General features: G+C 36.0%; 34 protein-coding genes. 14 read left to right on the top strand and 20 right to left on the bottom strand.

The window, feature by feature from the left end:
* The 6 genes from A6M55_RS01420 to dapA form a co-directional block, all read left to right on the top strand.
* A partial coding sequence (locus tag A6M55_RS01420) for a glycoside hydrolase family 88 protein (protein ID WP_064196211.1) occupies positions 1-1746 on the top strand: 1746 nt, incomplete at its 5' end.
* Between the two features lie 237 nt (positions 1747-1983).
* Positions 1984-3384: a glucuronate isomerase gene (uxaC, locus tag A6M55_RS01415; RefSeq protein ID WP_064196208.1), complete on the top strand. Its 1401-nt coding sequence runs from the start codon at positions 1984-1986 to the stop codon at positions 3382-3384.
* A gap of 90 nt (positions 3385-3474) precedes the next feature.
* Positions 3475-4767 (top strand): MFS transporter, encoded by a 1293-nt coding sequence (locus A6M55_RS01410; RefSeq protein ID WP_015029529.1) that lies wholly within the window; start codon positions 3475-3477, stop codon positions 4765-4767.
* Between the two features lie 35 nt (positions 4768-4802).
* On the top strand, positions 4803-5237 hold the full coding sequence (locus A6M55_RS01405; protein ID WP_015029528.1) for a nuclear transport factor 2 family protein: 435 nt from the start codon (positions 4803-4805) through the stop codon (positions 5235-5237).
* A gap of 107 nt (positions 5238-5344) precedes the next feature.
* Positions 5345-6619, top strand: coding sequence for a serine hydrolase (locus A6M55_RS01400; RefSeq protein ID WP_064196206.1), 1275 nt, complete (start codon positions 5345-5347; stop codon positions 6617-6619).
* 158 nt (positions 6620-6777) lie between these two features.
* Positions 6778-7662, top strand: coding sequence for a 4-hydroxy-tetrahydrodipicolinate synthase (dapA, locus tag A6M55_RS01395; RefSeq protein WP_015029526.1), 885 nt, complete (start codon positions 6778-6780; stop codon positions 7660-7662).
* A gap of 116 nt (positions 7663-7778) precedes the next feature.
* Here dapA and A6M55_RS01390 read toward each other — a convergent pair whose 3' ends face one another.
* From A6M55_RS01390 to ald, 7 genes are all read right to left on the bottom strand, one after another.
* Positions 7779-8693, bottom strand: a complete 915-nt coding sequence (locus tag A6M55_RS01390; protein WP_015029525.1) for a YihY/virulence factor BrkB family protein — start codon at positions 8691-8693, stop codon at positions 7779-7781.
* 49 nt (positions 8694-8742) lie between these two features.
* Positions 8743-9930, bottom strand: coding sequence for a nitrate/nitrite transporter (locus tag A6M55_RS01385; protein ID WP_064196205.1), 1188 nt, complete (start codon positions 9928-9930; stop codon positions 8743-8745).
* Complete coding sequence (locus A6M55_RS01380) at positions 9927-12257, bottom strand: penicillin-binding protein 1A (RefSeq protein ID WP_064196204.1); 2331 nt, start codon at positions 12255-12257, stop codon at positions 9927-9929. The genes A6M55_RS01385 and A6M55_RS01380 overlap by 4 nt, the downstream gene beginning before the upstream one ends.
* A 44-nt stretch (positions 12258-12301) precedes the next feature.
* Complete coding sequence (locus A6M55_RS01375; protein ID WP_015029522.1) at positions 12302-13276, bottom strand: glycosyltransferase family 2 protein; 975 nt, start codon at positions 13274-13276, stop codon at positions 12302-12304.
* An 85-nt stretch (positions 13277-13361) separates the two neighbouring features.
* Positions 13362-14072, bottom strand: coding sequence for a tRNA1(Val) (adenine(37)-N6)-methyltransferase (locus A6M55_RS01370; protein WP_064196203.1), 711 nt, complete (start codon positions 14070-14072; stop codon positions 13362-13364).
* 68 nt (positions 14073-14140) lie between these two features.
* The gene (locus tag A6M55_RS01365; RefSeq protein WP_064196202.1) at positions 14141-14770 is read right to left on the bottom strand and encodes a viroplasmin family protein; all 630 of its coding nucleotides are present in this window, start codon (positions 14768-14770) and stop codon (positions 14141-14143) included.
* A gap of 138 nt (positions 14771-14908) precedes the next feature.
* A complete protein-coding gene (gene ald / locus A6M55_RS01360) occupies positions 14909-16021 on the bottom strand; it encodes an alanine dehydrogenase (RefSeq protein ID WP_015029519.1) in 1113 nt (370 codons plus the stop codon).
* Between the two features lie 273 nt (positions 16022-16294).
* Here ald and A6M55_RS01355 point away from each other — a divergent pair, with 273 nt between their 5' ends.
* A complete protein-coding gene (locus A6M55_RS01355) occupies positions 16295-16753 on the top strand; it encodes an Lrp/AsnC family transcriptional regulator (RefSeq protein ID WP_015029518.1) in 459 nt (152 codons plus the stop codon).
* Between the two features lie 56 nt (positions 16754-16809).
* Here A6M55_RS01355 and A6M55_RS01350 read toward each other — a convergent pair whose 3' ends face one another.
* Positions 16810-17493: a response regulator transcription factor gene (locus A6M55_RS01350; RefSeq protein ID WP_015029517.1), complete on the bottom strand. Its 684-nt coding sequence runs from the start codon at positions 17491-17493 to the stop codon at positions 16810-16812.
* A 72-nt stretch (positions 17494-17565) separates the two neighbouring features.
* On the bottom strand, positions 17566-18822 hold the full coding sequence (locus A6M55_RS01345; protein WP_041694094.1) for a sensor histidine kinase KdpD: 1257 nt from the start codon (positions 18820-18822) through the stop codon (positions 17566-17568).
* Between the two features lie 214 nt (positions 18823-19036).
* Between A6M55_RS01345 and A6M55_RS01340 the strand changes: the two genes are divergently transcribed.
* Positions 19037-20656, top strand: a complete 1620-nt coding sequence (locus A6M55_RS01340; protein WP_015029515.1) for a sodium:solute symporter family transporter — start codon at positions 19037-19039, stop codon at positions 20654-20656.
* Positions 20657-20800: 144 nt separating this feature from the next.
* Positions 20801-21682, top strand: a complete 882-nt coding sequence (locus A6M55_RS01335; RefSeq protein ID WP_015029514.1) for a Ppx/GppA phosphatase family protein — start codon at positions 20801-20803, stop codon at positions 21680-21682.
* A 77-nt stretch (positions 21683-21759) separates the two neighbouring features.
* Here the strand turns inward: A6M55_RS01335 and A6M55_RS01330 are convergent, their stop codons facing one another.
* From A6M55_RS01330 to A6M55_RS01310, 5 genes are all read right to left on the bottom strand, one after another.
* The gene (locus tag A6M55_RS01330) at positions 21760-22731 is read right to left on the bottom strand and encodes a MoxR family ATPase (protein WP_015029513.1); all 972 of its coding nucleotides are present in this window, start codon (positions 22729-22731) and stop codon (positions 21760-21762) included.
* A 94-nt stretch (positions 22732-22825) separates the two neighbouring features.
* A complete protein-coding gene (locus A6M55_RS01325; protein WP_015029512.1) occupies positions 22826-24172 on the bottom strand; it encodes a peptidylprolyl isomerase in 1347 nt (448 codons plus the stop codon).
* 85 nt (positions 24173-24257) lie between these two features.
* On the bottom strand, positions 24258-26660 hold the full coding sequence (locus A6M55_RS01320; RefSeq protein ID WP_064196201.1) for a peptidylprolyl isomerase: 2403 nt from the start codon (positions 26658-26660) through the stop codon (positions 24258-24260).
* A 163-nt stretch (positions 26661-26823) separates the two neighbouring features.
* Positions 26824-27171 (bottom strand): hypothetical protein, encoded by a 348-nt coding sequence (locus A6M55_RS01315; RefSeq protein ID WP_015029510.1) that lies wholly within the window; start codon positions 27169-27171, stop codon positions 26824-26826.
* Between the two features lie 63 nt (positions 27172-27234).
* On the bottom strand, positions 27235-28275 hold the full coding sequence (locus A6M55_RS01310; protein WP_064196200.1) for an agmatine/peptidylarginine deiminase: 1041 nt from the start codon (positions 28273-28275) through the stop codon (positions 27235-27237).
* A 308-nt stretch (positions 28276-28583) separates the two neighbouring features.
* Between A6M55_RS01310 and A6M55_RS01305 the strand changes: the two genes are divergently transcribed.
* Together A6M55_RS01305 and A6M55_RS01300 are read left to right on the top strand one after the other, a co-directional pair.
* A complete protein-coding gene (locus A6M55_RS01305) occupies positions 28584-29165 on the top strand; it encodes an RNA polymerase sigma factor (RefSeq protein ID WP_015029508.1) in 582 nt (193 codons plus the stop codon).
* Between the two features lie 61 nt (positions 29166-29226).
* The gene (locus A6M55_RS01300; RefSeq protein ID WP_015029507.1) at positions 29227-30033 is read left to right on the top strand and encodes an anti-sigma factor domain-containing protein; all 807 of its coding nucleotides are present in this window, start codon (positions 29227-29229) and stop codon (positions 30031-30033) included.
* A 52-nt stretch (positions 30034-30085) separates the two neighbouring features.
* On the opposite strand, the gene A6M55_RS01295 is transcribed toward A6M55_RS01300, so the two are convergent.
* Both A6M55_RS01295 and A6M55_RS01290 read right to left on the bottom strand, forming a co-directional pair.
* Positions 30086-30967: a hypothetical protein gene (locus tag A6M55_RS01295; protein WP_064196199.1), complete on the bottom strand. Its 882-nt coding sequence runs from the start codon at positions 30965-30967 to the stop codon at positions 30086-30088.
* Between the two features lie 90 nt (positions 30968-31057).
* Positions 31058-33526, bottom strand: coding sequence for a YfhO family protein (locus A6M55_RS01290; protein WP_064196198.1), 2469 nt, complete (start codon positions 33524-33526; stop codon positions 31058-31060).
* A gap of 126 nt (positions 33527-33652) precedes the next feature.
* On the opposite strand from A6M55_RS01290, the gene A6M55_RS01285 reads away from it, so the two are divergent.
* Positions 33653-34015: a DUF4286 family protein gene (locus tag A6M55_RS01285; RefSeq protein WP_015029504.1), complete on the top strand. Its 363-nt coding sequence runs from the start codon at positions 33653-33655 to the stop codon at positions 34013-34015.
* Between the two features lie 208 nt (positions 34016-34223).
* The gene (locus tag A6M55_RS01280; protein WP_229235459.1) at positions 34224-35288 is read left to right on the top strand and encodes a dipeptidase; all 1065 of its coding nucleotides are present in this window, start codon (positions 34224-34226) and stop codon (positions 35286-35288) included.
* Here the strand turns inward: A6M55_RS01280 and A6M55_RS01275 are convergent.
* Both A6M55_RS01275 and A6M55_RS01270 read right to left on the bottom strand, forming a co-directional pair.
* The gene (locus A6M55_RS01275; protein WP_064196197.1) at positions 35285-38068 is read right to left on the bottom strand and encodes an outer membrane beta-barrel protein; all 2784 of its coding nucleotides are present in this window, start codon (positions 38066-38068) and stop codon (positions 35285-35287) included. The two genes, A6M55_RS01280 and A6M55_RS01275, sit on opposite strands and share 4 nt — an antisense overlap.
* 140 nt (positions 38069-38208) lie before the next feature.
* Positions 38209-39120, bottom strand: a complete 912-nt coding sequence (locus tag A6M55_RS01270; protein WP_064196196.1) for an RluA family pseudouridine synthase — start codon at positions 39118-39120, stop codon at positions 38209-38211.
* Positions 39121-39488: 368 nt separating this feature from the next.
* On the opposite strand from A6M55_RS01270, the gene A6M55_RS01265 reads away from it, so the two are divergent.
* A complete protein-coding gene (locus A6M55_RS01265; protein ID WP_015029500.1) occupies positions 39489-39791 on the top strand; it encodes a co-chaperone YbbN in 303 nt (100 codons plus the stop codon).
* Positions 39792-39829: 38 nt separating this feature from the next.
* Here the strand turns inward: A6M55_RS01265 and A6M55_RS01260 are convergent, their stop codons facing one another.
* The gene (locus A6M55_RS01260; RefSeq protein WP_064196195.1) at positions 39830-42886 is read right to left on the bottom strand and encodes an AAA family ATPase; all 3057 of its coding nucleotides are present in this window, start codon (positions 42884-42886) and stop codon (positions 39830-39832) included.
* Positions 42876-44084, bottom strand: a complete 1209-nt coding sequence (gene sbcD, locus A6M55_RS01255) for an exonuclease subunit SbcD (protein WP_064196194.1) — start codon at positions 44082-44084, stop codon at positions 42876-42878. The genes A6M55_RS01260 and sbcD overlap by 11 nt, the downstream gene beginning before the upstream one ends.
* Positions 44085-44246 lie beyond the last annotated feature (162 nt).

The following is a 44246-nucleotide window of genomic DNA, read 5'->3' as shown; positions in this document are numbered from 1 at the left end:
GGTTTAATGCTAAAAGCTCTCGAAAAAGTGTGGTATCGCACGGGAGATGGCAAATACTTTGAGTATATCCGCCATGATTTAGACCGTTACATACAAAAAGATGGAAGTATTCGCACCTACAAATACGATGAATTCAATCTTGATAACATTCCAACTGGACGTGCGTTATTAATGCTTGCCCAACAATCACAACCCGATAAAGAAAAGTATCAGAAAGCAGCTGATTTACTTTGGAAACAAATTGAAAATCAACCCAAAACCTATGATGGTGGATATTGGCACAAAAAGCGTTACCCATTCCAAATGTGGCTCGATGGCCTTTTTATGTGCGAACCGTTCGCCGCTGAATACAGCAAGATTTTTAATAAACCTGAGCATTTCAATGATATTGCTAAGCAATTTGCCTTGATTGAAAAATACGCCGTTGATGCCAAAACTGGCTTGGTGTATCATGGATACGACGAAAGTAAAGAACAGAAATGGGCTGATAAAAAAACGGGTTTATCTCCACACTTCTGGAGCAGAGCCATTGGTTGGTACGCCATGGCTTTAGTTGATGTGCTTGATTATTTCCCTGAAAATCACCCTGAAAGAGCAAATTTGATTAAATATCTACAACGGCTTGCTCCTGCTTTGGTTAAATATCAAGACCCTAAGTCGGGTGTTTGGTATCAGATGATAGCTCTTGGCACTCGCAAAGGCAATTATTTAGAAGCATCAGGCTCAGCCATGTTTGTTTATACCCTCGCCAAAGGTGTGCGTAAAGGATATTTGCCAGCTACCTATTTAGCCGCAGCTAAAAAAGGCTACGCAGGAATGTTGAAAGAGTTTGTAGAAAAAGAAGCTGATGGCACTATTAGTTTAAACAAAACCGTAAGTGTTGGCGGCTTAGGCGGCACTCCTTACCGTGATGGTAGCTACGAATATTATCTAAGTGAGCCTATCCGCAAGAATGACTTAAAGGGTCTTGGGCCATTTATTTTTGCAAGTGTAGAAATGGAAATTGCGGCAGAAAATTCACTCGGTAAAGGCAAGACCGTAGCAGTTGATAATTACTTCAATAATGAGTTCAGAAAAGATTTGAATGGGAATCAAGAATCTTTCCACTATACTTGGGATGACCGTATGCACTCAGGTTTTTGGGTTTGGGGACAAATCTTCCAAGAGTTAGGAGCAAAACTTAAAACGATTTCGGCCGCACCGACGGCGGCGAATTTGAAAGATGTAAATGTTTACATCATCGTTGACCCCGACACTAAAAAAGAGACAGCAAAACCGAATTTTGTTCAAAAATCAGATATTAAAGTTATTTCTGACTGGGTGAAAGCAGGCGGAACGCTAATAATGATGGCCAATGATACAGCTAACTGTGAAATACCTCACTTTAATGAACTTGCAAAAGCCTTTGGCGTTGAGTTTACGAACAAAAGCAGAAACATGGTGCAAGGCACCAAATGGGAACAAGGCCGTGTAGATATTCCTGCGGGAAATCCTGTTTTCAAAAATACTAAATTAGTTTATATCAAAGAATTAGTAACACTCAATGTACACGCTCCTGCCAAAACAATTGTAAGCGAAGGTGGCGATAATATCATTGCAACGGCCAAAGTTGGTAAAGGCAGTGTATTTATCGTTGGAGACCCTTGGTTATACAATGAATATACTGACGGACGTCGAATTCCAATCATTTACGAAAACTTTAGTGCCGCCAAAGATTTAGCCAAATGGGCTTTGGGAGTAAAATAGTTATTCTAAAAGATTGAACAATTCACTCAGATTTGACAACTTTTATCCGTGAACGGTTGATAGAGTTGTCAAATTTTTGTTTCTGCAAATGGGTATGAAAAGTATCAAATGATGATAAAATCACATTTACTAAATACCTTTATCAAAATAGTATTAAAAAAAGAAATATTATGGCAGAATAAATAAAATAAACTCAATAGTTTTGCTAAATCAAACAACGTATAGTCAAAAAAAAGAATGAAGAAGTTTTTAGACGAGGATTTTCTACTACAAACAAAGACAGCACGCACACTCTACCACGAGTATGCTAAAGATATGCCTATCATTGATTACCATAATCACTTACCACCTGACCAAATTTTGGGTGATAAAGTTTTTGGTAATATTACTCAGGTTTGGCTCTACGGCGACCATTACAAATGGAGAGCGATGCGTACCAATGGAATCAACGAAAGATTCTGCACTGGAGACGCGACTGACTACGAAAAATTCGAAAAATGGGCAGAAACTGTACCTTATACACTCCGAAATCCATTATACCATTGGACACACTTAGAGCTTCAACGATATTTCGGTATTCAGGATGTATTAAGTCCTGCTACAGCCAAACAAATTTATGATGACTGTACGGCTAAAATTCAATCGCCTGAATATTCGGTAAGAAACCTTTTAGGTAAAATGAATGTGGAAGTGGTTTGTACCACAGATGACCCACTCGATACACTCGAATTCCATCAAGCTTATCATAAAGATACTTCAGCAAAAATCAAAATGTTGCCAGCGTTTCGTCCAGATAAGTTTATATTAATAGAAAACCCTAATTTCTCAACTTTCGTACAAAAATTAGGTACTATCGTGAATATGGAAATCAACTCTTACGAAGCTTTATTGAAAGCCCTTCGTACACGTGCTGATTTCTTTGCGAGCAACGGTTGTCAACTCTGTGACCACGGTTTAGAGCAAATTTACGCAGCAGACTTTACACCCGAACAAGCTGATTCAGCTTTCAAAAAAGCAATTTCAGGCAAAGGCGTAAGTGCAGAAGAAACCATCATATTCAAATCGGCCATCTTGCATGCTTTGGGTGTAATGTACCACGAATTGGGTTGGACACAACAATTTCACTTGGGAGCATTACGCAACAATAATACACGTGCATTGAGAATTTTAGGTCCAGATACTGGTTGGGACTCAATCGGAGATTATTCTCAAGCCGTTTCGCTTTCGAAGTTCTTAGGTCGCTTAGATGAATATAATCAACTAGCCAAAACAATCATTTATAACTTAAATCCTGCCGATAATGAAGTAATTGCCACTATGATTGGTAACTTTAATGATGGTTCTATTGCAGGAAAAGTTCAATTTGGCTCGGGTTGGTGGTTCCTTGACCAAAAAGATGGCATGGAAAAACAAATCAATGCTCTTTCGAATATGGGTCTTTTGAGTCGATTTATTGGTATGTTAACCGACTCAAGAAGTTTCTTATCATTCCCTCGGCATGAGTATTTCCGTAGAATTTTATGCAATATTCTTGGAAATGACATCGAAAACGGCGAAATTCCAAACGATATTAAATGGACAGGCCAAATAGTTCAGAATATTTGCTATAACAACGCAAAAGATTATTTTGGATTCTAAAAATTAGCTGTTGGAATGAGTTCATTAAATATCAAGCTAAAAGCTATTTCCAATGGCTAACAGCTAAAATATTCAACCCTAAAACAAATCATGGAAAAAATCGGTAAGTATCGCTGGACCATCTGTGCTCTGGTGTTTTTTGCAACAACAGTCAATTACCTTGATAGACAGGTGATTAGCTTATTAAAGTCAGTTCTTACAACAGAACTTAAATGGGACGACGGTGATTACGCTAACATCGAAATTGCTTTCAAATTATTTTATTCATTCGGGATGCTCATAGCAGGTGGTGTAGTTGATAAACTCGGCACCAAAAAAGGTTATGCTTGGGCTACTGGTTTGTGGAGTTTGGCGGCTATTGGTCATGCATTTGCTAATTCTGCTTTCGGATTTATGATTGCTCGTGCATTTTTAGGAGTTACTGAAGCTGGAAACTTCCCTGCGGCTATTAAAACAACTGCTGAGTGGTTTCCAAGAAAAGAAAGAGCTTTGGCAACGGGTATCTTCAACTCTGGTACAAATATCGGTGCTATTATTGCTCCTCTATCCGTTCCAGTTATTGCCGTGGTTTGGGGTTGGCAGTGGGCATTTATTCTAACTGGTCTTATCGGCTTTATTTGGTTAGTTTTATGGCAATTATATTATACTACACCTCAAGATTCAAAGAAATTAAGCAAAACCGAATACGATTATATTCACTCTGACAAAGATGACGAACAACCAGCACCAAATGAAGAGAAAGTGCCTTGGATAAAACTTTTGGGTTTCCGCCAAACATGGGCTTTTGCATTAGGTAAATTCCTTAGTGACCCAATTTGGTGGTTTTATCTATTCTGGTTACCAGATTTTCTTCAAAGTCAATACAAACTTTCGCTCATCGAAATTTCTATTCCTGTTGCGGTAGTTTATATAATCTCTACAGTTGGCAGTATCGGTGGTGGATATTTACCAATGGCACTTATCAACCGTGGTATGCCTGTTTTTAAAGCTCGTAAAACGTCGATGTTTATTTTTGCTTTATTTGTAATTCCAGTAATTTTTTCACAAATGGCAGGGCAAGTTAATATGTGGTTGGCTGTCCTCGTAATCGGAATCGCGGCCTCTGCTCACCAAGCATGGAGTGCAAACATCTTTACCACAGTATCTGATATGTTCCCGAAAAAAGCTACAGCTTCGGTAGTTGGTATTGGTGGCATGGCTGGGGGTTTAGGTGGAATTTTACTAAGTTGGGCTGTTCAGAAAAATATGTTTGTGTATTACAGAAGCATCAACCAAATCGAAACAGCCTATTACATCATGTTTGCGATTTGTGCAGGAGCTTACCTTTTGGCTTGGCTTATTATGCACTTATTAGTGCCAAAAATGAGTAAAGTAAATCTTTGATATGTATTGTATTCTATCAAACTATTCATAATCGAATGAAAAAAATATTAATTATAGCTTTTTCGCTCATTTTCGGACAAGCTGCTTTGGCTCAAAATACCAAAGCTGATGTGGAAGCTCTCGAACGCAAGCGTTTTGCAGCACAAGTATCGAAAGATTTTGATTTTCTTGAAAAAGTCTTTGCCGATGACTTGGTTTACACACATTCAAGCGGTAAACAAGATAGCAAACAATCATACATTCAATCTATCAAAGATGGGAAAAGCGTTTATGATAAAATTGATGTAGAAGAAATTATGGTTCGTGATTATGGCAAAACGGCCGTAGTTAACGGAAGGGTTACTATCACTCAAGGAACTGCCAGTGGTAAACCAAGCATTTTACCACTAAGATACACTGTTGTATATACAAAAAATGGCAAAAAAGGTTGGCAATTAAATACTTGGCAATCATTGAAACTCGCTAATTAAATGTAGCACAAGTCTCCAGACTTGTCCATAAAATGAAGTTGCCTGTAAAACCACAGGCAACTTTTTTATTATATTTGTAAAAACAGCACCCCGAACAGAATTCCCCTATGAAAAACCTATCTATTCTCCTTTCATTTATATTTTTATTCCTAATTACAGGTATAAAAGCCCAAGTACCACAATCGTTTACATTCTCTAAAACGCCTGAAGAAGTAGGCTTTTCGAGTGAACGATTAAAGCATTTAGATGCTCACTTTCAGAGTGTGGTAGATAAAGGTATTGCTCCAAATATTGTTACTTTTATTGCAAAAAAAGGAAAGATTGTACATTATAAAGCCTTCGGATACAGCAATTTAGAAAACAAAATTCCGGTAAAAAAAGATGATATTTTCAGAATCGCTTCACAATCAAAACTCATCACAACGATTGGGCTCTTAATGCTTTTTGAGGAAGGAAAATTCTTTTTAGACGAACCTATTTCTAAATATATTCCAGCATTCAAAAATCCACGAGTATTAGTAAGCTATGACGAAAAAGATAGAAGCAAGTATATTACTCGTCCAGCAAAATCTGAAATAACTATTCGTCAACTCCTCAGCCATTCCGCTGGCATTCCATACGAACATGCCCTTCAAGACTTGCCCGAATTCAAAGTGCCTTTCTTTTGTTCAACCGAAAAAGATATTTTAAAAGACGTTGTTGATAAAATTGCTGCACGACCACTCGTAGCCGACCCAGGCACGCAATTCGTTTACGGCTTAAACACTGATATTATTGGCCGCCTAATTGAAGTACTTTCTGGGATGTCGTTTGATGAGTATTTGCGTAAAAAAGTTCTTGAGCCTTTAGGCATGAACGATACCTATTTCTATGTGCCTGATGCGAAAGCGTCTCGCTTAGTTGAACTTTATTCTAAAGGAAGTACAGAAGATAAACTTACACTTCACACAAACGAAACTTACAGAAAATACGCTATTTCTGGAGCGAAAACCTATTTTTCTGGTGGAGCAGGTCTATTAAGTACCATTGAAGATTATGCCAAAATTTGTCAATTTATAATGAATAAGGGCGAGTTTAATGGCAAACGTTTATTAGCTCGTTCAACCGTAGAAATCATGGGACGCAATCAAATAGGAGAAAGTTTTGTGTGGGACCGTCAAGATAAATTTGGTTTAGGTTTGCAAATTATTTCGCCAGAATCACATTATGGCGATAATGCGACCCCAGGCTCATTAACTTGGGGTGGCATGTACTGCTCAGAATATACAATTGACCCTAAAGAAGAAACAATTATGCTAGTTTATACCAATGTTCATCCTTATGCTCACTATTCTGAAATAGTGCGTAAGTTTAGAATATTAGTATATCAATCAATGTTATAATCTAATAAAAACATCATCATTGAAGGCTTTATTAGTTAAGCAAGATTCAATGACGAAAACAAATAAATTAATATTTAACACAAACTTTTCGAGCAATAATCTTTCTTAAATACAATTTTCTACCGAATTTTACAGCTCGAAAATTTAAAATTAAAATAATGGAACATCCATTGAAAGGAGTAGGTGTAGCATTGATTACACCCTTTGACCAAAACCACGAAATTGACTATGACGGCTTCCGTCGATTAATTGATTTTACTTCTGATGGAGGTGTAGATTATCTTGTTGTACAAGGTACAACTGGCGAAACCTCAACTACCACTGCACAAGAAAAAGCAGATTTACTGAAATTTGCAAAAGAACATAATAAAAAGAATTTACCAATTGTATATGGTCTAGGAGGAAACAACACTAAAGTTGTACTTGAGACTATAAAAAATACTGATTTGAGCGGCGTAACAGCTATTCTTTCAGTTTGCCCATATTACAATAAACCTTCTCAGGCGGGTCTTATTGCTCACTTTACGGCTATCGCCGATGCCTCACCAGTGCCCGTATTATTGTATAATGTACCCGGACGCACAGTTACGCACATACAAATCCCTACTGTACTAGAATTGGCGAAGCACCCTAATATTATTGGTATAAAAGATGCAAGTAGCATTGAAAATGCCATTGAATTAAGTAAGCGTTGTCCGAAGGATTTCTTATTGCTTTCTGGTGATGATAACCTAGTGACAACCTCTGTGAGCATGGGCTTCAGCGGTGTGATTTCAGTAATTGCCAATGCTTTTCCAAAAGAATTTGGAGAAATGACTTGGGCAGCCCTCAATGGTGATTTCAAGAAAGCAGCAGCTATTCAGCAAAGATTTGTTGATTTTGATACTCTTTTATACGTTGAGTCAAATCCTGTGGGTATTAAGAAATGTTGCGAGATTAAAGGAATTTGTAGCTCTGAAGTACGCTTACCATTAGTAAAAGCCTCTTCAGAACTCGGAGTAAAACTTACTAAAGCGATGATTGCCGAAGGTTTTTGGCAGTGATTGATTTCTATTTAGAATAAAAAAGAACAGGTGTCTTCGGCTTCGCTCAGACACCTGTTCTTTTTTGCTTTCAATCTAAAATCCTTATAATGAGTTAATAGAAATATTAAGCAGAACTAAGAATTTTCTGGTGTATTTTTTTCTTTTTTTGAGCCATGAAATAATAGTGCATCTCTTACTGAAATATTGATTTCGAAACCTAAAATTAAGATTAAGGCAACCAAATAAATCCAAACCATAAGAGCGATAAGTGTTCCTATTGAACCATAAAGCTTATTGTAAGAGTTGAAATTAGCTAAATAAAAAGAGAATAAATTAGTAACTAAAATACCCAAAATTGAAGCTATAAATGCACCAAAATTGAAAAACCTTAAGCGTTTATGAACCGCAGGTGCAAAATAGTATATCACACAAATCCCCAAAAAGAAAATCAAAAAAATACCTCCATATCGAATAATTTGAAGCAAGTAAAAGTTGAAATCTTCATTAAGAATACCTTTATCGAAGAGAAAATCTAGTACAATTGTACCGACAATCAATACTACGATAGCCGAAATTAAGACTACTATCAAAAGTACCGTTAGGAACAAAGCAATCAATCTAGCTTTCAAATAACTACGCTTTTCCCGAACTTGTAATGCCATATTAAACGCTCGCATAAGAGCCATCATCCCATTAGTTGCTGCAAAAACAGTAAAGAAAAAACCAAATGATAGTACATCACTGCGTCGGCGACTAACAATGTCTTGAATTGTATTGGAGGTATTTTCGTAGATACCCCGTGGCATGGCATCACGGAGAAAATTCATGATAAGACCATCAAGATTCTCAATCGGTACAAATGGAATAAGCGTAAATAAGAAGATTACACCAGGGAAAACCGCTAATAAAAAACTATAAGATACGGAAGCAGCACGCTGGTCAATATCGAAAGTTACGATTTTTTTCCATAAGATTTTCAATACATGATACAGCGAAACTGTTGTATCCCATAAATAAATATTTTGTAAGAATTTAATTGCTCTTTTCAAGAAAAGTAGTGTTTTTTACGCAAATATGCAGAATTTTACTCACAAAAACTCATAAATTGCTTCTATTACTCGCAAATTTCCGATAGCTCGACCATATTCCAAAGATAGGACCTAAACATAGCACCCAAAATATTCGAAAATCGTATGGGTATAATTCAAGGAGAAAATCAATCAATTGAATAGAGAATATCGTTATAGCAAAGCCTATACTTGTTACGAGAGTAATGATACTTCCTCGGCGTTCGGGTAAAGCAAAACGAGAAACTAAGGTAGAAAATTGCGGCGAATCACCCACTACCGAAACTCCCCAAACAAACATTAGTAAAGCAAAGATAGCCATAGAAGCCCCCCCGAAAATGGGCAATAGTAGACAACAAATACCTGACATTAATAATTGCACCAAAGCTACTTTTCCACTTCCAATCCTCAAAGCAACTAACCCTCCAAGCCAACACCCGAAAAAACCAACTACAATAACCCCAAATGTAGCGATATATACATTAAACGAAATTTCTGGATGATAATGCAGGTAGGTTTTCCAGATAGCAGGTACAAACGCCCAAAAAGCATACAGCTCCCACATGTGTCCGAAATAACCAAAAGCAGCCGCTCGAAGTTCAGGTAACTTAAATATCGCTCCTAAAGCCTTAATTGAAAACTGATTATGTTTCGAGGGCAATGGTTTATCAGGCAGAAGAACCCACAGTAATAATCCACCAAAAAGTGCAATTAAACTTATGTAATATAAAAACGCTCGCCAAGGCCATTCAAAGCTAAGACCTTTCAATAAATACGGAAATGCCTTACCTAAGACCAGTGCCCCTACCAAATACCCCATGGCACGGCTCAAATCCTTGCCATACCAATCGGCCGCTATTTTCATTCCTATCGGATAAATGCCTGCCAAAAACATACCCGTAAGCAATCGACTGATTAGTACTACTGGTGTATTAAATGGTAAAATTGTTATACTAATATTGGCCAATGCTCCTAAAAGAGCCGAATAGACAAAGAGTCTCGAGCTAAGTACCCGTTCGGGTACAGCAAAGATAGCATTGAGCAAAGTACCCAAAATAAAACCCATTTGTACAGCAGATGTCAACCAGCCACCAAGTTTTAAACCTAACTCAGCTTCAAGTTGTGTAGAAACTGCATTCCCCGAAAGCCAAAGCGTAGTACCTGCAAATTGAGCAAAAACCAGTACAACTAAGAGATATGAGGGTCTATTTTTTATCATAACAACTCATCATCGGCAGGTTTTGCCGTTGGAGGTGTATATTTTTGAGTTGAATCAATATAGGCACCTTCTCCAGCAGTAAATACACAATCGCCAGATATTGAAACAGTTGAGGGCTTCAAAAACGAACCTTTCTTATATTCAAGAGTTTTATCAGCATATACACGTTGGAAAAACGCCCCCCAAGTTGGCATAGAGAGCCTCGCTCCTTGCCCAAGATTTATATCACGGAAGTGAATAGTTGGGTCGTCGCCACCCGTCCAGCCACCTGCAACAAGTGTTGGTGTAATACCCATAAACCAGCCATCCGAGAAGTTTGAGGTTGTTCCTGTTTTAGCGGCCACCTCATTGCCATCTAATACGCCATAACGTCCTAACCCTGCTGCGGTACCACCTGGCTGCGTAGCACCACGCATCAGGTGAATCATTTTATAGGCGGTTTCTTGGCTGATAACTTCCTTACTATCAGAGTAATACTCTTTTATTACTTCGCCATTTTTATCCGTAATTTTAGTTACAAAAAGTGGCTCAGTATATTTTCCTTGATTCGCAAAAACACAATAACCAGCCATTAATTCATATAAAGATACATCTCCAATACCCAAACAGATGGCAGGTACCTCAGGTAAATCACTTTTAATGCCTAGCTTATGAGCATATTTAATTACGTTTTCTGCTTTAAACTGATTAATCAAATAAGCACTCACAGTATTGATAGATTGTCCCAAAGCCTGACGGAGAGTCATAGAGCGATATGAATATTTTCCATCGGAGTTTTTAGGAGTCCAACTCCCCCCCGGAACCTGAATTGTAATCGGTTGATCTGTTACATGCTCACAAGTAGAAAAACCATTATCAATGGCCGTACAGTAAACGAATGGCTTGAAAGTTGAACCCGGCTGACGTTTACCTTGATAAACGTGGTCGTATTTAAAATGTTTGTAATTGATACCGCCTACCCAAGCCTTAATCTGCCCATTACGAGGGTCCATGGCTAAGAAGCTTGAATGCAAGAAAAATTTATAGTGGCGAATAGAATCCATAGGAGAAAGCAGTGTATCACGCTCACCTGCCCATGTAAACACCCTCATTTTTGTTTTCTTATTCATATCACGCCAAACCTTATCCAAATCGCCATCGTATTCTACTTTTAGCTCACGAAAACGTGGAGAGGTTTTAGCAATATTTTCAATATAATTTGGTATTTCTTCATACCTTCCTTCTCTTGTTTTAGATTCTAAGACCCAAGGATTTCCCTTTCCTTTCCAGTGAGCATAAAACTTCTTCTGTTGGTCTTTCATGTTTTCACGCAAAGCTTCTTCGGCATAAGCTTGCATGTGCGAATCAATGGTTGTGTAAATCTTGAACCCTTTTGTATAAATATCATCCGCTTCATAGCCTTCTTTTACTATTTCGGCTTTTAGCCAATCCTTTAAAAACTGACGGAAATATGGAGCTGGCCCCGAATTATGGCTTTCTGGCGAATAATTCAAGACAATCGTTTTATCTTTTAAACTCTCAGCCTGTTCAAGCGATATTTTATTGTATTTTACCATTTGGTCAAACACAATATTTCTACGCTCTTTTGAAGCGACAGGGTGAAACTTAGGATTAAATCTTGAAGGATTCTGACACATTCCTACCAAAACTGCTGCTTCCTCTAAACTAAGCTCACTTGGTTCTTTCTTGAAATAGGTTTTCGCTGCTGATTTTATTCCATATGCTCCACTACTAAACTCGACCGTATTGAGATATTTCTCCATAATCTCCTGCTTCGTATATCTACGCTCCAATTTAATGGCAGTAATCCACTCTTTAGTTTTGATTAGCAACTGTCTAATTCCAGGAACACCATAGAGCGGACCTTTATAAAAATCATCTTCTCGAAGTCTAAAAAGGTTTTTAGCTAATTGCTGAGATAACGTACTTCCACCGCCCTTGCGTTGACCAGTAAAAATACCAGTTACTACACGTAAGGTACTACGAGCATCAATACCCGAGTGCACGGTAAAACGCACATCTTCAGTAGCAACCAATGCGTTAACAATATTTGGTGAAAGTTCATTAAATTCAATCGGACTACGATTTTCGTAGAAAAATTTACCTAGAACCTTTCCATCAGAAGAAATTATTTCGGAAGCAACATCGCTCTTCGGATTATCAATATCTTCTAAACTTGGCATTTTACCAAATAACCAAAATAAATTAAAGTTAACGGCAATCAGGTAGATTATAAAAACAATCATTGAAAAACCAGTAAATTTCCAAATATTACTGATTATATTTCGATATTTTCCAGCTGCCAGTTCAAAAAAAGGAAACTTCATTTTTGTTGGGTTAGTGTTTGTTGGTATTGTATGAAAAGTTTGTGTTATTCTTCAGTGACTCCTACTTTTTCTTCAATTAAGTATTCATCTTTTTTAAAATTTTGTTTGACGAAAAGCTCCCCAATAAAACCTGCTAAAAAAAGTTGAGAGCCAATAACTATTGCCAACAATGCAAAGAAGAAAAGTGGATTATCGGTCACATTTCTATAACGAAGGCCTTGGTTAATATTATAAAGCTTTTCGAAAATTAAATACATGGCCATTAGGCTACCTATTAAAAAAGATAAAACCCCCATAGTTCCAAAAAAATGCATTGGACGGCGACCAAACTTATTCACAAATGCTACGGTGAGCAAGTCAAGAAAGCCAAAAATAAAACGTTCGAGACCAAATTTTGTAGTACCGTATTTGCGAGCTTGATGCTGCACAACTTTCTCCCCGATTTTCTTGAAACCATTCCATTTGGCAATAATCGGTATATTTCGGTGCATTTCACCATAAATTGTGATACTCTTTACCACCCTCGATTTATAGGCTTTCAAACCACAATTAAAATCATGTAGATGAACCCCAGAAACCCAACGAGAAACGCCATTGAATAACTTAGTTGGTAAAGTTTTGGTAATTGGGTCATAACGCTTCTTTTTCCAACCCGAAACCAAATCATACCCTTCTTCTTTAATCATTCGATAAAGTTCGGGTATTTCATCTGGACTATCCTGCAAATCAGCATCCATAGTTATTACTACCTCGCCTTTTGTATTGATAAAGGCTGTTTGCAATGCCGCAGTTTTACCGTAGTTTCTTGTAAACTTAAATCCTCTTACTGCCTTATTATTGGCCGAAAGATGCCTAATAACACTCCAAGATTCATCTGTACTACCATCATCTACAAACAAAATTTCGTAAGAAAACTGATGGGTGGTCATCACACGAACAATCCAATCATGGAGTTCGGGTAAAGATTCTGCTTCGTTGAAAAGAGGAATAACAATTGATATTTGCAGTGGTTGGTTCATTCGAAATAATTACCCTTTTTCATTCCTCATTTGTTTTAGAGAAATTTGAAAGTCTTTCCTGCGAGAAAGGTTTAGGGAATGGTTTTTAGAATATTAAATAATAATCTTTTAAAAGTTCTCTAAATTCGGCGGAATAATTCTTCATATCTTCTTCGTGAATTACTAACGTCGATTCTTCTATATCTTGTATCTGAGTATTAGAAAACGTAGCAATCACTCTGAAAACTGGCTTCGAAGCATTATGCCGAATCATGATTTTTTTTGACAAATATAATCCTTTTTTTTGTGCAAATTGAATCAATTTTTCAATCTCAAAAGGTGGTAATAAGACAATAAATTGACCATTTGGGTTGAGTAAGCGAATTACAACGTCCACCAACTCTTCTAAACTCAGTTCAACGGCATGTAATGCTTTATTCGTTTGGGCATCGGCTGACTTTAATGATTTTTGATAAAATGGCGGATTAGAAATGATTAAATCATAGCGAAAAGATGACTCAAAATCTTGAATTTTTTGATGAAAAACAGAAATTTTTTGACTGAAATTACTTTTCTCAACGTTGCTAATCGCCTGCTGGTAAGCACTTTCATCTATCTCTACAGCATCTATTTTTGCATCTGTACGTTGTGCCAACATCAGCGATAATAGTCCAGTTCCTGTACCTATATCTAATATCCTTTGAGCATTTTTAGTATCAATCGAAGCTCCAAAAATACAAGCGTCTGTGCACACTTTCATGCCACATTGGTCTTGATAAACAGTAAATTGCTTAAATGTAAATGAATTTTTAGGCATCTTTTTATTAAAATATTAGAAAGAAGATATAAATCATGAGTGATTTGACATTTGATCATTCAAACCTCTCACTTCCTTCCAAAATCGGCTGGATTTTCGCCCCAATAGTCAGTTTCCCATTTTAAAACTTTATTTGGGTAAGTATTATCTTTCAACCATTTTTCAGCCCTTTCAAGCAAATCAAAAATCTCTGGGTTTCCGGTAGCTTCATCGAGTTTGGTATTGGCTTTTTTATTTTTCACCCAACTAATAGCTGTTCGAGAATCTGAATAAATAGGCAGGTTAGAGTTTTGCTTTTTCAGAAACGCCAAGGCATGTACGATTGCCAAAAACTCTCCAATATTATTTGTAGCTTGCGGAAATGGCCCCTTATGAAATATTCGTTCTTTCGTTCTTAAATAAAAACCTTGGTATTCCATATCTTTTTTAACCGAATTCCAAGCTGCATCTACCACAATAGACTCAAGCATTGGTGGCGGAAATGCTGATTTAGGAATCTTTGTTTGTTTTTGCTCAGCCTTTTGTACGTGTTTCCAATAATTCTCTTCTAAAGCTTTAACGGCTTCAGTCTTCGAATCAAAGGCCTTGTACTTTGCTCCTTGTACGCCCTCTACTTGTTTCTTGCATTCATCCCAAGAGTCAAAAACGCCCTTATTCCTTCCTTCCCAGACGGTATAAAATTTTTGTTTCTTTGCCATTTTGCAAAATTGCAGATTTTTGTGGGTTTCGGAGGCATTTTCGTATAGTAAAATTTCTATTTCATAAAAAAGCCTTTTCTCTACGAGAGAGAAAAGGCTATAATTTATTTACTCTATAGTGGGTAAGGGTTGAAAAGATTATAACACGTCTTCGATTTTGCTTAATTCTAAATTCCAAGCATCAGCAACACCTTTATAAACTACCTTGCCATTTACAACATTCAATCCCTTCTTCAACTCTTCGTTTTCGTTGCAGGCTTTTTTCCATCCCTTATTTGCCAACTGAACCGCATACGGCAATGTAGCATTTGTAAGAGCTAATGTAGATGTATATGGTACTGCACCCGGCATATTAGCTACGCAATAATGCACAATATCATCAATAATAAATGTTGGATTCTCGTGCGTTGTAGGCGTACAAGTTTCAATACAACCTCCTTGGTCAACAGCCACATCAACCACTACAGTACCAGGTTTCATTAGCTTCAACATGTCACGTGTGATTAAATGTGGAGCCTTTGCACCTGGAATCAATACCGCACCTACTACTAAATCTGCTTCAGCAATTGCTTCGCGGATATTATAGTGATTCGACATGATGGTTGTTACGTTTTGTGGCATAATATCAGACAAGTAGCGTAAACGTGGTAAGCTTACATCCATAATCACCACTCTCGCTCCTAAACCAGCTGCCATTTTTGCTGCTTGAGTACCCACAATTCCACCTCCTAAAACCAATACCTTTGCTGGCGGAACACCCGGCACGCCACCCAACAATATACCTTTACCTTTCAATGGTTTTTCTAAATACTTAGCACCTTCTTGAATAGCCATACGACCCGCCACTTCTGACATAGGAACCAATAGTGGTAAACTACGGTCTGTCTTTTCTACTGTTTCATAAGCCAAACAAACTGCTCCACGCTCAATCATAGCGTGTGTAAGTGGCTCAGATGAAGCAAAGTGGAAATATGTAAACAAAAGTTGGTCTTTTTTAATCAGTTTATACTCAGACTCAATTGGCTCTTTTACCTTGATAATCATCTCGGCAATAGCATAAACCTCTTCAATCGTTGGCAATAAAGTTGCACCCGCTGCTGCATATTCATTATCTGCGAAACCACTTCCCTCGCCAGCACTTGACTGTACATAAACTGTATGTCCGTGTTTTTTTAATTCTGCTACACCTGCTGGTGTAAGAGCTACACGATTTTCGTTATTTTTGATTTCTTTTGGAACTCCGATTATCATAGGTACTTTAATTTGAAAGATGAAGTGTAATTGTTTCTCTACTACACATTTTGGTGTAGTAGAAAATGATAGGTTTTATATGTGATGAAGTATAATTGCAAGACAAAATTAGTATATCAAGAAAATATTATTACTATATTTGAATAAATAAGAAAATTTTATTATTAATTATTCTTTTTATAGAAATAATTTCTGATTGAGTGTATATTCTTATTTCCTAAGAGAAAAAAATTCTGACTAAAAACTAACTGAAAATAAAACCTAATTATTTATATGAATCTAGATGAAACTGACAGAAAGATTCTGAGGCTTTTACAAGAAGATGCCCAGCTTACATTAAAGGATATTTCGCAACAAATAAATCTCTCGCTTACACCAGTACATGACCGTGTAAAGCGATTGAAACAAGAAGGAATTATTGAAAAGTATGTAACTATTTTAAATAAACGAAAATTAGGGCAACATCTAACCGTCTATTGCCAAGTAACACTTATCAAACAAACCAACGATACTTCTGAGGCCTTCAACCAAGCCATTATGAACTTACCAGAAGTTGTAGAGTGTAATTTTGTATCTGGCAGCTTCGATTATATGCTTAAAATAATCGTTCCTAATATGGAAAGTTATCATCAATTTCACCAACAGAAACTCTCGTTGATTTCGGGAGTATCGCTAATACATAGTTTTTTCGTCATGTCGGAAGTAAAAAGCACTACTATTATTCCAATTTAGTAATGCTTTTAAGCTGTGAAGGATTAGGATTCTTACCTTAAATCTTTATGATGAGATTAACAGGTAAACTTAAAGCCTATTCCATGTATATTCTCTATTTTGATTGTGGAGTCTTCTGAAAGCATTTTACGAAGACGAGTAACAAATACATCGAGACTACGCCCTAGGAAATAATCATCGCGGCCCCAAATTGCCGTTAGGATTTCTTCACGCTTAATAACTTGATTGCGGCGTTCGCACAGAAACTTTAATACCTCGGCTTCTCTATGCGTAAGCTGCTCTATTTTAGTATTTGATTTTAAACTTAATTGTTGGTAGTCAAATTCATATAAACCCATTTTCCACGCAGAATGTCCTTGAATAGATTCTTTTGAAATTTCTTTACGACGAAGGAAAATTTTGATTCTTAGGTTCAGTTCTTCTATACTGAAGGGTTTGGTTACGTAGTCATCACCACCAATCTTCAAGCCAGTTATGCGGTCTTCTTGCATCGCTTTGGCAGTAAGAAAAATGATTGGAACTTGCTGGTTTTGTTTACGAATTTTTTCAGCTAAAGAAAACCCATCTAATTCGGGTAACATTACATCCAATAAACAGAGGTCGTATTTTTCTTTAGTAAAGCTCTTCCATGCTTCTTTTCCATCTTGAAAATGAGCAATCTCGTATCCTTCGAGTTCGAGATTATCTTTCGTCACAAACCCTAAATTGGGGTCATCTTCTACGTATAAAATTTTGGGCATTTTTAGTCAACAGATTGGGTTCACAGTCAATGAAATAGATAGTTTTATCTATTATATTCAATTAGTAATTTACTAACTTTCTTGCTTTATAATTACACTAAAGATACTTCCCTTCCCTACTTCACTTTCAACTTTAAGTTGCCATTTGTGAGCCTTAGCAATTTCATTGACATAGCTCAAACCCAAGCCAAATCCTTTTACATTGTGCAAATTTCCAGTAGGTACACGGTAGAATTTTTTAAAGATTTTATCAATACTTTCCTTCGGAATACCTATTCCTTTATCAATAACCGACAAGACCAAACCTTCCGTTGTATTTTCGGTACGAATCGTAATATTTGGAGGTTTAGAGGAATATTTTATAGCGTTTTCAAGTAAATTTCTTATCAAGCTCACTAATTGCGTACGGTCGGCATAAATACTAGAGCGAACAGCATTAAATTCCATTTTCAATCCTTCTTCCAATTCTGCTTGCGTTCCTTCAGTTACTTCATAAATTAACCCATGAATTTCTTGCAACTGTATATTTAACTCAAACTTTCCTCGTTCTAGTCGAGCAGTATTCAACACCGATTCTACTTGGGTTTTCAATCGACTATTTTCCTGCCTAATTATCTGTACGTATTTTTTAAAACGTTCAGGTTGCTCAAATATTTTAGGCTGACTCAAAACATCTGTAGCAATTTTAATTGTGGATATAGGTGTTTGAAACTCATGAGTCATGTTATTTACAAAATCTCGCTGGACTTCACTCAAGCGTTTTTGTTGTAGAATAACAAACATCGAATACCCAAAGAAAACCGTTACGATAAGAGTGATTAAAGAGGAAATAAGCCAAATATCAAGTTTACTGGCTAAATAACTCGTTTTGGATGGGAAACGAACACCAAAATAATTGAGATATTTATCTGTTTTAGGTAATGGCTTTGAGGAAACTTTATTTTCTTCAAAGTTAGCATCAATGTAAGAGCCATAAACAATTTTCTCGCTCTCACAGTCATATATGCCGTACTCAAAAGGTGTATTTAGATTTTGTTTCCGAAATTCTTCTTTCAAATAATGCTCCAAGACATCCGCATCAAGTGGTATTCTGAGATTACAAACATAATAATCAGAAGAAAGTTGAGAGACTGGATTATCAAATTTTGAGAGTTTGTAAAGCGTAGAAATTCTGTTCGCCACGTTACGCAGCGAAATCATGACTGTTTGACGAAATTGTTGTTCTTTTAAGTCGAAAGCACGTTTTACCCAGTAAGCCTGCACAGCAATAATTCCCGTAATCGAAAGCGTACCAAGTAAAACCAGTAATCTGATTGTATTCCTATTCAAAACGGGACGGTTTTTTCGTAAAAATATGAAAAATATCACCCACTTACAAAAAAAAACTATCAATTGTAAATGAGTATTTGGTATTTTTTTAAAATAGGGCCACTCTCTTCTAAAAACCTTAGTTTTTCTTTGAAAAAGCAAATTTTATATCGTAATTTGTTACAAACAACGATTGAAATGTTACTTTGACACTTATTAATTAACCCTGAGCAAAATGCAAAAACTTCAAACACTTGACTACTTAGTTTTTCTCTTCTATTTTATTATAGTAGCGGGCTATGGCTACTGGATTTATAACAAAAAGAAATCAGCACAAACTTCTACTAAAGACTTTTTCTTAGCAGAGGGCTCCCTAACTTGGTGGGCAATTGGAGCCTCTTTGATTGCCTCGAATATTTCAGCCGAGCAAATGATTGGAATGTCGGGCAATGGATTTTCGATGGGATTAGGTATCTCAACCTACGAATGGATGGCTGCCGCTACACTCATCATTGTTGCAGTATTTTTCATGCCTATTTACTTGAAAAATAATATTTCAACCATGCCACAGTTTTTAAGCCAACGCTACAACAAAACTGTGAGTTTGATTATGGCAATTTTTTGGTTATTGCTTTATATCATGGTAAATCTAACCTCAATTTTATACTTAGGGGCATTAGCCGTTTCGGGTATTTCGGGTTTAGATTTTTATACTTGTATGGTATTCTTGGCCGTTTTCGCCATTATTATCACCATTGGAGGTATGAAAGTAATTGGTTTTACAGATGTAATTCAAGTATTTTTCTTGGTAATTGGCGGCTTGGCAGCTACGTATTTGGCCGTAACGCTCGTTTCTGAAAAATATGGCATGGAAGGTTTGGCAACTGGCTTTAAGTTAATGACTCAAAACCACGATGACCACTTCCACATGATTTATCCAAAAGGAAATCCAAACTATATGTCGCTTCCAGGCTTAACTGTTCTTTTTGGTGGTATGTGGATTGTAAATCTTAATTATTGGGGATGTAATCAATACATTACACAACGTGCCCTTGGTGCCGACCTCAATACCGCTCGTAATGGTTTGTTGTTTGCGGCGTTCTTGAAATTATTGATGCCTGTAATTGTGACTTTACCGGGTATTGCTGCTTATGCTTTATACCAAAAAGGCATGTTCCAACAAGAAATGCTCGGAGCTGATGGTACATTCAACCAAGACCGTGCTTATCCAGTATTATTAAACCTTTTGCCTGTTGGTTTGAAGGGGCTTTCTTTTGCAGCACTTACAGCAGCAGTTGTTGCCTCCTTGGCAGGTAAAGCCAATAGTATTTCTACCATTTTCACACTTGATGTTTTCCGCCCATACTTTGCTAAAGATATGAGCGAGAAAAAATTGGTTGTCATTGGTCGAATAGTTATCGTTATTTCGATGATTTTGGCTATTGTTATCTCTCCATTCATGGGAATCGAAAAGAAAGGTGGTTTCCAGTTTATCCAAGAAATGACAGGACTACTTTCTCCGGGTATTTTCGCTACATTTATTATGGGCTTTTTCTGGAAAAAAACCAACTCAGCGGGTGCATTTTTCGCTATTGTAGGTGGTTTCTTGATTGCTCTTTCAATGCACAATAACTGGCTACCGGGTGCTGATTGGACAACAGTTCCTTTCCTTGACCGTATGGGATGGGTATTTGTTATTTGTGTAGCAGTAATGTTTGTCTTAGGCTTGGCTCTACCGAGTGAAAATAAAGGATTGGAAATTGATACAGCAATGTTTAAAACCTCAAAAAGCTTTGCAATTGGGGCAACAATTGTGATACTCACAATTGTATTCCTTTATACATACTTCTGGTAAGAGACTATCATAAAAGATTTCTTAAAAGGTACTGTGGGAAATTACAGTACCTTTTTTATTTCTCTCCTTATTTTAATATGAAATCATTACTTTTGCAAATCATTAAACTTTAAACCAAAAACTCCCCTTTTGGGGTAGGGAGTTATGAAAATCGCTGCCATTGATATAGGCTCTAATGCTGCACGAATGCAGATTTCGTCGGTATTAACTAATAAAAATAAAATTAGCTTCAAAAAAGTTGAGTATGTTCGCTTTGCTCTCCGCTTGGGTATGGATGTATTCAACACAGGGAGTATTTCTCACGCCAGCGAAGCTCGAATCAAAAAACTCTTACAGGCTTATCAGTTATTGATGGAACTTCATGAAGTTGATGCCTACATGATTTGTGCGACAAGTGCCATGCGTGAAGCTGAAAATGGAGCAAGTATTGTGGAGCGAATTTTTAATGAATTGGGCATGGAAATACACCTCATTGAAGGTGAGCAAGAAGCAGAACTCATTAATAATGTAATCGTTACGGTATTAGATGACGATAAGACTTATCTACACATAGATGTAGGTGGTGGAAGTACAGAACTAAATATCTATAAAGGGCATAAGAAAGTCACAGCCAAATCTTTTAAAATTGGTTCGGTTCGATTGCTTGAGCACAAAGAAGCACCAGATGTTTGGAAAAAAATGCAGGTTTGGGTCAATGAAAATATACCTAAAGGAGAAGAAGTGATTGCCGTTGGAACAGGTGGGAATGTCTCAAAACTCTTTAATATGATTGAAGGGAAAAAAGATAATAAAGCTTCGTTGAAAGATTTAGAGAAAATGAGAAACTTTATTGAAAAGTTTAGTCTCGAAGAACGAATAAATAGACTTCAACTCAATGCCGACCGTGCAGATGTAATCGTTCCAGCATCAGATATTTATATTTCGGTAATGAAATGGGCAGGAGCCAACGAAATTATGGTACCCGACTTAGGATTAAAAGATGGAATTCTGATGTTGGTGTATGAAACTTTGATGAATGAAGAATAATGTTAAGTAATATATCCAATAAAAAAAGGCTCAAAGTTTACACTTTTGAGCCTTTTTTTATTGAAATATCTAATTTTTTACAACATATTCTTGATAATATCTTCTACAGAAACATTCTCAGCTTCTGCTTTGAAATTTCTTACGATACGATGACGTAATACTGAAACTGCCACAGCCTTCACATCTTCAATATCTGGCGAGTATTTACCATTGATAAGAGCATTACATTTCGCCCCCAAAATTAGATTTTGAGAAGCTCTTGGCCCAGCACCCCACTCTAAATATTTCTTAGTATCAGCTGAAGCCATTTCCGATGTCGGACGAGTTTTATGAACCAATGCAACTGCATATTCTACTACATTATCAGGTACTGGTACACGACGTACTAATTGTTGAAAATAAAGTATTTCTTCGGCCGAAAGAACTTTATTTACTGTCGTTTTGCGGTCGGAAGTGGTATTCTTAACAATATCAAGCTCTTGTTTGTAAGACGGATAATCAAGGGTAACCATAAACATAAAACGGTCGAGCTGTGCTTCTGGTAAAGGGTAAGTTCCTTCTTGTTCGATTGGATTTTGAGTAGCCAAAACGAAAAAAGGGCGGCCAATACCATGTTTCTTTCCGCCTACTGTAACGGCAAACTCTTGCATGGCTTCAAGCAAAGCAGATTGCGTTTTAGGTGGTGTACGGTTAATCTCATCGGCCAATACGATATTGGCAAAAACAGGGCCCTTGATAAATCGAAAATTACGGTCATTATCAAGCGTTTCCGAACCTAAAATATCAGAAGGCATTAAATCGGGCGTAAACTGGATTCGGTTAAAATCTAAATCCAAAGCCGATGCCATAGTATGAATCAATAAAGTCTTTGCCAAACCTGGCACTCCAACCAATAAGCAGTGACCTTGACAAAAGATGGCAGTGAGTAGCAGACGAACAGTTTCATCTTGTCCAACAATCACCTGTCCAATTTCATTTTGCAATTGATTAAACGCCACTTTTAGGGCATCAGCTGCTTCTACGTCAGAAGTAAATGTAACTTTGCTCATCTATTTTAGATATGAGTTAGGATGTATGTAATATGTGATTTAGTAATAGAAAAATTATTTATTCAAACGCTACATTTTCAGTTTTTATCACTATTTAATATTGTACCCCTCCACTAATTCGGTCTTTGCCAAAAATGTTACAAGATTCAAACTCAGGGTCAATCTTAATATATACATCGGCTGTAGCCTTTTTGAACCATTTTTCAATCTCCACATTTCTTTTTTCCATTATAGCAAACTCCTTTAATCGCTCAAAATCCTCATTCAGGCTTGCTTTATGTGGAGCATGTTTAGCTTTATAATAAATGATTCTTACGCCAGTTTTACCATCTTCGCTTCTGTAAGGTAGCGGAACAGTAATCGTGCCAACTTTCATGGTATCAATCGTAAAGTAAAGCGTAGGTTCCATGCTCTCATCAAGAGCCATTTTGCTTGAACCACTTTGAGGGTCAAGTAATATACCACCTCCATCTTGAGTTTGCTTATCTTCAGAAAACTCTTTGGCAGCTTTTTCAAACTTAATACTATCTTTTACAATTTCAGTTCTGATACTATCAAGAAACTTTTTAGCATCAGTGATATCTAATCTATTATAATCTGGTCTTAACAAAATATGGCGAGCATGGTATTCTTGTCCACGAACTTCAAGCGTTTGAATGAGGTGTAAACCAAAATCTGACTCTACTACATCTGAAATTTCGTTGGGTTTAAGTTTCATTGCTACTGCCTCGAATTGCGGTACCATTTGCCCACGTTTAGCCCAAGATAAATCACCACCAAATTGACGAGAACCTGGGTCTTCAGAATATTCTTTGGCTAGGTCTTCAAATTTTTCTCCGGCCAAAACTCTACGTTTATAATCGAGGAGACGTTCGGATAACTCATCTTTTTGAGCTTTCGTTACCTTAGCCAAACGCACAATATGTGCCAGTTCTACTTCGGTAGGTATTTCGGGGATACTGTCTTTAGGAATACGATTGAAGAACCTTCTTACTTCATTCGGAGTAATCTTAAGGTCTTCCGTAATCTTTCCCTGCATTTTTTGGGCAGTAAGTTGCTCTTTCACTTGTGAGCGTACCTCACTTTTGAGTGTTTCAAGCGATTTACCAAATTGTTCGATAATATTTTTCTCGTTTCCGTACAACTGCACCATTTGTTGCATACGGGCTGTAAGCTGAGCTTCAACTTCTTTATCTTCAACTAAAACAGAGTCTATTTCTGCTTTCGCAACCAAAAGTTTATTAACAACCATACTCTCTAGAGCTTGGCATTTACTTACTGGTTGTTGCTGTTGCTGGCCTCTAATATAAAGCTGCTCAACTTCTGAACGTAGGATGATGTAGTTGTCAACTTTTGCAACAATTCTGTCAATATTGATAGGTGCACTTTGGGAAAATGCCAATATTGGCAGACAAACCAAAAGGAATAATTTCTTAAACATTTTATTTATTTGAATACTTATAATTTCTACTATTGTTCTTTTGTAAACGTAATTAATGGCACTTAGGCTATATCTCTACTAAAGTTTATTTTTTTATACCTAAGGCTTTATCAATCTCTTCTTGATTCAAATTTACAGGATATTTATTAATCAAGTCTGTTTTAAATTGATTTTCAAGATATTTTTGATAATCCACCAACACTTGTCCTCTACATTCTCTTAGTGTTTTGCTTCTTGCTGGCTCTACTTGTTCGATAATCACATCAGCAAACTGCCCATCTTTTGCTACTGAGTGCCTTCCTACAACCCACTGTACTAAATCAATAAACTTATTATCGCCGTGTTTAAAATATCCCTCTTCAATGCTTACTGTATTTGCTTCTTTAGCATTAAATATTTTTTCTACATCTTTTTGTGAATTACTATAAAAAGCAAAAGTAACTCTTTGGTTTTTAGACCAATCAAATTTATCACCCGAGGGTTTGGTTTTTACGTAGTCGTTTTCGATAATTCTTTCAATTGATAAGCCATTAGCCACCAAGAACGCCTTAGCTTTTTCTATACGTTCAGCCGAAATATTATCTTCTTCGTGTTGGTCTGCATGCCCACCTATTTCTACCACATATCCTTTATTTTTTCGCATAATTTCTAGGATATAAACTAAAGTCTGCTTGTGGTCAGGGGTTAGATTGCTCGATGATTTTGTAAAATATAATGGCGTACGATAGAGTCTTTTGAGGTTATAGGGCTTACCTTTTTCGAGTAATTCTTTTACCTGATAAACCACTTTAGCATCTTTCGAGGCAATAATAGTAGCTTGTACTCGTTCAGGCATCTGGTAGCGTACAATATTTTTTTCGTAAAAGAGGCGTTGTTCGGTTGTATCAGATGTTGACTTTTCATATACTAAATCATTGAGTAATTCCATTTTCAAAAGACTTGTAGAATATTCATTCATCAAAATCTTAAAATCAGGATTCAATTCCTCTAAATGAGATTCGGCATATTCTTTTACGGTATTTTCAACAAACTTCTTATAGAAACTACGCATAACCATTGTAGGAGTATAGCCCGTTGGTATTCGTTCGAAAGTTTGATGGTCAACAGCAAAATCAAAAAACAATTTAGTTTTGTATGCTTTTGAGCCAATGTTGAATATTGGTTTATTCAATAATTCATTATTAACTGCATAAGCCCATTTTTTCACCAAAATGTTAGTATCAGCGGCCGTAATGGCCCTTTTAACAACCTCTTGGTCTTCATCAAACTTCATTTGTTTTTTTAGTTTGATGAGCGTATTTTCTTTTACTACATCGCCCCTTGAGTCTGTCACAATTTTATCTTTCAACTTTACCTGAGCTTCATCAAAAGACTCCATTGGGATTTTTTTAGAAAGCTTTATCAAATGCCAGCCAATTGTAGTACGTACTGGTTTTGATACTTCTCCTTCTTGCAAAGCAAATGCCGCTTGTTCAAATGATACTTCTTCTCTACCACCAATTCCGAATACTGGCAAAAAACCACCAAAATTTCGGTAGCGTGTATCATCAGAATATTTTTTACAAGCATCTTCAAAAGAGATTCCTCCTTTGGCAATCACTTCTCTTAATGAATCCAGCGTATTTTTTGCTTTAAGGCTTTCTGCCTCAATAGCATTGGGCTGAACTGTTTTTAATATATGTTGTACTAACACACTTCCACTGTAAGGTCGGCGACCTAAAACTTTCACAATATGATACCCTCCCTTTGTTCGAACTGGCATAGATATTTGTCCAACCGGAGTAGTATATGCTGCTTTCTCAAGTGGGTACAGAAAACGTATCGCTCTAAACCAACCCAAATCACCACCAACACTATTTGTTTTTTTATCTTGTGAAAACTGTTGAGCTAAAGTGTCGAAATCTTCTCCTGTTAGAGCTCTATTTCGAATATCAACTAATTTATTATAAATTGCTAAAGTATCTGTTGGCTCGGCAAACTCTGAAATAGGATACATAATATGAGCTACGCGAACCTCTTCTTTCATCCATTCATAAGTTTCTTTTAGTAGTGCTTTAATCGTTGTGCTATCGGTTAAATACGCTTCGGCTAAAGTACTTCGATAATCTTCTATTTCTTGCTTGAATGATGCGGTAGTATCGTAGCCTCTCTTTTTTGCATCGGCGATAATCCTTTGGTCGTTGATGACCTGCTCTAAAAAAGCTTTAGGCGAGAGCGAATCTTCTGAAATCTGATTTTCGAAAGCAAATTTTAAATCGGCAGTTTTTAACGCTACATTACCTACTGTCAACGCAACAGGTTCTGGCTTAGATTCTGCTACTGAAGGTGTGCTTATAAGAGGTGGAGTTGTAGAAGAAATAGTAAAAATATCTTCTTTAGACTTCGTAGAAGCTACCTGATTAGTTTTAGGTAGGGGTTTCTTGGCAACTTGACAAGCTAATTGTATAAAAACTAATGTTATATATATATATTTATTGTATTTCATCATAAAAGCATAAAACAATCATCCTCAATAAACAACTGCAAAGGTTAGAATTTATTGTGATGAAACTGATTTTGTTGAGTAAGAGACACCTCTAAAGATGATAAACATCAAACAAAAGGTATTAAAGAATCCAAAATTAAGCGAAATTTCTGCTTTTTACGAAATTTTATTCAATAATTTCTTCTATTATCGACTGGCCCGATGATAAATCACCGCTTGTCCATTGCCATTGTTCATGTAAGCGAATACGGCCATCAGGTAATAATTCAGGCTTTGAAAAACAAATACCCGTCATTAACTCACCATACTGATTGATGTGTTCATAACGCATATCTAAAGCATTTTCCTCAACAACTTTAGCAATTAAAAAACCTTTTAAGATTGAGCCTCCACGATATTCTGCCCAAACTACATTTCCCTGTTGCTGATAATTGAATATAGTTTCAGCCCCAACTTCTCCATTGGGTGTATTATTTACAGATTTGAAGGTTTTTCCATGATAGTTTATTGACATAAAACAAAAGTTTAGGAAATAGCAAAATTAAAAGAGCGAACCAAAGTTCGCTCCTAATATGAATTAAATGATGGGTTCTTGTTGTGACAAGCAGTGAAAACTACCCAAACCCCAAATGATTTCGGTAGCATTAATACCAACAACTTTATGTTTAGGAAAACACTCTTGAATAATTGATAAAGCAAGATCATCTTTATCGCAACCATAAGTAGGAACGATAATAAATTTATTGGTTATCAAGAAATTAGCATAAGAAGCTGGTAGCCTTACGCCACTATCATACACGGGGTCAGGCATTGGTAGCTCAATAATATTTAGTGGCTGGCCATTAGGCAAACGCATGGCTTTTAAATCTTCCAAGTTTTGTTTGAGCGGATGATAATTATCATCTTCTTCATTGGGTTCAACCACTGTTAGAACGGTATCTTCATTCACAAAACGAGTAGTATCATCAATATGGCCATCGGTATCATCGCCCACAATTCCTTCAGTAACCCATAAAACTTGCTCCACTCCATAGTAATTACGAAGATAATCTTCAATTTCGGACTGAGAAAGATGCGGATTTCGGTTCGGATTAAGCAAACAAGATTTACTGGTCAATACTGTACCTTTTCCGTTGAATTCTACCGAACCACCTTCCATGATAATACCAGGTACTACATAAGGTAGATTCAAATATTCGGCAATTTTTATTGGAATTCTATCATCATCATCATAAGGAGGATATTTACCTCCCCAAGCGTTATAGCCCCACTCAACAATCATTCGTTGTTTAGTTTCGGGGTTTATCAAAAACGCCGGGCCGTGGTCGCGGCACCAAGAGTCATTATTAGGATGAATCGGAACTTCTACTTTACTTTTATCTATCCCATATTCTTCTATTAATCGCCAAATAAGGGCTTGGTGCTCCTCGTCTTTGGCATTAATACATACATTTTCACTTTCTGTGATGGCTTTCACAAAGGCCATGTATGAAGGATAAATTCTTTCTAAACGCTCGCCATAATCCCACGAATCTGAACTTTGCGGAAAACTAAGCCAAGTAGCTCTATGAGGGTGCCATTCGGCAGGAAAAAAAAAGCCTTGTTCTTTCGGAGTCATTCTATTTTAATTATTGGGTAGTAAAACCGTTTCCTTTTGTGAAATCTTATCATTAATATTGCAAACTACCCACTGCAAACCTCTTGATTATAGATTTTTCTACAAAGTTAAGCTGAAAATCTATAAATTCTGAAATGAGGAAATCCAAAGTTTAAGATTTACCGTAAATGTTATCAAAAAGACATGATAAATTAATCATCTTAGAACCGTTAAAACCATCAGATTAAATAATTCTATATTTTGATTGAGAAAGTAACTAAACATCTTATTGAAAGTATTGTTATTTAGTTTGAACTAAAAAAAAACGCTTGGCACGTCGAATTAGCATAGCAGAAGAAGATTTGGTAACTTTATTGCGAAATAAAGACCAGAAGGGTTTTAATATCCTGTATAATAATTATTCAGGAGCTTTGTTTGGTGTGATTAACAAAATCGTCCAATCAGATGATGACGCCAGTGATTTGTTACAAGATACATTCTTAAAAATTTGGCGAAATATTGATAATTATGACTCTTCGAAGGGAAGCATCTTTACATGGATGATGAATATTGCTCGTAATCTAAGCATCGATAAAGTTCGTTCGGCTGATTACAGAGATTCATCTCAGAATGTATCAATGGAAGATTCTGTAATTTTCCAAGTAGATAGTGAATATCAAACCAACTTATCAATTGATGCGATTGGCCTTAGAAAAATTGTCGATGGCCTAAGACCTGAATATAAACAACTCATTGATTTAGTTTATTTTCAGGGTTATACACAAGCTGAAGTGTCAGATGAATTCGGCATTCCACTTGGTACAGTAAAAACAAGAATAAAAGCGGCTATCGGTAACCTAAGGAATCTATTGGGTGTGCTATGGCTTGTCTTATCATACCTATTTTTATGAGTTTTAATTATTGAATAAAACTAAAGAGAACTTAGAGTGAAGTTTTCACTCGTTTAGTAAAATGAATATTAAAGAATACATAGCCTCTGGGATTATAGAAAGCTACGTGCTTGGATTGGCTTCGACGGAAGAAGTGGCCGAAATCGAGCAATTGGCTATGCAATACCCCGAAATTAAGGCCGAAATTCGAGCAATCGAAGAAGCCTTAGAAAGCTATGCCTTTGCCAATGCTCAAACTCCTCCAGCTCATCTGCAAGACCAAATTTGGTCAAAAATTGTGGAGGGTAATAGTAAAGTTATTGACTTTGAGAGTGGCCAAGAAATAGATTTCAATGCCCAACGGGCAACCAGAATCTCGGGGTTTTACGGAACTTACCTAAGAATTGCCGCTTCAGTAGCATTATTGGGTAGTATTTTAGCTAATATTTACTTAGCTACCCAATGGAAAAGTACAAAATCAAATCTTGATTTAGCTGTAAATGAAAATATAAAACTCCAAAAAGATATCAAATCGCAGGAAGAAATGATGTCGGCCAATGAAGTTAAATTACTGATGGACCCAAGCGTGAAAATGAGTAAGTTAGTCGGTCAAAAAGGTTCAGAAAATTCAACTGTCATGCTCGCATGGGATACAAAAACTAACCAAGTTTATGTAGTGAGGGGTAATTTACCAGCTCCTCCCGCAGGAATGCAGTATCAACTGTGGGCAATTATTGATGATAAACCCGTTGATGCGGGTGTGTTTGATATAAAAAATAATACTCAACAAGTGAAGAAAATATCAACAGCAAAAGCATTTGCAGTTACATTAGAGAAAAAAGGTGGAAGCCCAGTTCCTACATCAGATGTGATGGTAATGGGTATATAGAAATTAGAAAGCAAAAAGCGGAGTTATGTTTCGAAACATAGCTCCGCTTTTTTTAAGAAATCTTTACTCGTTCAAAAGCATCAATGTAGGTCTTTTTACTAGCATTGAGTACTTTTATATGTCTTGATTGAGCAAAAGATCTTAATATTTCGTAAGAAAAAAACACTTTGTGCAAAGAGAGAAATTGTGCTTGCAAACTTGGTCGAGAATTATTTCGCACATCTACTACTTTTTCGTGTTTGATATCGGCCGAATTGTCATAAAAATGAATCTGACGCATTTCAAATTCATTCTGCTCGGTAATTCTCATTTCTTCGTGCCATGAATGGTCTGCACCAAACAAATAAACACTTTCATAGTTTTGAACTAATGCTACATAAAGCGATGCCGCCAAAATATTCTGACATTGAGGCATTCCTAAATTATGCTTAAAAATCCAATTTCTGAAAGCAGGAAAACCACGCACAATGGTATAATTGAAAAGGCACACTTGCACATTAGGCTTCTCTTTTTTTAGTCTTTTTACAAAATAAGAGTTACGCCCACTGGCCGGAACAAAAAACCTCATTGCCCAATCAGTCTTTTCAAAAATAGCTTCGTATGTTTTCTTAATATCCTGACGCCCATCATTTTGTTCATCGTACATGAAAAAGGCAGGGTCTAAGAAAACATAATTTTGGGGCTTCAAGGAAGAGTAAACTTCTGACAATGCAAATAGATTTACACAATAGGTATCTGTTTCTTGCAAAAAATTTAAGTTTTCTGCTAAAGCGTGATTAAGCGAAGGACCATTTCCTAAAATGGAAGCAATCTTTTTTTGATTGGAAAATTTTGGTAGCCAAAATTTCGATAATAATAATACTTTCAAAATCGAAACAAAGGTTTGAATCGTATGATTAAACAAGGCTCCGATTTTCAAATAATAATCAAACATCGTTTATTTTATTCGTTGATAAAAAATCCCGAATGAAAACTTAGATAGCGAATGCTAATCTTCTACTTCATTCGGGATTTATGCCATAATTTATATTTCTGTTTGTTCAGTTTTTTTCTCACTGCGAAGCTCCATCACTAAAGCTCCAATAAGTAGTAAAACCATAAGAATAGATGCAACTAAATCTATTTTTGCCCCAATTATGACTGATTTTGGTTGAAATTTGAACTCAATCTTATGTTTACCAGCAGGAATAGTCATGGCACGCAAAACATAGTTTGCTCTAAAATGTGGCGTTTCTTGTCCATCCACAAAAGACTTCCAATCTTCATTTCCACGGTAGTAAATTTCAGAGAAAATTGCTACTTGGTTAGTCGGAGAATTTGACTCATAAGTCAAATAATTTGGCTTATAATCAGTTAGTTTGATAGTCGCCGTTGTATCTTGTTTAATGTTTTTATCACTAAAATATTGTTTATAACGTTCATCAACAAAAGCTACGCTACGCGGATTAAAATTGCTAACAGCTTTAATTTCCTCATCGGCATTCTTAACCACTTTTACTTCATTCACAAACCACGCATTACCTAATGCATCTGGATTTTTTTGTGCCACTGGGTTTCCATCTTGTCCTGGTGTAATGAAATACTTCGTATTCAACATATTAAAGATTGGTAAATTATACTTACCATCTTTGGTCATTGCATTATCATATAATTCTTGAATACGCTTCAATTTAGCACCATGATATCCACCAATAGATTTGTGGAAGTAGGAAGCAGTTGCATCTGCAAAGAAGCCTTGGTTTGTTGCTAAATCCACCACTCTAAAATCTGGGTCCTTATCTTGTAAAATTTGCTCATCAGCAGGCGATGGATTGAATCGCTCAGCTACACGAGTTTTGGTTTGAAAATCATCATTATTAAAGTAGCGTTTATCAACCAAAGCTAAATCAAGAGCAGCCAGAATACCTAAAACAATGACAAATACATTAGCTTTTATTTTCTCGGTAGTATAAGCCCAAATTACTCCAGCAGAAATTACTAATAAAAATATCGAACGTAACAAATCACCCATTACTGCCGATTGGCGGTCGGCATGAAGTGAAGCCGCAAAAGCATCGGCAAACTCCTGTCCGTTGGCCTGAGCCATACTCTTAAACATATCAGCATCACGTTCTGATCGGAAATCAAGCATGAAATAACCAAGTAAAATCAATAGCACTAAACCTCCAATACTATAAAGTAAAGGTTTCTTAAGTTCATTGAAAGATAGCTTTTCAGTAATGATTTTATTCACACCCATCATAGCCCCCAATACAAAACACAAGTGCATGAGTGTAACAACCATCTTACTATCTCTAAATTTATTGTAGTAAGGGAAATAATCGAACATAAAGAAGTTGAAGCCACTAAAACTACTCCCCCAAGAGATAAACAAGTATAAAATTGAGGTCAGAATCAGCACATATCTTAAACCATCTTTTACCAAGATTAACCCCAAGATAAATAAGAATAAAATGATGATACCCGAATAATTTGGTCCAGAAACATAAGATTGTGGGCCAAAATACATCGGTAGATTTGAGCTAAACTGTGCTGCGGTAGTAGCATCAACACCTTTCCCTACAAGCATTTTATAAGTCTCAGATTTTTCGCCCAAGTTGGCAGCAGAAGCACCTCCAACAAAATTTGGAGCCAAGAGCGTTAACGTTTCTATTTTACCTGGACTATATGAAAAAGCATAATCTCTTCCTAAACCATCAGCTGATTGATTCAAGTTTCCGAGTGTAAGCTCTGATTTGCCGCGTGTGGTTTCTTTCGAGTAAACAAAGTTATTCCATAAGTGCATACTATTAGTTCCAAAACCAATCAATGACCCAACCAATACAACTACATAAGCCTTAATTAAACCCGAAAAGTTACCCTTCTTTACATGTAAATAACTTTCAAAAAGTACATATATACCTAATAAGAAGAATAAATAATAAGTAATTTGTGGGTGATTGGCATACATCTCCATAGCCATGAAGAAGGTGGTCATCGCAATACCCAACAAATATCTTCCCCTAAAAACAGCTATAAAAGAAGCTAAAAGAGCAGGTGCAAAAGCAATGGCTACAATTTTTGAAACGTGGCCAGCCTCAAGAAAAAGCAGGTTGTAGGTATTGAATGCATAAGCCACCGAACCGAAAAAACCGAGCCAATTATTTACTTTTAATACTCGCATTAACACATAAAAACCCAACATCAAGAGTATCAAAACATTGGCTGGAGAAGGAATATTGTTCATGTAAAATGAACCAATCTTTGTTGAAAGGCTATTTTCATAATCGCCTGCCACCATATACCCTGGCATTCCACCAAACATTGAGTTTGTCCACCAAGCCCACTCGCCTGTTTGCTTATAAAAATCATTTAATTCTTTAGCCGAGGCCGCAGCCATTTGAGTATCGTGCATGGCAAGGCGTTTGCCTTGCAAGAGTGGCGATGCATACATAAAACTCACAACCACAAAGCCAACCGCCGCGATGAGATGAGGAATATACTTTTTAAACATTGATTTGGAAAATATGTTAGCTAATTATCTTTTGAATTTGGCAGCATGTTTACCGAATTATCAAAACAATTCGTATAATTCTGCTATAATATCTTACAAAGAACGCAAAGAAAAAGTAAATTAGGTATGAACAAGACCAAAAATCTTTACGAACTTTGCAGGAATATTAATCAAACAAACGCACCAATGCTCATTTTTAATATTACGTTTAATGTTGAAGATAAAATAAACGAACAATGGTTAAAGTGGATGAAATCAAATTTTATACCAGTTGCATTATCTACGAATCTGCCTAAAGACATTAAAGTTTTCAGACTTCTCAACGAACAAGCCAATACTGATAAAACCTTTGCTTTTCAATTTCATTTCAAAAATATGGAAGATTATATGGAATTTGAAATGCAGCATCGTGAAAGAATTTCGGATAGATACCAAATGCTTTTCCGAGGGAAATACGTTGAATTCAGTTCACTTCTTCAAGAAGCCTAAAGAAATATTCAGAATTATCTACAAAACCTGTCTTTTTCAAAGACAGGTTTTGTTTTTTAGGGATATAATCACTAAAATTGTCCTACCTAATTACACTAATATTACACTTCACTTACTCATGAAAAAAGCCCTAAAGATTTTCTTCTTTACTATTATCGTCGTTGCTATTTTTTTCTTTGGCTTCTTACCTAGCATGATTGATAAATCAATGAATAAAGTAACTAGCCAACCCCCATTCCCGAAAGATAGTGTTTATGAAGCCATTCCTTTCATTGCTGATTTGCACTGCGACGCTCTTCTTTGGGACAGAGATTTCTTCGAAAAACATAATTATGGCCACGTTGATTTACCAAGAATGCTTGAAGCAAATATGGCCTTACAAGTTTTTACGATTGTAAGTAAAACACCCCGCGGAATTAATATCGAGCACAACGATGACCACACCGACCAAGTAGCTTTGCTTAATTTTGCCCAACTTCGCAAGCCAGCCGATTGGTTTAGTATCAAAACGCGTGCTTTAGACCAATGCCATGACCTTCATAGCTTTGCCAAAGAATCGGGTGGAAAATTTAGAGTAATTACTTCCAAAAGAGACTTAGAAAAATATATAGCGGACCGAAAACAAAATCGTTTCATTACTGCTGGAATGTTGGGTGTTGAGGGAGCTCACTGCTTAGAAAATGATATAAACAATCTTGATGTTTTGTATGATGCAGGGGTTAGATATATTGGTTTAGCACATTTTTTTGATAACGAATGGGCGGGTTCTGCTCACGGTGTAAAAAAGGGTGGACTAACTGAAAAAGGTAAAGATTTAATCAAGAAAATGGCTGAAAAGAATATGGTTATTGACTTGGCTCACTCTTCTCAAGCAACCATAAGCGATGTATTGAAATTGCATAGCGGGCCAGTAGTTGTTTCACATACGGGTATTAAAGGTGTTTGCGATAATAATCGAAATTTAACTGATGAACAAATCATCGAAATCGGTAAACACAATGGAATCATTGGCATTGGTCTATGGGAAACAGCCGTTTGCGGAACTGATGCCGCCGCAACTGCCAAAAGTATCAAATATGTAGCCGATAAAATTGGCGTTGACAAAGTAGGTTTAGGTTCAGATTTCGATGGTGCAATTGGAACTCATTTTGATGTAACTGGTTTGCCACTTATCGTAAAAGCACTCGAAAAAGAAGGATTCAATCAAGAAGATATTACTAAAATTATGGGCGGAAATATCAGAGATTTTTTCCTTAGAAACTTACCCAATTAACGCTTACCTTGATTTCTGACGGTATAAGTAAAAGTCAATAAGAAATACCTACTAAGAGTATTCGAGCGGTCTATTTCAAAGAAGTTCTCATCCGAACGCGGCGAAAGATAAATATTCCGCTTGAATACATCTTGCACAGAAAACATGAGTTCTCCCCTATTATTTTTCAAAAATAAATGTTTTACGGCTACATTTAAAATCGGAATCGGCTTGAGAGCATTATTTAAGCGAGAACTCTGATAATAAGTATAATCAAAATCAGTTGCTAGTGTAAATTCCTTGGTTATCCTCCAACGTAAATCTGTGGTGTTTTTTAATATTGAAAACGTTTGATTAAATTCTTGATTGACCGAATAAGTAACAAACGATTTCTGGTAATTTGCCGCAACAATAAAGTTAATCTTATCTGTCAAATAGGTAAACTTAAAATCTCCTCGATATTGATTTTGCGTGTTCAAATTATTCACACCATTTACTAAGCTGTTTCCTTGCGAAACCAAATATCTCGGACTTATCGTTATCCTCATGCGATTCTTTACTTTTCCAATCGAAAAAGTATAATTCATACCTAGGTTGGCATTCAAACGATATGGCATATTTACGGGTTGTGTTGTACGCACAAGGGTTTCACTTACCGTTTGGGCGTAGGCAATGGCATTTTGTGTATAATTTAGATTCCCGCTGATACCAATATTCGTGAAAGTTTTGGGGTTGAAGATATTATCATTCAAAAATAATCTATGTACATACTCAGGCTTCAGGTCTGGATTTCCAAGAAATATATTCTGTGGATTATTATTAACCGTAATTGGTTGTAAATCTCTTACCGATGGCTCACTTACAGCTGTATTATATTCAAAAGTGACATTATTATTTACTTTTCTTAGGTTTTTATTATCGGCATTTCTACGGAACGAATATCGCATTGACGGCAAAATATTCTGAAATCTGCGTTCTAAGACATTATCAGATGCTCGCTTCACAATACTTTGCAAAATAGATTTCTGATAAAAAACGCCTACCATCAAAGTTTTCTCTTTGGTTTCATTATTTAACTTAAAACCTGCTTGCTGAAAATCAAATCGACTACTATAGGCATTACTCAAAACATTATTTTGCACAAAAGTGGCATTGACAATATCCCAAACATCGAAATTCGAACTATTGATATTTTGTTGATAGGCATAATTGCCTTCTAATGTCATATTTTTAGCCAAAGGCTCTGTATAGGCTATTTGAATGCGTTGGTTTTGCTGTTTGGTTTTTCGAAGGTTTTCCTGATTGATTGTTCTTTCTACAATTGCTCCATTAACTTGATTTCGATTTAGTGTATTGGTTGAGTCGCTGTTGGTATCTTTATTCAAATTAAAAACAGCATTCAAGCTTATTGTTCGGCGTGGCAATGAAAATCTGTGTCGAAGTAAAAGACTATTATTATAATTTTGTCCATTAGAGTGATTCCGTACCGTTCTGTTTGAAGTATTTACCACCGTGTCTCCTAAAGAAAAAGTGCTTATCTTAGAAAGTGTATTCGTGAGGGCATCACCAGCAACAGTGTTCACGGAAGTGGTGAGTTTCAGTAAGTTTTTTTCATCGAAATGGTGTGTAAGTATGGCATTCAGTCGGTGGTTATTGTTATCACGATTTTGTTGTGTATTCTGGTCAGTATTGATAGTTTTAGAGGGTAAAAAACTCTGTCGAAACAAGTTTCTCAACAAGTCAGTATGCCCTGCATTAAAGAAATAACTACTTTGAAATGAAGACTTCTTGGCATATTGATTATTATAATTCAACCCTGCACCTTCGGTCGAAACAATGCCGGGTCGTTTACCAACGACAATCGGTAAGTTTACATTTGCGGCATTTCCGCCACCACCTCCACGATTTGATTGTGAATTTAAGCTTGAAAAATTGGCAGCATCTTGTGGCGTAAATCCTTGCTGATTGAGGTTATTTAATAGCCCAATTACTGAAAACTGCTCACTCGGACTAAATCTATTGATTGAAGTTTTGGCATTGTAGAAATCAGGCGAATTATCAAACTTCGGAAAACCCGCTACCGAACCAAAACCAAATGTTCCTTTTTTGTGAGAATCTTTCAGCGTAACATTAATGACCATTTCACGTTCGCCATCATCTACTCCCGAAAACTCTGCCTGTTCGGTCTTTTTCTCAACGACTTGTATTTTTTCAATCGACTCAGCTGGTAAGTTTTTCAAAGCGAGTTGCGGGTCATTTCCGAAAAACTCTTTCCCATCAATATACAATTTTTTAATAACCTTATTTTGAGCTTTGATTCCTCCATTTTCATCTATTTCCAAAGCTGGTACTTTCCTTAATAAATCTTCAAGGTTATCATTTTGCTGGGGTTTTAATACGCCTGCATCAAACTCAAGGGTATCTTTTTTTACAGCTACTGGTTCTTTGTTACCTTTTACTATTACCTCATTCAGCACATTATCGGCACTTTTAACTAATACATTTCCCAAATCAGTAAAATCACCCTGAATTGTAAATGGGAAAACGGTCGTTTGATACCCAACTACGGATATTTTTAATAAATATGATTTGGAATTACTTAGAATGAATTCGAAAGAGCCATTTTCTTTCGTGAGTTGGCTACTAATATTAGAAGAATCTTTGGTAACAAGCACACTAATAGTTGCAAAAGGAAGCACTTGATTATTTTCGTCAATGGCAATTCCTCTAACTACTGATTTAGGTTGAGCAAAAACCAAAGACGAAAATAACATAAACAAAAGCATCAATGTTTTTTTCATCTTTGGTAAAAGAGCGTTTTTAGTTTTTTCGTATTAGTATAGTACAAATATAATTTGCTAAATGCTTGAGCTGTAATAGAAAACGTCGAGTTTGTGTTTTATAAAGACCAAAGTTTCAGAAAATTCGTCGAAAGGGCATTTTAATTGAATAAACCTGTAAATTTTGTTGGCATTTCAGTTTCAAATCTTACATCTTTTTTTGTAATGGGATGCTTAAATGCCAATACCCAAGCATGCAAACCAAGACGTTTGAGAGGATTTGATTTTGCCCCATATTTTTCATCACCAACCACTGGGTGCCCAATATCTTTGGCATGCACACGAATCTGATTTTTTCGACCAGTTTCAAGATTTACCTTCAAAAGCGAGTAGTTTTTATTGCTTTTTAATACTTCGTAGTGCGTAATTGCTTTCTGCCCTACCTCCGTGTTTTTGGTTGAATACATAATCAAAGCTTTGCTTTCAACTAAATATGATACGATGGTATCTTCTTGTTTTTCAACTTTTCCCTCAACTACAGCTAAGTAAGTGCGTTCTTCTATGGAATCATTCCAAGATTCCTGTAAAAGTTTCTGAATTTTTTCGCTCTTAGCAAACATCATCAAACCCGAAGTCTCGCGGTCGAGGCGATGCACCACAAAAATTCGATTTCGGGGGTCTTGTTTTTTTACATGGCTACTCAAAATACTATATGCCGTATTATCTTTTTGTTTTTCGGTAGCAATCGATAAAATGCCAGCCTGCTTTTCAATAACAATTAGGTACTCATCTTCAAAAACAATATTCAAAGCTCTATAACGCTGTTCTTCAGGCATTTTTCTCCACTTTACTTCTACCTTTTGTTGAGGTTTAAGCGGATGATTGAATTGAGAAATCGCCTGACCATCTACAAAAATCTGTTTTTCTCTCAATAAAACTTTTATATCATTTCTACTACGATTTTTTATCTTTTCGAGTAAAAACACCAACAATTCACTTTCAACCTCAACTTTAAATTGAGTAGAATCAGACTTGCTAGGTTTATTATTTTGTCTTTTATCTTGTTTGAGCATTTTAATTTATCAGCTTCCAATATTTGTTTCTATATTCAAAGGTAGTTTGAAATTAATGAAATGAGTAAATTTTTTAGATTTTCTAAGGTTTTTCGCCAATGATTAGGCAATTCCTCAATAAGAATTACCTTCGTAATTAAGATGCAGACCCACATATAATGCTGATTTTCGATGAAAATATAATAAACATTTGTAAAAATTTGCGTTGATAAATATGTGTTATCTGCGGTTTGAAAATTTATAAAAACATATACTTAATCCCGAACTTACATTGCTTTTAGTAATGCTTTAAGAAAGTTATGCCTGAAAAGAACCAAAACCATAAAAAAAATGTAGTATAAGTTCAGCAAACAATATGTATTACTGCTATGACAGGCAATTTTGAAGAATTAGTAAGTTCGGATGAACCCGTTTTAATAGATTTCACGGCCGAATGGTGCAAACCTTGTAGAAAAATAGACTCAATGCTCAATCAATTAGTTGAGGAAATTGATGAAGAGGTTTTGGTGATGAAAATTGATGTAGATAAAAATCCTGCTCTACGTAAAAAATATAAAATTGAGGCAGTTCCAACCCTCATTTTGTTTCAGAATAATAAACAACTTTGGCGACACACTGGCCTTATTTCGGTACCTGAAGTGGTAAAAGCCATTGATAAAGCATTATATTAACGAGAAAAGGACGAGCATAAACCTCGTCCTTTTTTTATTTATTGAATAATCACTCTGCTAAAACCTCTATTGTTTCTTTCGAGTCGAATTTGTGTAGAAATTCGCTCTTTTATTGACTCTACGTGCGAAATAATTCCTATATTTTTCTGTGATTCCTGTTGTAATTTTTCTAAAGTATTTAATGCTAAATCTAAAGATTCGGGGTCGAGCGTTCCGAAGCCTTCATCAATAAATAAGCTATCAAGTTTGATATTCTTTGATGCCAAATCAGATAAAGCCAATGCCAACGAAAGACTTATCATAAAAGTTTCACCACCCGAAAGGGTTTTTACGGAGCGGCGTTCGTTACCCATGTATTGGTCAACAATCATCAATTCGTCCTCGTCTTGCTCACTCGGTTTATCGAGTAAATATCTATCCGATAAATCCTTCAAACGTCGATTGGCTAAAGCAATTAATCGAGCGAGCGTAAGTCCTTGAGCGAAAGTTCCAAACTTTTTACCAGTAGCATCGCCAATATATTTATCCAATAGCTCCCATTTTAAATTATCCTTTTCTAAAGTTGCTAATTGAATTTCTAAACGCTGAATTTCCTGCTTGGTATTTTGTAATAAAGTCAACGTAACTTCATGGCGAGTTTGTTCTTCAAGCAATGTTGTTTGTCTTTTCTTAATTTCTAATTGTGTTTCAAGCATGAACGCCAAACTTGTGGTAGCATCATCTGATTTTCTTAGATTCTCAATTTCAAGCTCATGTTCTTTGAGTTGACCCATAAGTGTTTGACTTGCCACCAATAAATTTTGTTTTTTCTCGCGTAAAACTCTTTGCATTTCTGCACTTAAAATAGCCGCCTGACAAGCCAATGTATTTTCAAAACCTGCCAATTTTATCTTTGATTCGAGCGATGAAAATTCGTTTTCGTATGTTTTATTTTTAGGTGCAATCTCATTTTTTAAATCATTTATTACTTTAACCGAAGTTTGGATAGCCGTTTGTGTTTGCAAGTAATTGGTTTGAATATCATTAAATTCTTTTTCAAAATCTTGCCCAGCGTATAATTCTTTTATTTGTCCAATTAATTGATTATACGCCAATTGCAAACCTTTCGCCTCACTACATCTTTTATAAAGCAATTGCAAATCTTTGTATTTTTCAACTTTACTTTCAATACTTTGTAAAGCCGACTGTTGACTTTCTATATTTTTTAATTGTCCATCAATACTATCACTATTTCCGACTTTGTCAATTTTAAGGGCAGTTTTAATCGAATCAATTTCTGTCAAAACTGCTTTTTTCTGAACCTCAAACTCTTTGAGGTTTTGAACTGCACTTTTGCTCAATGCTTCCGCCGAAACAATTTGTCCGTTGAGTAACTTAAATTGTTCATTGAGTTCTTTCTCTTCTTTTTTAGCCTCGGTCAATTTTTGGTCAACCTCAACGTAATTATTGGCATAATGGCTTAAAAAAGGGTGTTCGAGCGAACCGCAAAGCGGACAAGGCTCATCTTTTTTCAATAGATTTTGGCGGTCTCTTTCAAAATTATATGATTTACCCAAACGCTCTTTCTCTGTTTCAAACTGTTTGATAATTTGTTCTAATTCAACCAGTCTTTTTTGCGTTTTTTCGAGAATTGGACGTTGTTGGACAATCAATTCAGTTTGTGTTTTTTCTTGGGTTTGTTCCTTCTCAATTGCCCGATTGACATTCACAAACTGCACAACACAGTTTTTGAGTTGAGCATAATTTCTAAATTCAAAAGCTAAAACTTCACGCTTAACAGCAGCTTCAGAGGCATCCGTAATATTAGCTTGTTTGAGTGTTTCGTCTAAAATATTTTTATGAGAAATACCTACATTTTTTATCTGCTGAATATTTTCATCTGAGATTTGGCTAACAGAAAACTGTAAATTTCTATCGGCAATTTTTGTGAGTAATTCCGTAATTTGAGCTTCGAATGCCTTCTTTTCTGCCTCCTGAGCCGCTTTTTTATTATATAATTGACTAAGATTTTCTCTAAGCTGCTGAAGACTTATTAAAGCATTTTCGAGCGTAAGATTAGGCTCTTTTGTTAGTCCAGCAATTCTCAATTGAATTTGATTCAAAACTTTAGAATTATCAGCAAAACGCTTTTCTTCTTCCTGTAATCTTTGATTTAAGTTTTTTAGCTCATTTTCTTGATTCTGTAAGCCTAAAATCAATGCTTGAAAAGGTTCGGCTTTTTCGTGGTTTTGTAATTGAACCGCCTCATTTTTTTCAAATTCAAGTAAAGCCACTTGGGCTTGTTCGAGGCGTTGTTGTTTTTCTTTAATGAGTTTTTCGAGTTCAAAAATCTTATTTTTTTGAGCAATTTTTTGTTCTAAAAGCGTAATTTCTGAAGCAATTTTCTCTAATTCTTGAGCAATCTCAATTTTCTTGTTCAACCAATCCTGCTCTTGCTCTGGACTTGCTAATTTTCTTTTTTCTGCATCAATTAATGCACGAACATCGCGTAATTCAAGCCCTTTTTCTTTGGCAACTTCAAATGCTTTTTTACCAAGTTTACGATAAATTTGTGTACCCGTAATATCTTCTAATAATTTACCTCTTTCATCTCTACCCGACTTCAAAAATCTCGCAAACTCACCTTGCGAAAGCAAAATCGACTTAATAAATTGGTCATAAGATAAACCAATCAATTCTTGATTTTTATCGGGCACCTCACTCTTTTTCAGAGGTAAAATTGCCTGTGTTCTTAAGTCAATAATCTCCATGCCATAGTCATTGAAATTATTGTTTTTGTTCAGTTCTATCCACCATTTTGAAGTAAATACGCCAGATTTGCACGAAAACTCAACTTCTACGGCACATTCTCGTTCTCCTTTGGTAAGGATTGAACCCGCAGATGCGATGAAATCTTTTGAAATCTTTTTGTCGAATCTCGGAATTCGATTAAAAAGTGCTAAAGTAATGGCATCAAGTAAGGTTGATTTGCCCGCACCTGTCGGCCCGACTATGGCAAAAAGCCCAGCAGAACCCAATGGATTCGCAGTAAAATCTATAGAATGTTCACCTTTGAAAGAATTAATATTTCGTAGGTATATTTTATTAATTTTCATCTTCTTGCTCTACTAAAAGTAAAAGTTCTGTGAATGCTTCCATCATCAATTTTCTATGCTCCTCCGACAAGGTATTTTCTCTTTCGAGCCTTTTTTGGAGCATATCTTTTTCTGTAATTTCGTCTATACTTTGCCCTTCTAAAAACAATTCTTCACTGCTTTTTACTTCATTTTTGAATGTTAGACGATGCTTTAATACAACTGCATTTTCATCATCAAATAATGCAATAGAATCATTTAACAATTTTATTATTAATGGGTCGAATGATTCTTCGATTACCTCAACCTCAATAAATGCTTTTAGGGGAAATTCGTTTTGATAGGAAGCCAATTTTGCTTTAACAGACTCAAATGTACCTGAGATTCGTTTTAATTCTCTGAATTTAGGTACTTGAAATTCTGAAATTTGACTGATGGTATTTTCAGTGATATCTAAAATTAAAACTATTTTTTTGTCATCCTTTTCGCTAAAACTTAATGGAATTGGAGAGCCAGAATAGCGAACCCTATCGGTACCACCAATACGTTGTGGTCGATGAATATGCCCTAATGCTACATAATTGAAAATCTCTGAAAAATCATTTCCCTCTACTGCAGCCAAATTTCCAATTTGAATTTCTCGCTCGGATTCTGATGAACTTGCCCCCTGTGCATACAAATGCCCCATGGCTATCTTTACTTTATCGGCATACTTTTCCTGACAAAATTCTGCCAGTTCGTTGTAATGTTTTTTGATACCCAAACGAACATTCTCAATTCTTGAAGCACCCGTTTCTCCCTCAATAGCTTGTCGAATATCCGAATCTCGTAGGTATGGAACCGCACATATCACTACATTTTCGTGTACAACTATTTCGTTAGTAATTGGAGTTGTGGCTCCTCCTACCACCGTTATATCGAGCAAGTTCAAAATTTCTTTAGGTGCATCGAGCATTTGTGCCGAATCGTGGTTGCCGCCTGTTATAATAATTCTACAACGAAGCTGAATCATTTGCCTCAAAAACCAATAGTACATGGCACGAGCTTCGAGTGGTGGATTAGCCAAATCGAAGATGTCACCTGAAATCAACAAAAGGTCAATTTTTTGTTCTTTGATTATCATAATCAACCAATCAAGAAACAACTGGTGGTCTTGTGAAAGGTCATATTTATGGAGTTTTTTTCCTAAATGCCAGTCGGCAGTATGAAGTATTTTCATATTTGATTAAACCGATAATTAATCATGGATTTGATTTGAATAATTATTCAACAACAAAAATGGCACATCCTTCTGAGATATACCATTGAAAACTGATTTGTTTTGTATAATTACTGAAAGCCCCTTTCGAATATACCTTCGCAATTGTCAAGAGTAATATCC

The sequence above is a fragment of the Emticicia sp. MM genome, assembly GCF_001649495.1.
Note: the sequence above shows the minus strand (reverse complement) of the source record. Positions and strands in the feature narration are given on the sequence as shown.

What these genes read in the sequence shown, in the direction of transcription:
- ald (WP_015029519.1), bottom strand. Translation starts at nt 16,021, where the DNA reads ATGATAATCGGAGTTCCAAAAGAAATCAAAAATAACGAAAATCGTGTA.
- A6M55_RS01350 (WP_015029517.1), bottom strand. Translation starts at nt 17,493, where the DNA reads ATGCCCAAAATTTTATACGTAGAAGATGACCCCAATTTAGGGTTTGTG.
- A6M55_RS01285 (WP_015029504.1), top strand. Translation starts at nt 33,653, where the DNA reads ATGAACAAGACCAAAAATCTTTACGAACTTTGCAGGAATATTAATCAA.
- A6M55_RS01315 (WP_015029510.1), bottom strand. Translation starts at nt 27,171, where the DNA reads ATGTCAATAAACTATCATGGAAAAACCTTCAAATCTGTAAATAATACA.
- A6M55_RS01270 (WP_064196196.1), bottom strand. Translation starts at nt 39,120, where the DNA reads ATGCTCAAACAAGATAAAAGACAAAATAATAAACCTAGCAAGTCTGAT.
- A6M55_RS01375 (WP_015029522.1), bottom strand. Translation starts at nt 13,276, where the DNA reads ATGAACCAACCACTGCAAATATCAATTGTTATTCCTCTTTTCAACGAA.
- A6M55_RS01300 (WP_015029507.1), top strand. Translation starts at nt 29,227, where the DNA reads ATGAATATTAAAGAATACATAGCCTCTGGGATTATAGAAAGCTACGTG.
- A6M55_RS01260 (WP_064196195.1), bottom strand. Translation starts at nt 42,886, where the DNA reads ATGAAAATTAATAAAATATACCTACGAAATATTAATTCTTTCAAAGGT.
- A6M55_RS01265 (WP_015029500.1), top strand. Translation starts at nt 39,489, where the DNA reads ATGACAGGCAATTTTGAAGAATTAGTAAGTTCGGATGAACCCGTTTTA.
- A6M55_RS01310 (WP_064196200.1), bottom strand. Translation starts at nt 28,275, where the DNA reads ATGACTCCGAAAGAACAAGGCTTTTTTTTTCCTGCCGAATGGCACCCT.
- A6M55_RS01275 (WP_064196197.1), bottom strand. Translation starts at nt 38,068, where the DNA reads ATGAAAAAAACATTGATGCTTTTGTTTATGTTATTTTCGTCTTTGGTT.
- A6M55_RS01340 (WP_015029515.1), top strand. Translation starts at nt 19,037, where the DNA reads ATGCAAAAACTTCAAACACTTGACTACTTAGTTTTTCTCTTCTATTTT.
- A6M55_RS01365 (WP_064196202.1), bottom strand. Translation starts at nt 14,770, where the DNA reads ATGGCAAAGAAACAAAAATTTTATACCGTCTGGGAAGGAAGGAATAAG.
- A6M55_RS01290 (WP_064196198.1), bottom strand. Translation starts at nt 33,526, where the DNA reads ATGTTTAAAAAGTATATTCCTCATCTCATCGCGGCGGTTGGCTTTGTG.
- A6M55_RS01385 (WP_064196205.1), bottom strand. Translation starts at nt 9,930, where the DNA reads ATGATAAAAAATAGACCCTCATATCTCTTAGTTGTACTGGTTTTTGCT.
- A6M55_RS01325 (WP_015029512.1), bottom strand. Translation starts at nt 24,172, where the DNA reads ATGTTTAAGAAATTATTCCTTTTGGTTTGTCTGCCAATATTGGCATTT.
- A6M55_RS01355 (WP_015029518.1), top strand. Translation starts at nt 16,295, where the DNA reads ATGAATCTAGATGAAACTGACAGAAAGATTCTGAGGCTTTTACAAGAA.
- uxaC (WP_064196208.1), top strand. Translation starts at nt 1,984, where the DNA reads ATGAAGAAGTTTTTAGACGAGGATTTTCTACTACAAACAAAGACAGCA.
- dapA (WP_015029526.1), top strand. Translation starts at nt 6,778, where the DNA reads ATGGAACATCCATTGAAAGGAGTAGGTGTAGCATTGATTACACCCTTT.
- A6M55_RS01405 (WP_015029528.1), top strand. Translation starts at nt 4,803, where the DNA reads ATGAAAAAAATATTAATTATAGCTTTTTCGCTCATTTTCGGACAAGCT.
- A6M55_RS01335 (WP_015029514.1), top strand. Translation starts at nt 20,801, where the DNA reads ATGAAAATCGCTGCCATTGATATAGGCTCTAATGCTGCACGAATGCAG.
- A6M55_RS01370 (WP_064196203.1), bottom strand. Translation starts at nt 14,072, where the DNA reads ATGCCTAAAAATTCATTTACATTTAAGCAATTTACTGTTTATCAAGAC.
- sbcD (WP_064196194.1), bottom strand. Translation starts at nt 44,084, where the DNA reads ATGAAAATACTTCATACTGCCGACTGGCATTTAGGAAAAAAACTCCAT.
- A6M55_RS01410 (WP_015029529.1), top strand. Translation starts at nt 3,475, where the DNA reads ATGGAAAAAATCGGTAAGTATCGCTGGACCATCTGTGCTCTGGTGTTT.
- A6M55_RS01380 (WP_064196204.1), bottom strand. Translation starts at nt 12,257, where the DNA reads ATGAAGTTTCCTTTTTTTGAACTGGCAGCTGGAAAATATCGAAATATA.
- A6M55_RS01280 (WP_229235459.1), top strand. Translation starts at nt 34,224, where the DNA reads ATGAATAAAGTAACTAGCCAACCCCCATTCCCGAAAGATAGTGTTTAT.
- A6M55_RS01295 (WP_064196199.1), bottom strand. Translation starts at nt 30,967, where the DNA reads ATGTTTGATTATTATTTGAAAATCGGAGCCTTGTTTAATCATACGATT.
- A6M55_RS01320 (WP_064196201.1), bottom strand. Translation starts at nt 26,660, where the DNA reads ATGATGAAATACAATAAATATATATATATAACATTAGTTTTTATACAA.
- A6M55_RS01400 (WP_064196206.1), top strand. Translation starts at nt 5,345, where the DNA reads ATGAAAAACCTATCTATTCTCCTTTCATTTATATTTTTATTCCTAATT.
- A6M55_RS01330 (WP_015029513.1), bottom strand. Translation starts at nt 22,731, where the DNA reads ATGAGCAAAGTTACATTTACTTCTGACGTAGAAGCAGCTGATGCCCTA.